Source organism: Pseudonocardia oceanicola (assembly GCF_047200735.1).
Taxonomy (GTDB): domain Bacteria; phylum Actinomycetota; class Actinomycetes; order Mycobacteriales; family Pseudonocardiaceae; genus Pseudonocardia.
In genome coordinates this window covers 57672-114014 of sequence record NZ_JBJZON010000010.1, presented here as the reverse complement: position 1 = coordinate 114014, position 56343 = coordinate 57672, and the positions used below count along the sequence as shown (strand labels likewise).

General features: G+C 74.9%; 55 protein-coding genes, 1 tRNA gene and 1 pseudogene (2 of these 57 running past the window's edge). 30 read left to right on the top strand and 27 right to left on the bottom strand.

The genetic code is table 11. The features are described from left to right. From ACL02T_RS16620 to ACL02T_RS16585, 8 genes are all read right to left on the bottom strand, one after another. Positions 1-560 carry the 5' portion of an aromatic ring-hydroxylating oxygenase subunit alpha gene (locus ACL02T_RS16620; RefSeq protein ID WP_412831625.1) on the bottom strand. Its footprint begins 751 nt before the window's first position, so the window shows 560 of its 1311 coding nt (coding positions 1-560); its start codon is at positions 558-560; its stop codon lies beyond the left edge, outside the window. A gap of 39 nt (positions 561-599) precedes the next feature. Continuing rightward, positions 600-941, bottom strand: coding sequence for a bifunctional 3-phenylpropionate/cinnamic acid dioxygenase ferredoxin subunit (locus tag ACL02T_RS16615; RefSeq protein ID WP_412831624.1), 342 nt, complete (start codon positions 939-941; stop codon positions 600-602). 17 nt (positions 942-958) lie between these two features. After that, positions 959-1537: an aromatic-ring-hydroxylating dioxygenase subunit beta gene (locus tag ACL02T_RS16610; protein ID WP_412831623.1), complete on the bottom strand. Its 579-nt coding sequence runs from the start codon at positions 1535-1537 to the stop codon at positions 959-961. 982 nt (positions 1538-2519) lie between these two features. Next, positions 2520-3893, bottom strand: coding sequence for an SWIM zinc finger family protein (locus ACL02T_RS16605; protein WP_412831622.1), 1374 nt, complete (start codon positions 3891-3893; stop codon positions 2520-2522). Further along, the gene (locus ACL02T_RS16600) at positions 3872-4588 is read right to left on the bottom strand and encodes a UPF0158 family protein (protein ID WP_412831621.1); all 717 of its coding nucleotides are present in this window, start codon (positions 4586-4588) and stop codon (positions 3872-3874) included. The genes ACL02T_RS16605 and ACL02T_RS16600 overlap by 22 nt, the downstream gene beginning before the upstream one ends. After that, positions 4582-5691 carry a plasmid pRiA4b ORF-3 family protein gene (locus tag ACL02T_RS16595; protein ID WP_412831620.1) on the bottom strand — a complete coding sequence of 370 codons (1110 nt, stop codon included), beginning with the start codon at positions 5689-5691 and terminating at the stop codon, positions 4582-4584. The genes ACL02T_RS16600 and ACL02T_RS16595 overlap by 7 nt, the downstream gene beginning before the upstream one ends. A 294-nt stretch (positions 5692-5985) precedes the next feature. Continuing rightward, positions 5986-6062, bottom strand: a tRNA-Thr gene (locus ACL02T_RS16590). A 57-nt stretch (positions 6063-6119) separates the two neighbouring features. Then, positions 6120-6620, bottom strand: coding sequence for a hypothetical protein (locus ACL02T_RS16585; protein WP_412831619.1), 501 nt, complete (start codon positions 6618-6620; stop codon positions 6120-6122). On the opposite strand from ACL02T_RS16585, the gene ACL02T_RS16580 reads away from it, so the two are divergent. Beyond that, a complete protein-coding gene (locus tag ACL02T_RS16580) occupies positions 6604-7623 on the top strand; it encodes a hypothetical protein (RefSeq protein ID WP_412831618.1) in 1020 nt (339 codons plus the stop codon). The two genes, ACL02T_RS16585 and ACL02T_RS16580, sit on opposite strands and share 17 nt — an antisense overlap. A 25-nt stretch (positions 7624-7648) precedes the next feature. On the opposite strand, the gene ACL02T_RS16575 is transcribed toward ACL02T_RS16580, so the two are convergent. After that, the gene (locus ACL02T_RS16575) at positions 7649-8329 is read right to left on the bottom strand and encodes a TetR/AcrR family transcriptional regulator (RefSeq protein WP_412831617.1); all 681 of its coding nucleotides are present in this window, start codon (positions 8327-8329) and stop codon (positions 7649-7651) included. Positions 8330-8420: 91 nt separating this feature from the next. Between ACL02T_RS16575 and ACL02T_RS16570 the strand changes: the two genes are divergently transcribed. After that, a complete protein-coding gene (locus tag ACL02T_RS16570) occupies positions 8421-8822 on the top strand; it encodes a nitroreductase/quinone reductase family protein (protein ID WP_412831616.1) in 402 nt (133 codons plus the stop codon). Here the strand turns inward: ACL02T_RS16570 and ACL02T_RS16565 are convergent. The 5 genes from ACL02T_RS16565 to ACL02T_RS16545 form a co-directional block, all read right to left on the bottom strand. Next, positions 8819-9217 carry a nuclear transport factor 2 family protein gene (locus tag ACL02T_RS16565; protein ID WP_412831615.1) on the bottom strand — a complete coding sequence of 133 codons (399 nt, stop codon included), beginning with the start codon at positions 9215-9217 and terminating at the stop codon, positions 8819-8821. The two genes, ACL02T_RS16570 and ACL02T_RS16565, sit on opposite strands and share 4 nt — an antisense overlap. 115 nt (positions 9218-9332) lie before the next feature. Further along, the gene (locus tag ACL02T_RS16560) at positions 9333-10490 is read right to left on the bottom strand and encodes a DNA polymerase III subunit delta' (protein WP_412831614.1); all 1158 of its coding nucleotides are present in this window, start codon (positions 10488-10490) and stop codon (positions 9333-9335) included. Beyond that, the gene (locus ACL02T_RS16555) at positions 10487-12478 is read right to left on the bottom strand and encodes a bifunctional MFS transporter/dTMP kinase (protein ID WP_412831613.1); all 1992 of its coding nucleotides are present in this window, start codon (positions 12476-12478) and stop codon (positions 10487-10489) included. The genes ACL02T_RS16560 and ACL02T_RS16555 overlap by 4 nt, the downstream gene beginning before the upstream one ends. A gap of 219 nt (positions 12479-12697) precedes the next feature. Then, the gene (locus tag ACL02T_RS16550) at positions 12698-13303 is read right to left on the bottom strand and encodes a hypothetical protein (protein ID WP_412831612.1); all 606 of its coding nucleotides are present in this window, start codon (positions 13301-13303) and stop codon (positions 12698-12700) included. Positions 13304-13453: 150 nt separating this feature from the next. Continuing rightward, positions 13454-15913, bottom strand: coding sequence for a penicillin-binding protein (locus ACL02T_RS16545; protein WP_412831611.1), 2460 nt, complete (start codon positions 15911-15913; stop codon positions 13454-13456). Between the two features lie 142 nt (positions 15914-16055). Here ACL02T_RS16545 and ACL02T_RS16540 point away from each other — a divergent pair. From ACL02T_RS16540 to ACL02T_RS16530, 3 genes and pseudogenes are all read left to right on the top strand, one after another. Continuing rightward, positions 16056-16337 (top strand): annotated as a pseudogene (locus ACL02T_RS16540) (WhiB family transcriptional regulator); the annotation flags it as partial. A 216-nt stretch (positions 16338-16553) separates the two neighbouring features. After that, entirely contained in the window at positions 16554-17246 is a 693-nt protein-coding gene (locus ACL02T_RS16535) for a class I SAM-dependent methyltransferase (protein WP_412831610.1), read from the top strand. Between the two features lie 80 nt (positions 17247-17326). Then, entirely contained in the window at positions 17327-17665 is a 339-nt protein-coding gene (locus tag ACL02T_RS16530; protein WP_412831609.1) for a DUF3618 domain-containing protein, read from the top strand. Between the two features lie 86 nt (positions 17666-17751). Here ACL02T_RS16530 and bagB read toward each other — a convergent pair whose 3' ends face one another. Together bagB and bagA are read right to left on the bottom strand one after the other, a co-directional pair. Next, on the bottom strand, positions 17752-18927 hold the full coding sequence (gene bagB / locus ACL02T_RS16525; protein ID WP_412831608.1) for an ATPase BagB: 1176 nt from the start codon (positions 18925-18927) through the stop codon (positions 17752-17754). Then, positions 18924-19928 carry an ATPase BagA gene (gene bagA, locus ACL02T_RS16520; protein WP_412831607.1) on the bottom strand — a complete coding sequence of 335 codons (1005 nt, stop codon included), beginning with the start codon at positions 19926-19928 and terminating at the stop codon, positions 18924-18926. Before bagA ends, bagB begins: the two co-directional genes overlap by 4 nt. Before the next feature lie 155 nt (positions 19929-20083). Here bagA and sp36 point away from each other — a divergent pair, with 155 nt between their 5' ends. Genes sp36 through ACL02T_RS16500 form a run of 4 tightly spaced genes read left to right on the top strand, consistent with a single transcriptional unit; the run spans position 20084 to position 24969 of the window. Further along, a complete protein-coding gene (gene sp36, locus ACL02T_RS16515) occupies positions 20084-20260 on the top strand; it encodes a Sp36 family protein (RefSeq protein ID WP_197040498.1) in 177 nt (58 codons plus the stop codon). Beyond that, a complete protein-coding gene (locus tag ACL02T_RS16510) occupies positions 20257-20715 on the top strand; it encodes a RidA family protein (RefSeq protein WP_412831606.1) in 459 nt (152 codons plus the stop codon). The genes sp36 and ACL02T_RS16510 overlap by 4 nt, the downstream gene beginning before the upstream one ends. Continuing rightward, on the top strand, positions 20715-21311 hold the full coding sequence (locus ACL02T_RS16505; RefSeq protein ID WP_412831605.1) for a hypothetical protein: 597 nt from the start codon (positions 20715-20717) through the stop codon (positions 21309-21311). Before ACL02T_RS16510 ends, ACL02T_RS16505 begins: the two co-directional genes overlap by 1 nt. A 19-nt stretch (positions 21312-21330) precedes the next feature. Continuing rightward, on the top strand, positions 21331-24969 hold the full coding sequence (locus ACL02T_RS16500) for a hypothetical protein (RefSeq protein WP_412831604.1): 3639 nt from the start codon (positions 21331-21333) through the stop codon (positions 24967-24969). 113 nt (positions 24970-25082) lie between these two features. On the opposite strand, the gene ACL02T_RS16495 is transcribed toward ACL02T_RS16500, so the two are convergent. Then, positions 25083-25976, bottom strand: coding sequence for a Gfo/Idh/MocA family protein (locus ACL02T_RS16495; RefSeq protein ID WP_412831603.1), 894 nt, complete (start codon positions 25974-25976; stop codon positions 25083-25085). 114 nt (positions 25977-26090) lie between these two features. On the opposite strand from ACL02T_RS16495, the gene ACL02T_RS16490 reads away from it, so the two are divergent. Beyond that, a complete protein-coding gene (locus ACL02T_RS16490; RefSeq protein ID WP_412831602.1) occupies positions 26091-26927 on the top strand; it encodes an NUDIX hydrolase in 837 nt (278 codons plus the stop codon). Continuing rightward, a complete protein-coding gene (locus ACL02T_RS16485) occupies positions 26924-27718 on the top strand; it encodes an MBL fold metallo-hydrolase (protein WP_412831601.1) in 795 nt (264 codons plus the stop codon). Before ACL02T_RS16490 ends, ACL02T_RS16485 begins: the two co-directional genes overlap by 4 nt. Here ACL02T_RS16485 and ACL02T_RS16480 read toward each other — a convergent pair. Continuing rightward, entirely contained in the window at positions 27707-28921 is a 1215-nt protein-coding gene (locus tag ACL02T_RS16480) for an MFS transporter (RefSeq protein WP_412831600.1), read from the bottom strand. The two genes, ACL02T_RS16485 and ACL02T_RS16480, sit on opposite strands and share 12 nt — an antisense overlap. Before the next feature lie 37 nt (positions 28922-28958). Then, complete coding sequence (locus tag ACL02T_RS16475) at positions 28959-29516, bottom strand: helix-turn-helix domain-containing protein (protein WP_412831599.1); 558 nt, start codon at positions 29514-29516, stop codon at positions 28959-28961. Between the two features lie 76 nt (positions 29517-29592). Here ACL02T_RS16475 and ACL02T_RS16470 point away from each other — a divergent pair, with 76 nt between their 5' ends. Then, the gene (locus ACL02T_RS16470) at positions 29593-30888 is read left to right on the top strand and encodes an alpha/beta hydrolase (RefSeq protein WP_412831598.1); all 1296 of its coding nucleotides are present in this window, start codon (positions 29593-29595) and stop codon (positions 30886-30888) included. 3 nt (positions 30889-30891) lie between these two features. On the opposite strand, the gene ACL02T_RS16465 is transcribed toward ACL02T_RS16470, so the two are convergent. Together ACL02T_RS16465 and ACL02T_RS16460 are read right to left on the bottom strand one after the other, a co-directional pair. After that, positions 30892-31566 (bottom strand): Crp/Fnr family transcriptional regulator, encoded by a 675-nt coding sequence (locus ACL02T_RS16465; RefSeq protein WP_412831597.1) that lies wholly within the window; start codon positions 31564-31566, stop codon positions 30892-30894. A 184-nt stretch (positions 31567-31750) separates the two neighbouring features. After that, the gene (locus ACL02T_RS16460; protein WP_037041896.1) at positions 31751-31999 is read right to left on the bottom strand and encodes a hypothetical protein; all 249 of its coding nucleotides are present in this window, start codon (positions 31997-31999) and stop codon (positions 31751-31753) included. A 202-nt stretch (positions 32000-32201) separates the two neighbouring features. On the opposite strand from ACL02T_RS16460, the gene nth reads away from it, so the two are divergent. Genes nth through ACL02T_RS16440 form a run of 4 tightly spaced genes read left to right on the top strand, consistent with a single transcriptional unit; the run spans position 32202 to position 35567 of the window. Beyond that, on the top strand, positions 32202-32951 hold the full coding sequence (nth, locus tag ACL02T_RS16455; RefSeq protein ID WP_412831700.1) for an endonuclease III: 750 nt from the start codon (positions 32202-32204) through the stop codon (positions 32949-32951). A 6-nt stretch (positions 32952-32957) separates the two neighbouring features. Further along, positions 32958-33626 (top strand): TlpA family protein disulfide reductase, encoded by a 669-nt coding sequence (locus ACL02T_RS16450; RefSeq protein WP_412831596.1) that lies wholly within the window; start codon positions 32958-32960, stop codon positions 33624-33626. After that, on the top strand, positions 33623-34345 hold the full coding sequence (locus ACL02T_RS16445; protein WP_412831595.1) for an NUDIX hydrolase: 723 nt from the start codon (positions 33623-33625) through the stop codon (positions 34343-34345). The genes ACL02T_RS16450 and ACL02T_RS16445 overlap by 4 nt, the downstream gene beginning before the upstream one ends. A gap of 22 nt (positions 34346-34367) precedes the next feature. Continuing rightward, positions 34368-35567 carry a MarP family serine protease gene (locus ACL02T_RS16440; protein WP_412831594.1) on the top strand — a complete coding sequence of 400 codons (1200 nt, stop codon included), beginning with the start codon at positions 34368-34370 and terminating at the stop codon, positions 35565-35567. Between the two features lie 182 nt (positions 35568-35749). On the opposite strand, the gene ACL02T_RS16435 is transcribed toward ACL02T_RS16440, so the two are convergent. After that, positions 35750-37030: an adenylosuccinate synthase gene (locus ACL02T_RS16435; protein WP_412831593.1), complete on the bottom strand. Its 1281-nt coding sequence runs from the start codon at positions 37028-37030 to the stop codon at positions 35750-35752. Positions 37031-37074: 44 nt separating this feature from the next. Here ACL02T_RS16435 and ACL02T_RS16430 point away from each other — a divergent pair, with 44 nt between their 5' ends. The 12 genes from ACL02T_RS16430 (at position 37075) to ACL02T_RS16375 (ending at position 48070) form a co-directional block, all read left to right on the top strand. Beyond that, positions 37075-37761 (top strand): hypothetical protein, encoded by a 687-nt coding sequence (locus ACL02T_RS16430; protein WP_412831592.1) that lies wholly within the window; start codon positions 37075-37077, stop codon positions 37759-37761. An 81-nt stretch (positions 37762-37842) separates the two neighbouring features. Continuing rightward, the gene (locus ACL02T_RS16425) at positions 37843-38145 is read left to right on the top strand and encodes an urease subunit gamma (RefSeq protein WP_412831591.1); all 303 of its coding nucleotides are present in this window, start codon (positions 37843-37845) and stop codon (positions 38143-38145) included. After that, positions 38145-38519, top strand: coding sequence for an urease subunit beta (locus ACL02T_RS16420; RefSeq protein WP_412831590.1), 375 nt, complete (start codon positions 38145-38147; stop codon positions 38517-38519). Before ACL02T_RS16425 ends, ACL02T_RS16420 begins: the two co-directional genes overlap by 1 nt. After that, positions 38516-40261: an urease subunit alpha gene (locus ACL02T_RS16415; protein ID WP_412831589.1), complete on the top strand. Its 1746-nt coding sequence runs from the start codon at positions 38516-38518 to the stop codon at positions 40259-40261. Before ACL02T_RS16420 ends, ACL02T_RS16415 begins: the two co-directional genes overlap by 4 nt. Further along, complete coding sequence (locus ACL02T_RS16410; RefSeq protein ID WP_412831588.1) at positions 40261-40965, top strand: urease accessory protein UreF; 705 nt, start codon at positions 40261-40263, stop codon at positions 40963-40965. Before ACL02T_RS16415 ends, ACL02T_RS16410 begins: the two co-directional genes overlap by 1 nt. 22 nt (positions 40966-40987) lie before the next feature. After that, positions 40988-41749, top strand: coding sequence for an urease accessory protein UreG (gene ureG / locus ACL02T_RS16405; RefSeq protein ID WP_412831587.1), 762 nt, complete (start codon positions 40988-40990; stop codon positions 41747-41749). Position 41750: 1 nt separating this feature from the next. After that, entirely contained in the window at positions 41751-42695 is a 945-nt protein-coding gene (locus ACL02T_RS16400) for an urease accessory protein UreD (protein WP_412831586.1), read from the top strand. Further along, positions 42692-42895, top strand: a complete 204-nt coding sequence (locus ACL02T_RS16395; RefSeq protein ID WP_412831585.1) for a hypothetical protein — start codon at positions 42692-42694, stop codon at positions 42893-42895. The genes ACL02T_RS16400 and ACL02T_RS16395 overlap by 4 nt, the downstream gene beginning before the upstream one ends. Next, positions 42892-44124 carry an allantoicase gene (gene alc, locus ACL02T_RS16390; protein WP_412831584.1) on the top strand — a complete coding sequence of 411 codons (1233 nt, stop codon included), beginning with the start codon at positions 42892-42894 and terminating at the stop codon, positions 44122-44124. Before ACL02T_RS16395 ends, alc begins: the two co-directional genes overlap by 4 nt. 284 nt (positions 44125-44408) lie before the next feature. After that, a complete protein-coding gene (locus ACL02T_RS16385; protein ID WP_412831583.1) occupies positions 44409-45281 on the top strand; it encodes a universal stress protein in 873 nt (290 codons plus the stop codon). Beyond that, positions 45278-47830: a plasma-membrane proton-efflux P-type ATPase gene (locus tag ACL02T_RS16380; protein ID WP_412831582.1), complete on the top strand. Its 2553-nt coding sequence runs from the start codon at positions 45278-45280 to the stop codon at positions 47828-47830. Before ACL02T_RS16385 ends, ACL02T_RS16380 begins: the two co-directional genes overlap by 4 nt. Positions 47831-47905: 75 nt before the next feature. Further along, on the top strand, positions 47906-48070 hold the full coding sequence (locus ACL02T_RS16375) for a hypothetical protein (protein ID WP_412831581.1): 165 nt from the start codon (positions 47906-47908) through the stop codon (positions 48068-48070). On the opposite strand, the gene uraH is transcribed toward ACL02T_RS16375, so the two are convergent. Continuing rightward, entirely contained in the window at positions 48055-48378 is a 324-nt protein-coding gene (gene uraH / locus ACL02T_RS16370) for a hydroxyisourate hydrolase (protein ID WP_412831580.1), read from the bottom strand. The genes ACL02T_RS16375 and uraH overlap by 16 nt on opposite strands. 92 nt (positions 48379-48470) lie before the next feature. On the opposite strand from uraH, the gene pucL reads away from it, so the two are divergent. After that, on the top strand, positions 48471-49367 hold the full coding sequence (gene pucL, locus ACL02T_RS16365) for a factor-independent urate hydroxylase (protein WP_412831579.1): 897 nt from the start codon (positions 48471-48473) through the stop codon (positions 49365-49367). A gap of 119 nt (positions 49368-49486) precedes the next feature. On the opposite strand, the gene ACL02T_RS16360 is transcribed toward pucL, so the two are convergent. The 3 genes from ACL02T_RS16360 to ACL02T_RS16350 all read right to left on the bottom strand — a co-directional run bounded on the left by ACL02T_RS16360 (position 49487) and on the right by ACL02T_RS16350 (position 53351). Further along, positions 49487-51037 (bottom strand): alpha/beta hydrolase, encoded by a 1551-nt coding sequence (locus tag ACL02T_RS16360; protein ID WP_412831578.1) that lies wholly within the window; start codon positions 51035-51037, stop codon positions 49487-49489. 245 nt (positions 51038-51282) lie between these two features. Next, positions 51283-52548 (bottom strand): DUF6986 family protein, encoded by a 1266-nt coding sequence (locus tag ACL02T_RS16355; RefSeq protein ID WP_412831577.1) that lies wholly within the window; start codon positions 52546-52548, stop codon positions 51283-51285. A gap of 128 nt (positions 52549-52676) precedes the next feature. Continuing rightward, entirely contained in the window at positions 52677-53351 is a 675-nt protein-coding gene (locus tag ACL02T_RS16350; RefSeq protein WP_412831576.1) for a lysophospholipid acyltransferase family protein, read from the bottom strand. Positions 53352-53920: 569 nt separating this feature from the next. Here ACL02T_RS16350 and ACL02T_RS16345 point away from each other — a divergent pair. Beyond that, positions 53921-55540, top strand: a complete 1620-nt coding sequence (locus ACL02T_RS16345) for an ABC-F family ATP-binding cassette domain-containing protein (protein ID WP_412831575.1) — start codon at positions 53921-53923, stop codon at positions 55538-55540. 71 nt (positions 55541-55611) lie between these two features. Here the strand turns inward: ACL02T_RS16345 and ACL02T_RS16340 are convergent, their stop codons facing one another. Then, a protein-coding gene (locus ACL02T_RS16340; RefSeq protein WP_412831574.1) for an FUSC family protein crosses the window boundary here: on the bottom strand, positions 55612-56343 show its 3' portion. It continues 357 nt past the right edge of the window; the window shows 732 of its 1089 coding nt (coding positions 358-1089); the start codon falls outside the window, past its right edge; its stop codon occupies positions 55612-55614.

Sequence of the window (56343 nt, the reverse complement as noted above, 5' to 3'; positions counted from 1 at the left end):
TTGTGCGGGCCCACCGCGTAGGTGCCCCTGCCGCTGCGGTTGAACTCCATGTCCAGGTACCACCGGGCGTCGCCCAGGTAGTCCTCGAGGCTGGGGGCGTCCTCAGCCCACGTGGCGAAGATGAGGCCGGCGTAGGTGGCCACCCGGGCGCGCTTGAGACCCAGTTTGGACCGGTCGAGCTCGCCGTAGTAGACCTCCTGCTCGCCCGGCACGTACTCGAGCTTGCCGTCCAGGTCGTAGGTCCAGGCGTGGTAGCTGCAGACGAAGTTGTTGCAGTTGCCGTCGTCGGCCCGCACGAGCCGCGCCCCGCGGTGGCGGCACATGTTGAGCAGGGCGTTGATCGAGCCGTCGCTCCCGCGGGACAGGATGACGGGGTCCTCACCCATGTAGGTGTGGAAGAAGTCACCGGGGTTCGGGATCAGGCTCTCGTGACCGATCAACAGCCACGCCCGACCGAAGATGTTGGTCATTTCCTGACGGTAAATGTCGGGGTCGGTGTAGATCGACGGGTCGAGCCAGCCGGTCTCGGGGTCGAGGATCTCGTACTTCGTTCCTGCCACCGCAGTCACCTCTCGCAAGTTCGGGGAATTTCGGCGTGCTCAGTTCTCGTGGGGACGGTCGCGGACGAGGATCTCGCCGTCGCTCACCCGCACCGGGTAGGTGGTCATCGGGACCGTGGCCGGCATCGTGAGCGCCTTGCCCGTCCTCAGGTCGAACAGCGCGCCGTGCAGGACGCACTCCACCGAGGTGCCCTCGACGAACCCCTCCGAGAGGGAGGACTTCCCGTGCGAGCACACGTCGTCGAGGGCGTAGTAGTCGCCCCCGGCCAGGAACAGCGCCCGGACCGGGCAGCCGGGGCTCGTGATGACCACGGCATCGCCCTCGGCCAGGTCGCCGACCCGGCCGGCGGTCGTCCACCGCTCGTCGTCCTGGTCGCTCATCAGAGAAGGTCTCTTTCCTAGAAGAAGATCGCCATGTTCTTGTCGAGGACGACGTTGACGTCCAGCACGATCGTGCGGCGCGAGATCTTCCACGAGCCGTCGACGGGGTGCAGGACGTCCTCGCGGTACCCGGAGTACAGCGCGGTGTCGTACTCGGCGTGCGAGCGGTGGCAGATGAACGCGGTCTTGGCGTGCACCGTGCCGTCCTCGTCGACGCGCTCGATCACGAGGTTGCCGACCAGGTGGCGCGTCCGCGACGGCGGCTCCTCCGCCCAGGCCATGCCGCTGTCCATGCGCTGGATGCGCACCAGCATCATGTTGCGGTCCTCGTCGAAGAACGGCAGGTCGGTGCCGTAGGGCGGGACCTCGCGGTGCGCCTCGCGGCTCGGCACGTTCTTGCGGCGCGGCATGAAGTAGAGGAGGTCCTCGGTGAACAGGTCCAGCCACTCGTGCATCTTGCGGTCGTCGAGCAGCCACGCCTCGGCGATGTAGAACGAGTTCAGCTCCGTCCAGAGCTCCTGGGCCGTCTTCGCGCTCGCAGCCGGGGCGAAGGCCTCGGACTCGGTGTCACGCTCGATCACTGTCACAACAACCACGCGGACCTTTCAGGGAAGAACGCGATGCCGATCTCGGAGGCTCGACGATAGGTAGCTCCGACGCGGCGGGACGAGGCGCCCGGACCGCTCATCGGAACAGGTACGGCCGCCATACGAGGCGGTGATCTGCCTGTCATACAGACGACATCTCAGGTCGTGATCAGTGGAGGCCTGCCCGTGCTCGGGGTCGCGCCCTGAGTCGTAGACGTGCCCGAACGAGCCCGTCGCTGTCCTCGGCGTTACCCAGAGCGTCGAACGCCGGCTCCGAGAGCCGATCCGGAGTGAACAGGTAGTAGGGCAGCGAATGTGAGTCCGCGACGACTCTCACCCGGCGACGGGCCCGAGTGCGGAACGACGCTCGGCCCGGTCGTCACCGAGCGCCTGTGACCACGCCTCGATCACCTCGTCCGGCACCAGACCAGCGAGCTTGCCCGCCGAACGACCACCTCGACGACTGGCTACCTCGGGCTTCGACAGCCGCAGGTGGGCTCCGGGCGCACACCATGGCGCGCCAGCTCGGCGGCCGCAACCGTCAGGCTCCCGTCACTGCTGACGACGACCTCGAACGAGTCCGCGGTCTCGGGCGTGGTGCTCATTGTGCCTGCATGCCACCGCTCGACCATCGCGATCGAGGCGGCTCGACGACTGCTGTGCAGATCGCGACCGGGAGGCGGCCGTCGCCCCCGCGACGTCACCAGCCCCGCGCGGCGAGGAGGGCCATGAGATTGCGTTTGGCCCGGTGCGTACGGCGCAGCGCGGCGAGGTGGTCGGCGAACACGTCCGCCTCGAACAGGGCTCGACCTCGCCGAGCAGCTCGACGGCCTCGGCGTAGGCGGAGTTGTTCTTGTGTCCGATCGCGGCCTCGATCTCGCGCTGGTAGAGCGGGATCACCTCCCGCGGCCGCAGCGTCCGGCAGGCTCGGGCCAGCCGCATCACCGTTGGGCCCGAGCAGCCACCTCGCTGCGCCTCCGCCCAGGCGGCGTCAGGGTCCGCCCTCCCAGAGCAGCACCTCCACGAGCAGCGAGGCGTCGGCAGCCGGCTGCCACCGGTACCGGGGCGGTTCGCGACGGTCGACCTCGGCGCGGAGGCGGGCGAACGCCTCGTCACGCCGATCCGCCCACATCCCGGCCCGCCGGCGCAACTCCGCGAGCCGTTGGTAGGTAGGCATATTCGGCGCGCGATCGAGCACTCTCCGGAGCAGATCGACCGCCGCCGCCCCGCGGCCTGCCCGGTGGTACTCCGCAGCCGCGAGGTCGACCAGCCGCGCGTCGGTGAGACCGTGGATCTCCAGGCCGCGTTCCGCCCACTGCAGCGCGTCGTCGTGGCGGTCCTCGCGCAGGAGGCGCTCCGCGATCCGCAGGAACTGGTAGGCGGACGTGAGGTCGCGGGCCATCGCCTCCACCTCGGCATCGACGTCACCGGTGAGGGCGGCGAGCGCCTCCAGAGTGCTCCGGACGCGGAGGCGGGCCGGGTCGTAGAGGTCGGCATGCTCGGCGAGCGCAGCCCACTCCTGCTCGGCGAGCTCGTGATAGCGGGCGAGCCCGGGCTCGCCGAGGAGGTCGGCATAGCGCGTCACCGCGTCGTCGAACATGGCGAGATCGCCACCGCTCGACTCACGGGCGTGGAGCCGCTGGGCAAGCTCGCGAGGATCGGGACGGATCGCCCCGCAGGCCGCCAGCTGGAGATCGGCGAGGCGGTCGGAGACTCCGCCGAGCAGGTCGTCCGAGTCGTCGACGTACTCGACGGCCCGCTCGGCACAGTCCCCGGCGTACTCGGTGAGCTCGAGGACCAGGTCCGCCCGGCCCACGGCCAACAAGGCCTCCACCCGGTCGACGACGGCGTCCACGGCCTGCAGGTAGCCGTACGCCTCGTCGTAGCGCACGTATCCGCGCGGGACGATCGCGTCGAGCAGGAGGCGTCGCAGGGACTCCGGTGCATCGGGGTCCGCCGCGGCCGCCGCGAGCCGGGTATGCAGGACCTCGTCGCGGCCCGCGGCGTCGAGGATCATGTCGATCAGCTCGTCGTGGCTCAGGGTCTCCAGGTAGGCCCGCGGATCGGGGGCGTCGTTCGGCGATCCCGCTGCCACGAGCGCGAGCGCCACGCAGTGCTTGCAAAAGGACCCCGACACTCCGACCGGGCAGGAACAGCGGAACCCGAAGCCGTCCGGCCCGAAGTCCAGCTCGACGGCGTACGGCTCCGAGCCGATCACCGTGGCCCGCACCCCGTCGGCGACATGCCTGACCCGCCCGACCGCACCTCCCTCCGCGTAATCGCGGCCGCGCCCGAAGGTGACCGGATCGGCCAGCCGCTCGACGTCCGCGATGTCGAGGCGCGTCAGCGGCTCGCCACCCGACACCCGACGTCGGCCAGCCAGGCCCGAGCCCGGCCGCGCTTGCGCTCGCCACTCCACTCGAACCAGCGGCTCAGCTCGTCCTGCGAGCTCCGGCCGAGCGTGTCGGCGAACCGCCGGAAGGCGCCGCGGCCGCGGATGGCATCCCGGAGGCGTTCCCCGAGCCGCGCGTCGGCGACGGTGTCGATGAAGTCGACCATGTCGCGGTAGCCGTCGCGGGAGTCGCCGTCCACCCAGCGAAAGCGATCCCCGTCCTCGAAGTCTGGTGCCTCCACGTCCACACCGTCCTCCTCCGCATACTCGATCGCCAACCGGGGCCATACCTCGCCGGTCTGCAGGTCGAGCGCGCCCCGGGTCGTCAGCGGATCGCCCTCGAGGATCTCGGTCAGCAGCTCGAGATCCACGCTGAGCGGCCGCAGCAGCGGCATCGGACCGGTGCCCGCGAGCCCGTCGAGCTGCTCGGCCAGCTCGACGTCGCCGATCCAGTCCCGGCCGCGCAGGGCAGTGGCACAGTCGGCGGCAAGCCTGGCCGCGCCGTCGACCCGGTGAGCGAGTGCCGTCGCCACCCCGTCCCCAATGAGCTGCCACACCGGGAGCGGCTCGCCCGCAGCGAGGAGACCGACGATCGCCGCCCCGTCCCCGCGGTACACGGCCCCGCGCAGCTGCCGGAGCCAGTCCCGACGGTCCTCCCGGGTCACCATGGCGGCTCGCCGGCGAACAACAAGGCCAACATCGTGGCGCGCGGCAGCAGGGTGCACGCGAACGGCCCCGCCTCCCAGGTGCGCCACGCGCCGCTGAGGAGGTCGAGCGCGCGGAGCTCCGCGGACATCCGGCTCAACGACGACTCGTGCTCCTCGTCGGTCAACGCCCGGCCGTCGACGCCCCACCCGACGCCCATCAGCGGCACGACCCGGCGAAGCAGATCCTCACGTGCGAGCGGACCGGACGCGGCGAGGACCGCCACCGCCGTCGTCGCCAGCATCTCCTCGTACCCGCCCGGCTCGAACCAGCGGCGCAACCGCCGGACGACCTCGACATCGTCGCCCGCCACCCGAGTGCGGCTCAGCACCCCGCGGGCGAGCCGGGCCAGCCCGACCTTGCGCAGGATGTCGTGCAGCACCGCCAGCGGAGGCAGGTCCTCCTCGACCGACGCCGGCCGGTCCAGCGGGTACCAGTCGGGCCGCCGCTCCTGCACCGCCCGCACGACCGAACGCGGCAGCCGTCCGCCCGGCGTCAGCTTCACCCCGCCCGCGAGCAGATCCAGCACGATCCGCACACTCTCCGGCACCTGGCCGACCGTCTGCCGGACGAGCACGTCCGTCGCCTCCCGGTCGAAGACCAGAAGCTCACCCGCCCACTCACGCAGGTTCTCATACTCCCCGTGACTCGGGTCGGCGAGCACCTCGAGCAGGTGCTCGTACTCCGGCACACCGCCGCAGTCCTCCGGCGGGCAGGCACCCTCGCCCTCCACACAGCCCGGACCCTCACCACCCGCGCCGACGACCTCGACCTCGTGCTCCCAGCTGTCGCCGAAGTCGTAGAGGTACTCGAACCGCGCCGGCAGCTCATGGAATGGGACCCTCGCCTCGTCGCGCGGCCGGAGGTCGTCCTCCCAATCCGGATCCGGCACGCCGTACCGGACCCCGTCGGCCATGAACAGATGCAGGTGGCTGTCAGTCCAGCCGAGCGCCACCTGGAGGAGCTGGTGCAGCTCGGCCAGCGTGACGGCGGCAGGCACATCGATCACCCGGATGACCCGCGGTTCGACGTCCCGCATGGTGATCCGCAGCCGGACGGTCCGCATGGGTCGGCACGGTACCGACGATCCGCGGCGCCCGGACCGCTCGGGGCCGGCGGTGACGCGGCCCATGTGCTCACTGCGGCTATCTGAATCACCGGCATCAGTCCAGATCACTGATTGGCTGCGACCCAGCCCCGGCCTCTCATGCCGCTCACGCTTCTGATGCACACGATGACTAACGCGCACCGAGGGAAGCCATGCCATGACGCGCTGACCAGGGACGATGTCAGTAAAGGAGGCCCCGCCGATGACGCGGCGGAGGAATGATCCTTCATACAGGCTTCTGACCTGCTAAAATGGAGCCGCCTTGGGGAGTCGAACCCCAGACCTACGCATTACGAGTGCGTCGCTCTAACCGACTGAGCTAAGGCGGCGTGGTGCGACGTCAGTCTACCCACCGCCCCCGGACCGGCGACCCGGCCCCCACCCCGTCACTCGGTCGGGTCCTCTTCGCAGCTCAGGCATGTCGGGTGCGGGCGCCCCCGCGATCCTCGGATCATGACGACGGTCGGCATGGACATGCGGATCGAGGACGTGCTGGTCGCAGAGGGGCGGAGCAGAGGGACTGGGCGGTCGAGGTGTCTGCCCGGGACGGGGCGCGGATCGGGGCGGTGCTGGTCGCCGCGGGACTGGTGAAACGGACCGAGGAGCGGTTGGACGCCCCGATCCTGCTGCTGCTCGAGGAGAGCGACACCGAGACGATCGAGGCCGCCAAGGCGGCGAATCCGCCCGAGAACATCACCTTCCTGATCATCCCGCCCGGCCAGCCGCAGACGAAGCCCAAGGCGTGCAACGTCGGGCTCTTCCTCGCCCGCGGCGAGCACCTCGTGATCTACGACGCCGAGGCCCAGCCCGACGCCGACCAGCTGAAGAAGGCCGTGGTCGCCTTCCGCCGCGGCGGCGAGCGCCCGGCCGGTGACGCTGATCCGCACCGCGGGACTGCGGCAGACCCTGGCGTTCGCGCTGCTCATCGGCGGCACGCCGGTGACCTTCCTGTGCACCCCGCCGCTCTACCTGCTGTTCGTCGTATCCCTGCTGCTGCCGCCCGCGGTGCTCGAGGGCCTGTTCCCCGGCTGGGTGCTGTGGGTCAGCCTGTTCAACCTCGTCATCGGCAACGGGCTGATGATCTACGTGTTGATGATGGGCGCGTTCAAGCGCCGCCGGTACTCGCTCGTGCTCCCGACGGTCGCGCGGCGCCGGCCTGAGAACGGCTGCGCCCCGCTGGGGCGTCCGGCCGGCGCTCGCGGCGCCGCTCGTCGCGCTCGGCGTGTGGGGGGCCTGCGCGGGTTCGTCTCCACCGGGCACGCGGCCTTCCTGACCCAGGCCGGGCAGGTCGCCGGCGGCGGGCCGGACCCCCAGGGCCTCGAGTTCGCCTATCCGCCGCTGCCGACCCTGCTCGCCGGCGTACTGCTCGGCGGCGGGATCGCGCTCAGCGTGGTCGCGGCCGTGTTCGCCGGGGTCACCCTGCACCTGACGGGCGAGCAGCTGCTGCGCCGCGGCCTCGACCTGCCGACGGTCCTGGGGCTGATCCTGCCCGTGTTCGCGGTGCCCGCGGTGGCGTACGCGGCGAGCCAGTCGGTGTCCGGGATCGCGGCGCTGTCGCTGCTGGCCGTGGCGCTGCAGGGCTTCGTCGTCGACGGCGACACGGACGTGGGCTTCACCTGCGGGCTCGCCCTCGCCGCCTGCTTCCTCTTCGACCCCATCGCGATCATCTACGCGCTCGCGCTCGGGGCGGCGGCGTTCTTCTTCGCCGTCGACCGCTTCCGCACCACCCGCTCGGCCGCGCCGGCGACGGTCGCGGTGATCACCTTCCCGACCGTCTTCGTGACGCCGGCCTGGATGTTCCTGCAGTGGCGGTTCACCGGCGACGCGGCGGACGAGCCGCACGCTCGCGGTGATCGGGCTCGCACATCTGGTGCTGGCCTGCTGCGCTGATGGCTGTCAGAGCCGCTCAGCGCGGTCAGCCGGGCAGGATCGCCGGCAGCCACTGCTCGAGCCCGGGCTCGTGGGCGGCCAGAGCCAGCAGCCGGTCCGCGGCGTCGACGGACCAGTCCGCGTAGCGCTCGATGCTCCAGCCGCGGCCGCGCAGGAAGGTGTCCATGGTCTCGGTGGTGAAGACCGACCAGTAGACGTCCGTGGCCTCGTCGACCGTCAGCCCGTCGCGCAGCAGCGGCGCGAACGAGGCGACGAGCGCGTGCATGTCCTCGTAGCGGCGTCGTTCGTACTCCGCCCACGCCGTCGCGATCTCCGGGTCGCCGGCGGCGTCGCGGAACACGCGCAGCATCGGGAGCACCCGCGGCACCGTCGCCCGGGTGACCTCGCGCAGCAGCGCGAGCTTCTCGGCCTTGTCCTGCGCGCGGATCAAGTGCTGAACGGCCTCGCGGGCTCGCAGCGGGACCTCCTCGTCGTCGCCGGTCAGACTCCGGTCGACGGCAGCGAGCAGCAGGGCCGCCTTGCCGCCCTGGGCGAACACCGTCTGGGGTGAGACTCCGGCCTCCGCGGCGATCTCCTTCATCGTGGTCGCGGCGTATCCGCGGCGCCCGAAGCACGCCGCTGCCGCGTCGAGCACCAGGCCGCGGGTCCGGCGGGCCTGCTCGTCGCGCAGGGCGGAGCGGTACGTGCGCGCCGTGGACTTGGGCATAGCACCAGTCAATTCATACGATCGCTGCTCTATCGAAAAAGGGGACGACGTGGCGACGATGACGACGAGGGACCGCAGATCTACCGCGCTCATGCGGACGGTCGGGCGGGCGCACACCGCGCTGGTGCGGCACACGAAGGTCGGCCGGCGGTTCCGCGGCGGTGAGGTCCTGCTGCTCACCCACACCGGCCGGCGCAGCGGCGCCCGGCACACCGCCCCGCTGATCTTCCTGCGCGACGGCGGCTCCTACCTGGTCGCGGCGTCGAACGGGGGCGTCGACCACGAGCCGCAGTGGTGGCTCAACCTGCAGGCCTCGCCGTTCGCGGAGATCGAGGTCGACGGCGTGCGGAAGGCCGTGCGCGCCGAGGCGCTCCCCGACGCCGAGCGTGACGCGGCGTGGGAGCGCTTCCGGCAGGTGGGCGCGTACTACGACGGTTACCAGGCCGGGGTGCGCCGGCGGATCGCCGTGGTCCGGCTGCGACCGATCCGCTAACGACTCCCCGCGGGGACGTCGACGAACGCAGCCGTGTCGTAGTACGTGCGCAAGCTGGTGATCTTGCCCTCGCCGAAGGTGACGAAGGTCGAGCCCTCGTAGCGGAAGTCGTGACCGTTCGGCCGGGTGCCCGTGCTCTGCCACTCCAGCGCCGCCTCGTCGTCGCTCTCGACGACGTTGGTGAACTGGGTCCGGACCTCGCCGAACTGGGCGCGGTACTGCTCCCAGAACTCGCGCGCCCCGCCACGACGGGGGCCCTCGCCGTCGAGCCGGAAGAGCTCGGCGTCGTCGGTGAACAGGCCGGTCAGGTCGTCGACGTCGGCGTCCTGCTCGGACTTGCGCAGGGCCGCGACGAACTGCCGGGTCAGGTCGTGGCGGATGTGGTTGTCCTCCATGCCCGGGGCTACCCCGACACACCCCCGGCAATCGAGCTCGTCGGCTCCGGCATCAGGTCCTCGGCGAGCGGGGGCGGGCGTGAGCTCGTCGGCGTCCGGGGTCTCGCGGACCGGCTCAGCCCTGCTGCAACGCGGTCATCATCGCCTCGACGGCGATCCGCGGCTTCACGTTGAGTTCCAGGGCCTCCCGGCAGGCCAGCACGGCCTCGAGCCGGCGCAGGGCGGACTCGGGACTCCACTCGCGTGCGGCCTGCCGGATGTCCGACTCCCGGTCCGGGTTGCCGAGCGCGACGGCCGCCGCCGTGCCGGCGACCAGCACGTCCCGGTAGAACCCGGCCAGGTCGACGAGTGCGCGGTCCAGGGCGTCCCGCTGGGTGCGGGTGTTGCGGGACTTCTGCCGGCGCTCCAGCTCGCGCTCGGCGGCCTTGGCCCCGCGGGCGGCCGCCGCCACACCCTTGCCGGTGCCGCCGGCGCCCATCGCCACCGCGAGCTCCTCGCGCTCGGCGACGTCGCGCGCGCCGCTGACGTCGGCCGCCTCGGCCTCGGCGGAGCGGACGAGATCGTCGGCGAAGGCGAACGCGTCCCCCAGGTGCCGCAGCCGCAGCGGAACACCGAGGATCCGCTCGCGGCGCTGCCGGGCCTCCCCGTCGCGGGCGAGCCGGCGGGCCCGGCCGACGTGCCCCCCGGAGACCGATGCCGCCCAGCGGGCCTGCTCGGGCTCGATGCCGTCGCGCTCCACGAGCACCTCGGCGATCGCCTCCGGCACCGGGGCCCGGAGGGGGACGACGCGGCAGCGGGAGCGGATGGTGACCGGGACGTCCTCGGGATGGTCCGACGGTGCGCACAGCAGGAACACCGTCCGGTCCGCCGGCTCCTCCACCGCTTTGAGCAGCGCGTTCGCCGCACCCTCGGTGAGCCGGTCCGCATCGGTGATGATCAGGATCTGCCAGGCGCCGGTGGCCGGGCGGCGGGCGGCGAGCTGCACGAGGTTGCGCATCTCGGCCACCGAGATGGACAGCCCCTCGGGGACGACCTCGCGGACGTCCGCGTGCGTGCCGGCCAGCACGGTGTGGCAGGCCGGGCACTCCCCGCACCCGCCCGCGGGGCACTCCAGCGCGGCGGCGAAGGCACGCGCGGCGGTGGAGCGGCCGGACCCGGGCGGGCCGGTGAACAGCCAGGCATGGGTCATCGCCGAGGGCGTGGACGCGGCGGTGCTCAGCTCCTCGACGGCGGCGGGCTGCCCGACGACGTCCCGCCAGACGCCCGCGCTCACGGCTCGACCGTGGGCCGGGGCAGATCCGCCGATCCTGGCAGGTCCGCGGGCTGCTCGGCGGACTGCGGCAGCGACGGGGTGACGCCGGCCAGGATGCGGGAGGCGACCTCCTCGGGCTCCCCGTCGGCGTCGACCACCACGTAGCGGTGCGGCTCGGCCGCCACCAGTCCCGTGAGCAGTCGCTGCACGCGGACGTGCTCCTCCCCGGCGACCCCGCCGGGGCCGGAGCTCGCGGCCTCGCGGTCGAGCAGGACGGTGACGTCCGGCCGGAGCCGACCGGTGGCCCAGGCGGCGAGGCGCTCCAGCTCGCCGCGCTCGAGCTCGGCGTCCATCCGGTCCGCGGCCACGCCGAACTGGGCGATCGGGCTGACCATGAACCGGTCCATGACCACGACCGCGCCCTCGTCGAGCGCCGGCCGGATCACCCGTTCGACCAGGTCGGCCCGGACCGCGGCCGCGGCGAGAGCCTTGGCGCGCGCCCCGGACAGGTGGGCCTCCCGGGTGGCGGCGGCCCAGCGCGACGCGTCCCGCTCCCCGTCGTCCGGCTCCACGACGACGTGCCCGCGCTCGCGCAGCGCCTGCGCGAGCCGCTCGGCCTGGTCGGCCGCCTCGGCGGGTGTGGCGCCCTCGACCGCGACGAGCGTGCCCGAGCCGCGGCGGACCTCGCCCTGGCGCAGCGCCGAGACCAGGTCGCCGAGCAACGGCTCCAGCCGGCGCTCGTCCATCTGCCGGTAGGCCAGGGTGCCGACGACGGCGGCGACGAGACCGCCGCCGGCCAGCACGAACCGCGTGCCGTCGACCGTGAAGTGCGCGCCGAGGAGATCGACCGGACGCGTGCTGACCAGCCCGACCAGGACCGGCACCAACGACATCGACCCGAGGAGCACCAGCCGGACCAGGGACTGGACGAACGCCACGATGCGGCCACGGATCTCGTCGGCCACCTGGGAGCCGATGATCGTGAGGCCGGTGAGGAAGGCGATGCCCGCGAACCCGCCGACGAGCGCGACGGCGAGGATCGCCATGAACAGGTGCCCGGAGACCGCGACGACGACCAGCGCGACGCCCGCCCCGACGATCGCGGTGCCGAACAGCCGGTTGTGCGGGAGCCGGCGCGCGAGCCGCGGCGCCACCGCCATGCCGAGGGCGAGCCCGACGAACACCGCGGTGAACAGCACCGAGTACGCCGCGTCGCCACCGCCGAGGCTGGCCGCGTAGAGCTTGGCGGACGCGATGACCGCACCGCCCGCGGCGAAGGCACCGATGATGCCGAGCACCAGGCCGCGGATCAGCGGGGTGCTCGCGACGTAGGCGAACCCCTCGCGCAGCAGCGTGAGCAGGCCCGGCTGCTCCTCGGCGTCCCGCGGGGTGGAGCGCCCGGAGATCTCCTTGATGCCGAACCACACGACGACGGCGGAGAGCAGGAAGGCACATCCGTCCAGCACCAGCGCGATGTAGACGGTGGTCAGCCCGTCCTGGCCCGGGAGCAGGTGCCCGATGCTGGAGATCACCGTGAACAGGCCGGACGCGATCAGCACCGAGATGCCGTAGGTGAGGACGAGGCCGAGCTGGTTCGCCGTCTCCACCTGGTCCTTGCGGCGGAGCAGATTGGGGACCGACGCGTCCTTCGCCGGGATCCAGAACATGGCGCACAGCTCGATCAGGAAGGTGGCGGCGAACAGCCACCACAGCGACCCGACGAGGGGGATCGAGACGAACAGGCAGAAGCGCAGCACGTCGCACGTGACCATCACGCGGCGCCGGTCGAAGCGGTCCGCCAGCGCGCCCGCGAGCGGGCCCAGCAGCAGCGCCGGCAGCAGCTTGGTGGCGACGACCCCGCCGAGTGCGAAGCTCTGCGCCGCATACCCGCTGGTCAGCTGCGTGGCGAGCGAGGTCAGCGCGAGCAGGCTCAGCCACTCGCCGGTGGCGGTGAAGGCCGTGACGGTCCAGAGCCGGCGGAACGCGGGGATGGCCAGGACGCTGCGCACGCGGTGCGCGGTGGGTGCCGCGCCGGCGGAACCCGTCAGACCGCCGGGAACGCTCTCCGAGCCGATCGCGGGTCACCTCCCTCGCGTGCGACACCCCCCGATCCCTGCTCGACCGGGCCGGTCGGCGGCGGGCCGCGCGGGAGCGGGGCCGGCCCCTGCCGACGCCCTCAGGGTAGACGGGCGCACCGACAGGACGGCGCGGGCTCCGCGCGGCCGGTCTCAGGAGTTCATCAGCGAGACGATCAGCTGGACCAGGATGAGCAGGTAGACGCCCAGGAAGACGAGGGTGAAGGCGCGGGAGCCGACGCGCCCGCGCAGCCGCCGGGACAGGCCGACGATCTGCGGGTCGGGCCGGACGGGCGGCCGGTGCTCGATCCCGTCGATCACCGCGCCCGGGCGCTCGCGGATCGGCGCCGCCGGGGTGGCGGCGGGTACCCGGAGGAACCCGCGGAGCAGCAGCGGGTCGACCATCGGGGCGGGCTCGGGCTCAGGAGTCGCCCGGCCCAGGTCGAGGGGCGGGGGGTCGGTAGGGACCGGGGGTGGGCCGAGGGCGGGGAGGCGGAGCACCGGGGGCTCGGCGTGGAGCGGGGGCTCGGCGTGGAGCGGGGGCTCGGCGTGGAGCGGGGGCTCGGCGCGCAGCGCGGGCCCCGACGCGGTGGGCGACGGTCGCGGGGCGTCGGGGCCGGACGACGTCGTGCGGGTGGGGCGGCGGCGGCCCGTCTCCCAGGGCCTCGCCGGGCGGGGCTCGGAGGGGGCGGTGCCGCGGACGAACGGGAGCAGGGTGACCCACCGGACGAGCACGTCGGCGCGGTGGACATCGGCCATGGGCGCCGATGGTAAGGGCGATCAGCCGATCACACCTGCTGTCACGACGGCGCGTCGACGGTCCCGCCGCTCGCACACCACTCGCGGGCGCCGCACACCAGCCGGAAGCGGTGTGCGAGCGCTCCGGGTCGTCGAGCCGGCTGCCGAGGGCTACTCGCCCCCGCCGCCGTTGCCGCCGCCCTCGCCCCCGCCGCCGTTGCCGCCGCCCTCACCGCCGCCGTCGCCGCCCTCGTCGGGCCGGCCGCCCTCGTCCGGGGGCTGTCCCTCACCGCCGGCCGGGCCGGGCCGGCCCGGCGCCTGGGCCTCGGGCGCGGCGGGCGGGGCCGGCACCGTGCCGCTGCTGACCTGCAGGGTGATCTGCTCACCCGGCAGCGCCGTGCCACGCGGCACCTGCCCCACGACCGTGCCCCGGGTGGCGAGGTTGTCGACCGTCCGGGTGGTGACCGTCCAGCCCGCCCGCTCCAGGATCGCGCGCGCGTCGTTCTGCCCGCGGCCGACGACGTCGGGCACCCGGCTCTCCGCGCCGCCGGTCAGGTACCGGTCGTCCGTGGGTGGCAGCGGCAGCACCGGCGTCCCGTCGACGATCGGCTTCACCGCGCCGAACCACGTCTCCGCCGGCGTCTTGCCGCCGAAGATGTTGCCGCTGCGACAGGCGAACGGGGAGCCGGCGCCGTCGCACAGCGGCCGGGGCGCGCTGGAGTTGTCGAAGGTGATCACCGCGCCCGACAGGTTCGGCACGAACCCGACGAAGGCCGCGGACTTGTGCTGCTGGGTGGTGCCGGTCTTGCCGCCCATCGGTCGGTCCCAGCCGGCCTGGCGTGCGGCGCCGGCGGCGGTACCCATGATGTCGTCCTTGCTCAGGCCGGTGAACAAGGTGTTGGCCAGGCCCGGCTCGACGACCTGCTCGCACGGCGCCTCGGTGATCTCCACCGGGTTGCCGGCCGCGTCCGTGACCGACTCGATCGGCGTGGGCGGGCACCACGTGCCCGCGCTCGCGAGGGTGGCGCCGACGTTGGCGAGCTCGAGCACACTCGTCGGCGTGACGCCCAGGGTGAACGAGGCCTGCCGCTGCGCCTTGGTCACCTCGGCGATCGAGCGGTCCGTCCGGCGGCCGGTGGCCGGGTCGACGAACGGGGTCGTGGCCAGGGACTTCATCCCCAACCGGACCGCCATGTCGACGACGTCCGGGACGCCGGTGAACTCCTCCAGCTTGATGAAGGCGGTGTTCGGCGAGGTGGCCAGCGCGTCCTGCAGCGACATCCGCTCGGGGTAGCTGCCCGCGTTGGCGACGGGGATCGGCCGCCCGCCGCCGTCGACGTAGATCGGCGACGCGTAGCCGCTCGGCGGGACCGACATCTGGTAGTTGATGCCGAGCCCCTTCTCCAGCGCGGTGGCGGCGGTGAAGATCTTGTAGACGGATCCCGCGCCCAGGTTGACCGGCTCGTAGGGCAGGCCGTAGCTGGTCTCCCACTCGTCGGCGTCGAGGCCGAAGGTCCGGCTGGACCCCATCGCGAGGACCTTGTGCGCGTCCTGCCCCGGCTCGACCAGCGACATCACGTTCGCGACGTTCGGCTGGCCCGGCGGGACCTCGGCGTCGAGCGCGGCCTTCACGCTGGCGAGCTTGTCGCGGTCCAGGGTCGTGCGGATGGTGTAGCCGCCGCGGGCGATCTGCTCGGGCGAGAAGCCGGCCTCGGTGAGGTACTCGGTGACGTACTTGCAGAAGAACCCGGCGTCGCCGGCGCCGATGCAGCCGTTGGGCCGCGTGTTCAGCGGGCGGACGATCCCGAGCGGCTCGGACGTGGCGGACCGTGCCTGGGACTCGTCGATCATCCCCTGCTCGCGCATCTGCGCGATCACGAGGTTGCGCCGGTCGAGCGCGGCCTGCGGGTTCTGCACGGGATCGGTCGCCGCCGTGCTGCGCACCATGCCCGCGAGCAGCGCGGACTGCGCCACGGTGAGGTTCTTCGCGCTGGTGTCGAAGTAGGTGCGGGCGGCGCTCTCGATGCCGTACGCCCCGTTGCCCCAGAACACGATGTTCAGGTAGCGGGTGAGGATCTCCTCCTTGCTCAGCTGGCGCTCCAGCTGCAGGGCGATCCGCGCCTCCTTGAGCTTGCGCGCCGGCGTCTGCTCGGTGGCCTTGAGCCGCTCCGCCTCGGTCTGCGCCTCGACGTAGAGCGTGTAGTTCTTGACGTACTGCTGGGTCAGGGTGGACGCGCCCTGCACGACGTCGCCGGACGCCGAGTTGGCGACCACGGCGCGGATGGTGCCCTGCCAGTCGACGCCCTGGTGCTCGTAGAAGCGGCGGTCCTCGATGGCGACCATCGCGGCCTTCATCGCGGGCGAGATGTCCTTCGCGGCGACCTGTGTGCGGTTCTGGTCGAAGAGGTAGGCGATCGGCTGGCCGGCGTCGTCGGTGAGCGTGGTGGCCAACGGCAGGCCGCCCTCGACCAGGCTGCTCGACGTCGAGTTGACGCTGTCCCCCGCGTCGTTGCTGACCAGCCCGACACCCGCCACGAACGGAAACGCCATCCCCGCCGTGACGACACCGGCGAGCACGCAGAGGCCCAGCAGCAGACCGACCGGGCGGGCAAGGTGACGGGGAGGAGCCACGGTCGGCAAGGGTAACCGCCGCGGCGTCACCGTTCTGTCAGGTTGAGTAGTTCTGCGTGGTGTCGGGCGGAACCGGACGCTCGCAGAATCCGTCCCAGTTGCCGAACGCGGGCCGAGCGGCCCGCCCGGGGCGGAGGAGACGATGGTGGACGCAGCCGCGAGCAGGTGGAACTGGCGGGTCGCCGCCCGGTGCCGCACCGCCGACGCCGAGGAACTGTTCGTGCGGGGCGCGGAGCAGCGGCGGGCACGGCAGTTCTGCGCGACGTGCCCGGTCCGGATGGAGTGCCTGGCCCACGCGCTCGACGAGCGGGTGGAGTTCGGGGTGTGGGGCGGGACCACCGAGCGGGAGCGGCGTGCCCTGCTGCGCTCGCGGCCCGGGGTGCGGTCGTGGGCGGAGCTGCTGCGGGCGGCGCGGGCGGAGCACTACGCGTCGGGTCGCGCGCCGGGTCGCCGGGCGGGGGGCCCGACGGCGGGGTGGGCGGCGGACCCGGCCGTGGACCCGGCGGAGTCGGTGGAGTCGGCGGCGGAGGAGTCCGCGGCGGCCATGGCGGCCCTCCTGCCATCACCCGACCGGAGGACGGCCTGCTGACCGGGGCCAGTACCGTTGTCGGGTCCGCACCACCCAGCCCGGAGGACCACCGTGATCTCGACCGGCGGGGTGGGCTTCGTGGCGGGCCTGTACCGCCGCCACGCCGCCGACCTGGTCCGGGTCGTCGAGCAGCAGCGCGCGCTACCGGCCACGACGAACGGCACGGCCCGCGGCCTCGACGACCTCGAGGCCGAGATCACCTACCTGCTCGTGCGGCAGCTGCGGCCGGAGCACGTCGTGGAGATCGGCACCGCCCGCGGCCGGTCCTCGTCCTGGCTGCTGAGCGCGCTGCGGGACAACGGCAGCGGGCGTCTGGTCTCCTTCCGGCGGAACCCCCGCCCGTCGGTGGTGCCGCCCGAGCTGGCCGCGGACCGCTGGACCGTCCACACCGGCGACGTCCGGTCCCGGCTCGACTCGTTCCCGGTGACCATCGACTTCCTGCTGGTCGACGCGGCACACACCCGCCGGTTCGGCCGCTGGTACGTGCGGACGGTGTTCCCGCGGCTGGCGTCCGGCACGCCGGTCGGGGTGCACGAGGTGTACCGGGGCCGGTCGCGCTGGGTGCGGCGCGAGGGCGGCGCGGTGCTCGACTGGCTGGCCGAGCGGGACCTCCCGCACTTCACCGTGGCCCCGCGCCGGGCGCCCGAGAGCTTCGCCGCGCTGACCGACCTGCGCCGGGAGCTGGGGATCGAGGGGGCGCGTGGTCGGGCCGACAACCCGATGATCTGGTTCGAGACGCCGTAGGCCGATCGGTGGGTGCCGGGGCGCGGCAGGTGTGACACGTCCGGGACCGGTGAACACTCCGGCAACGGAAGGGGTGTGTCATGGCCGATCCGCAGAGGGACGACCGTCCGGTCGTCGACGGCACCCGCGCGACGCCGGACGAGCTGCGCGCCGAGGTCGAGCGCCTGTCCGACGGGCGCCGGCAGGAGGTCGCGGAGCTGCGCGAGGACATCGGAGCGACCATGCACCAGCTGGCGGAGCGCGTCGACGTGCCGGCCCGCGTCAAGGCGACGCTGCGCACGGTGCCGCCCACCGTATGGGCCGGAGCCGCCGGTGCCGCAGCAGCGGTCACGGGGCTGATCGTCCTGCTCAAGGCCCGCCGCGCCACGTCCCTGCGCCGCCGCCCGACGCGGCGCCACCGGCAGACCCCGGCCTCGTGAGTGGCGATGGTCGCCCCGGCGACCGTCGCCACCCACGCCGACTCGCGCTGCCAGAACCCGCGACTCGCGCTACCGGAACTCGGCGGTCACCTGAACTGGTGGATCGTGCCGGGGGAGGCGGGAAGGGCCTCGTCCTCCGCGGCCAGCCGCTCGCCGACCTCGCGCAGGCCGTCGAGGTCGCTGATGTCGCCGGCCACCGCGGGCACCCGCACCACCGGCACGCCCGGGTGGGCGCCGGAGAAGCGGGCGAGCAGGCGCTCCTCCCGCTCGGCGAGGTCCACCCGGTCCGCGTGCAGCCGCAGCACCGCACCGGCCAGCCGCGACGAGCCGGCGTTCTCCGCCGCAGTCCGGGCGCGGGCCGCGGACAGCGGCGCCAGCACCGGGTGCGTCCGGTTGAGGACGAGCCCGGCCAGGGGCATCTCCTCGCCCGCCAGCCGGTCGACGAAGTACGCGGCCTCCCGCAGGGCGTCGGGCTCCGGGGAGGCGACGACGACGAACGAGGTCCCCGGCGACCGCAGCAGCTCGTAGGTCTTGGTCGCGCGCTCGCGGAACCCGCCGAACATGGTGTCGAAGGCCTGCACGAACGCCGAGGCGTCGGCCAGCAGCTGCCCGCCGAGGATCGTCGAGACCGCTTTCGCGAACAGTCCGAACCCGGCGCCGACGATCTTGCGCAGGCCCCGGCCGCCCGCCCGGGCCGGTGAGCTGAGCAGCCGGATCATGCGGCCGTCGAGGAAGGTCGACATCCGCTGCGGGGCGTCGAGGAAGTCCAGCGCCGACCGCGACGGCGGGGTGTCCACCACGATCAGGTCCCACTCGCCGCGGGCGCAGAGCTGCCCCAGCTTCTCCATCGCCATGTACTCCTGCGTGCCGGAGAACGACGTGGAGATCGTCTGGTAGAAGGGGTTGGCGATGATCTTCTCCGCCCGGTCCGGGGCGGCGTGGGCGTACACCATCTCGTCGAAGGTGCGGCGCATGTCCAGCATCATCGCCTGCAGCGAGCCGCCCTCCGCGGACCCGCCGAGGCCCGGGACGCTGCCCGGCTCGTTGCTGAGCTCGTCCAGACCGAGGGCCTGCGCCAGCCGCTTGGCCGGGTCGATGGTGAGCACCACGACCGTGCGGCCGCGGTCGGCCGCGCGCAGGGCCAGGGCCGCGGCCGTGGTCGTCTTGCCGACGCCGCCCGAGCCGCAGCAGACCAGGATCCGGGTGTCCGGGTCGTCGAGCAGGGCGTCGACGTCGAGGGCCGGCGGAGTCGCGGGGCTCACCGGCGCACGCCCTGCTCACAGAGGTGCTCGGCCAGCTCGTAGAGCCCGCCGAGGTCGACCCCGCCGAGCAGCTGCGGCAGCTCCAGCCGCAGGACGTCGCCGGCCTCCCGCGCCAGCCGCTCCCCGGCCGCGGCCTCGGCCGCCACCCGGACCGCGTGCTCGACGGTCTCGGCCACCAGCCCGTCGATCACCTCCGGCGGCAGGTCGAGACCGGCCGTGGCGAGCCCGGACCGGATCCGCCCCGCGTCGACCCGGCCGTGCGCGGCGGAGGCCACCGAGCGGTCCGGCAGCCACTGCTCCCGCGCCCGGTTGACGACGACGGAACCGACCCGCAGGTCGGCGGCGCGCAGCTCGCGCACGGCGTCGAGGGTCTCGGTCACCGGCAGGTCCTCCAGCAGCGTGACGAGGTGGACCATCGTGCGGTCCGAGTGCAACAGCTCGACCACGCCCTCGGCCTGGCTGTGGATGGGGCCGGTGCGGGCGAGCTCGGCCATCGCGCGGGTGACGTCGAGGAAGGTCACCAGGCGACCGGTCGGCGGGGCGTCGAGCACCACGGCGTCGTAGGCGGGCCTGCCGTTCTCCCGCCGCGAGACGGTCTCCTTGACCTTGCCGGTGAGCAGCACGTCCCGCAGGCCGGGCGCGAGGGTGGTGGCGAACTCGATCGCGCCCATCCTGCGCAGCGTCCGGCCGGCGACGCCGAGCTTGTAGAACATCTCGAAGTACTCGAGCAGCGCGGCCTCGGCGTCGACGGCCAGGGCGCGGACCTCGCCGCCGCCGGGCGCGACGGCGATCCGGCGCTCCTCGTAGGGCAGCGGGGCGGTGTCGAAGACCTGGGCGATGCCCTGCCGGCCCTCGACCTCCACGAGCAGGGTCCGGCGGCCGCGCGAGGCGAGCGCCAGGGCGAGCGCCGCCGCGACCGTCGTCTTCCCCGTCCCGCCCTTGCCCGAGACCACGTGCAGTCGGGCCGCCCACGGATCGGGGGCCCCGGCGGATGACGTCACGCCACCAGCGTACGGAGCAGTGCGGCGAGCGGCTCGTCCGAGCGGACCGCGTCACGTGCCCGCTCCCCGCCGGTCCGTCCGGGGACGCCCGCTCGTCGCAGACCGGGCCCTCCGGCCCGCTACCGGGTGACGGCGCCGGGCTACAGTCCCGGCTCATGACCTCCCCGGCCGTCACCAGGTGGGAATACCTGAACGCCCCGCTGTTGATCCACAACACCAAGGCGATCCTCGACAACTTCGGCCGGGACGGCTGGGAGTTGGTCTCGGTCGTCCCCGGCGCCACCCCGGAGAACCTGATCGCGTTCTTCAAGCGCCCGGTGCAGCAGTCGTGACCACCCCCACGCAGCGGCTGGCCGAGCTCGGCCTCGAGCTGCCGACCGTGGCGGCACCCGCCGGTTCGTACATCCCGGCCAAGGCCTCGGGCTCGCTCGTCTTCACCGCCGGCCAGGTGCCCTTCGTCGACGGCACGCTCCCGAAGGCCGGCAAGGTCGGCGCGGAGGTCACCGCCGAGGAGGCGAAGGACCTCGCCCGGATCTGCGCGCTCAACGCGCTCGCCGCCGTCGACGCGCTCGTCGGGCTGGACAACGTCAAGGGCGTGGTCAAGGTCGTCGGGTTCGTGGCGTCCGCCCCCGGGTTCGGCGGCCAGCCGGGCGTGGTCAACGGCGCGTCGGACCTGCTCGCCGAGGTGTTCGGCGACTCGGGTGCGCACGCCCGCTCCGCCGTCGGCGTCGCCGAGCTGCCGATCGACGCCCCGGTGGAGGTCGAGCTGATCGTCGAGGTCGCGTAGTGGAGGCGGCCGCGGCCCACGAGCTGCTCGTCCGGCTCGCCGGACGGCTGCCCGACGACGTCCTCTGGCGGCTGCGGGACTGGCTCGCCGCCGGTGCGGCGGCGCCGGTCGGTGCGCTGCTGCCGCGCGCCCTGCTGCGCAACCGGATCGGGATCACGGACGCCGAACGCACCCTGCTCGCCGCCACGGCGGGCGAGAACCGCCTGGTCGACGCCGTCCTCCCGCTGCACACGCCGGACGCTCCCCATCCGGCGTTCGCGGCGGGTCCCGAGCTGCCCGATCTCGCCGTGCTGGGCGCGCGGGCCGTCGTGGCCGGGCACCCCGGCACGCAGGAGGTGCGGCACGCGCGCCGCGGCCGGCACGGCGAGCAGCGGGTGCTCCTCGTCCTGGGCGCCGGACGCGCCTGGGAGCTGACCGGCACCCTGCAACGGCTGCTGCGCGTGCACGGCGACCGGACGCCCTGCGTCGAGGTGCTCCCCGCCGGGCTGGAGCCCCCCGCCTACCACCAGGCCGCCATCGTCGGGTCCCGCTCCGTGTGGACGCGGCCCGGCGCCGAGACCGAGTTCGCGACGCCGGCCCTCTCCGGCGCGAGCTGACCGAAAGAAGGAGGGCCCGGTGTCGGCCCCACCTGCCCCGAGCACGCATCACCTGCTGCTGGCCCTGGCCGGCCGGGTCGACGACGACCTGCTGGCCACCGCCCGCGAGCTCGTCGCCATCGGCGAGGAGCCGCAGGCGCTGGAGATCCTCGTCGCGACGCTGGTCGCCGACCGCACCGCCCTCCCCGCCCCGCTGCGGTCCGAGGTCGTGGAGCTGGCCCGCCGGCGGGCGATCGAGCTCGACGCCGACGGCCTCCTCGCCCGCGCCGCCGGCTCGCTGGACGGCACCCGGCACGTCTTCGGCGCCGGTCCGGCCGGTGCCGACGAGCGGATCGCCGAGCTGCTGATCTCGCCGCCGCCCGGCTCGACGGTGCGGCTGACCTGGCGGATGACGCCCGCGGGGGCCGCGCCGGGGCCGGTGCCGCACCCGGTGGTGCTGGTGGAGCTGTCCGGCCCGGGCATCGCGCCCGAGGTCGTGTCGTACCGGCTCGGAGCGCACCTGCTGCGGTCCGGCCTGCCGGCTTCGGTGGAGGCCTACACGCCCGCCGACGCGCTCCCCGCCTACCAGCGCGCCGCGCTGGAGCGGGCGCGGGAGGTCGGGGCACCGGCGGGTGTCGTCCCGGCCGCGGAACCCGACGAGGTGGGTGCCGCAGCCGGCTCGGGCGAGCCGCCGTCCGCGCGGGCGGCCGGTTCCGGCCGTGGCGAGACGTTCGAGGGCAGTGGGCCGTCGGGCGCCCGGGAGGCGCCGGGCCGGTCCGGCGGGCCCCGGCCCGGTCCGGCGGACGCGTCGTCGCGGCCCTCGCCGTCCCCGCGGCCGGGGCCCGCCGACCCGGGCACCCGTCCGCCGTTCCCGCGGCCGGCCCTCGGCCGGCCGATGACGAGTTCGCGGCCGCCGGCCGCGTTCCAGCCGCTGCACCCGCAGCCCGACGGACCTCCCCCCGGGCCTGCGGTCCCGAGGCACGACGCGGAGCCGGGCAGCGCCCGGCCCGAGGGGACACCTCCCGCCGAGGCGCACCCCGGGTCGGCACCCCTGCCCGAGCCCGCCGGGCCGCCCGTCGACCGGCCCCGGCCGCGCCCGGTCCCGGTCCCGGTCCCGCACGGCACCGGTCCGCACCCCGACGGTTCACGGCCCCCGCTCGGGCCGGTCGAGATGCCGCCGGACGAGCCGCGGACCACTCCCTTCGAGCGCACGCGGGCGTCCCGCCGCTCCGGCCCCGCGCTGAGCGTGGTTCCGCCCACGCCGGGCCACGAGCCGCCGAGCGCACCGCGCCACGGTCCCGTCACCCGCCCGACCCCGGTCGTCCCCGCCGACGCCGGCCTTCCCGCCGGGCCTGCGCCGGACCACGAGGACCTGGAGGAGGACCCGCCCGTCCTCGCCTCGATGCGCGACCCGTTGAGCGGTCCGCTGCGCGAGCCGCTGCTCGACGCCCGGCTCGACCGGGCCGAGACCGGCCCGCTACCGGTCGTCGGCCCCGCTGCCGAGCAGGGATCGCCGGCCGTCGACGGGCGCGCCCCGGCCGCGCCGGACGAGGACGCCGGTTCGCCCGGTGTGGCGGAGGAGGAGCGGGCCGGATCCTCCGACGTGCGACGGGTCGCTCGGGACGAGGCGGCCCCGCGGGCCGAGGCGCGGGCCGCCGACCCGGGTGGGAAGCAGGCGATCTCTCCGGGCGGGGGACAGGCAGCCGCACCCGGCGGGGGACCGGCAGTCGCGTCCGGCGGGGACCAGGCGACGGCGCCGGGCGGGGAACAGGCAGCCCTGCCGACCGAAGCACAGCCGCCGGCTCAGGCCGAGGCACAGCCGCCGGCTCGGGCCGAGGCACAGCCGCCCGCTCGGGCCGAGACCGAGCCGGAGGATCCGGACGAGGTGCCCGGGAGGCGGCGCCGCCGACGCGCCGAGGAGCCGCAGCGGGAGCCCACCGCGGAGTGGACGCGCGAGTGGACCTCCGGCGCGTGGGCGATGCCCGCAGCGGGTCCGCACCCCGCGTCCGGGTACCCGGCAGCTGATCAGCCGGTGGGCCGCAGTGCCTCCGCGCCCCACGAGGACATCACCGATCCCACCGGCCGGTCCAGCGACGAGATGCCGCCGCCAGCCGGGGCCGGTGCGGCCTTCGCCGCTCCGATGCGGGTCGGCTCGCACGAGCCCGGCGGCCCCCGCACGATCGAGCAGGCGCATACCGACGAACCGGCCGACGCCGACCCGGCCGGACCTGGCGACCGCCCCGGCACGACCGGCCCCGAGGGCCAGGACCGCGGTGGGGAGCGGGCCGACGCCGTCGATCCGGCGGCGTCGGGCCGCGGCGGGCGTCGTCGTGCCGACGCACGGCACAGCGGCTCGGAGTTCCCGAACGGCTCGGACCTGTTCGGACCGCGGGACGCCACCGGCCGCCGCTCCGGCGGTCCGGAGTCGCTCGGCGGGCTGCTCGACCGGTCGAACGGCACCCGGCACCCGGTCCCGACCCGGGACGGGCTCGCCGCCTCGCCCGCGGCCGTGGAGCCCGAGGCCGACCGCACCGACGACCCGCGGCACGGCCCCCTGCGGATCGACCCGCTCGACCCGCTGGGCTCGGCGGCCGCCGCCGACGAGGACCGCACGGGCCGGGGCAGCGCAGGCGGCCATCAGGCAGCGGACGGCCCCGCGAGCCGACCGGGACAGGAGTTCGCGACGAACGACCGTCCGGCACCGGCCGAGAATTCCGACGGCAGTGGTCCCGGCGCCCGGCCGCGCGCGAGCACGGCTCCCACGAACGGGGGCACCGGCATCCCCGCCGCGCCACGGGGCGGCACTCTCCCCGGCTCGGGCCCGGACGAGGACATGGCCGGCTCCCGCCTGGGCGGCGAGGGCCCCGGCTCGCGGGGAGGCGGCGACGCCCCCGGGCCGGTCCTCGGCGGCGAGGCAGGCGGCACGCGCCGGAGCGAGGACGCACCCGCCCCCCTCTCCGGCGGCGAGGCACCGGACGCAGAAAGCCCCGGTCTCCGCCGCGGCAGCTCCCCGGCCTCCGGCAAGCCCACCGTCGGTGATGCAGCCGACGACCCGGCCGTGGCGGGCGACGAACCCCCCACCGGCCGCCGCGCCGCGAGGAACGGGGCGCCGACGATCCGTCCGGTCCCGGGCGGCCGTCGGCGCGCCCGGCACCGCCCGGACGACGCGGAGCCGGACCCGTGGGGCTTCGTGACCGACGACGCCGGCGCCGCCACCACTCCGGACGCCGCACCGCGCCCCGAGGAGGGGCCGCAGGACCGGTCCGACGGCATGCCGCCGCCCCGGCCGGTGCCGCGCACCATCCCGCGCATCCGCCGGTCCGCCGAGCAGCCCGTCAGCGGGCTGTTCGGTCCCGGCGAGGTGCCGCCCAGCCGTCCGGACGACCCCTTCGGCACGGGGGCCAGGTCGGTTTCCGACCGCGACGACGCGGAGCCGGGCGGCGGGACGGCCCCCTACAGCACCACCGACCCCGTCGGTGACGCCGAGACCTCCACCCCTGCGCCGGCGCCCGGGCCGCAGAACCCGCCGTCGGGCCCTTCACCGGGAGCGCAGTCGTCGTTGTCCAGCCGTGAGCAGGACCTGCTGCGCCTGCTCCAGCAGGAGCTGGCGGTCCGCGAGTCGTCGCCGGAGCGTCGCAACGGTTCCGGTCCCTACGACCCGCCGGACCTGGCGGGCTGAACGTCCGCACGAGCCGGGCCCGCACGGTCGGGCCCGGCCGTGCACGTCCGGAACCGGGACGTCAGGGCCCTCCCGGACGCCGCGAACCGCACCGACGTCCCGCCGGGAGCGCCCTATCCGCGGGCCAGCTCCTCGGCCCGGGCGAGCACCCGCTGCACGTGCAGGGCGCGGGCGGCGGAGTACGGGCCGTCCGCGCGGCCGCCGCCGATCGCGTCGAGCAGTTCGTCGAGCAGGACGGCGTAGGAGGCGGTGGCGTCGGCGGGACGGTCGGTGAGGACGTGCCGCCCGACCGAGCCGAAGGCCGTCACCTCCATCTCGGTCGGGTCGACCGGCAGCGCGAGCGAGAGCGAGAGGGTGCTGCGGGCACCGCCGACGTGTCGGAGCCCGACGCGCCACAGGTCCTGCTCCCCGGCGTGCGCGAACTCGACCGCGACGACCTCGCCGAGCGCGGTGTCGAGCAGGTCGACCAGGTGCGGGCCGATGTCGAGCAGGGCGCCCCGCTCGGCCCGCCACGCCGACGCCGAGTACGGGCCGCCGAGCAGCGCCCCGGAGAGCCAGCGGGCGGTGGCCGCCGTGTCGGGGCCGGCGGGTTCCGCCGGGAAGCCGGCGAGCCAGGCGCGGACCGGCGGATGGAAGCGCAGGGTGAACACCGTCGTCGAGCAGACGCCGGCCTCGGTGATCGCGGCGGCGACCCGCTCCGCAGCCGGCAGGGTGTCGGCGAGCGGCTTGTCCAGGATCAGGTGTTTCCCGGCGGCCGCCGCCCCCGGCGCGAGCGTCCCCTGCACGGCGGGCGGCACGGCGAAGGCGACGGCGTCGACCGCCTCGAGCAGCTCGTCGAACTTTGGGTACGGCCTGCCTCCGTGCAGCGCGGAGATCTCACGAGCGGGTTCCGCCCGGCGGGTCCAGACGCCCGCGAGCTCCACCCCGGGATGGGCGGCGAGGGCGGGGGCGTGCACGGAGCGGGCCCACGGCCCACCCCCGACGAGTCCGACGCGCAGCTGGTCCACGGCCCCATCCTGCCCGGGGCCGCCGCCCCCGCGCCCGCACCGTCTCCTGCGTCCGGGTGGCGGGTGGCGTTCTTCACTCCCGGCCACCGGGACCCGTCGGGTTAAGGTCCGGGCGTGAGCGTCGCCGGGGACAACACGACCAACGGAGCCGCGCAGCCGAAGCCGGCCGCGACCGTGCTGCTGCTGCGCGACGACCCGGCGCCCCCGCCCGGACGCGCGCCGCTGCAGGTCTTCCTGCAGCGCAGGGTGAAGCAGATGGCCTTCGCGGGCGGCATGACCGTGTTCCCGGGCGGCAGCGTCGACCCCTCCGACGTGCCCGAGGCCGAGCGCTGGGCCGGCCCCGACCCCGCCGAGTGGGCCGGGCTGCTCGGCGTGTCGCCGCAGGTCGCCGGTCAGGCCGTCTCCGCGGCGGTGCGCGAGCTCTTCGAGGAGACCGGCGTCCTGCTCGCGGGCCCACCCGGTGGCGAACCCGGCTCGCTCACCTCGCAGGCCCCGTTGTGGCGCAAGCAGCTCGTCGAGCACACGATCTCCCTGGCCCAGGTGCTGGTCGACTCGGGCTACGTGCTGCGCTCGGACCTGCTGCGGAGCTGGGCACACTGGGTGACCCCGCCGCAGGAGGGCCGCCGCTACGACACGCTCTTCTTCGTCGCCGCGATGCCCGCCGGCCAGGAGGCCGACGCCCACACGACCGAGGCCGTCGAGGCGGCCTGGTGGCACCCGGAGGCGGCGCTGGAGGCGTTCGACACCGGCGAGATGACCTTGATGCCGCCGACCCTGCTCTCGGTGCGCGACCTCACCGCCTTCGGCACCACGGCGGAGGCGCTGGCGGGGTGCACGGGCCGCGACCTGACCCCGGTGCACCCCCGGTTCCGCGAGGACGACGAGGGCGTCCGTTACGTGATCCTCCCGGACGGGTCCGAGCACCGGTTCCTTCCCGTGCGACCGGCGTGACCGCTCCCGCGTACGGCGAGCTCCGCGAGGTCACCCCCCTGGTCTCGGTGCTCCTGCAGAACAACCCCGGGCCGATGACGCTCGAGGGCACCAACACGTGGATCCTGCGGGCGCCCGGGGTGGAGGAGTGCGTCGTCGTCGACCCGGGTGAGGCGGACGACGAGGAGCACCTCGCGCGGGTGGCCGCGCAGGGGCCCGTCGCCCGCATCCTGCTGACCCACCGCCATCACGACCACAGCGGCGCGGCGCGCCGGCTCGCCGAGCTGACGAAGGCGCCGGTGCAGGCCCTGGACCCGAGCCTCGTGCTGGGCTCGGAAGCCCTGGCCGACGGCGACGTCGTCGCCGCCGCCGGCCTGGAGCTGCGCGTGGTGGCGACACCGGGGCACACCTCGGACTCGACGTCGTTCCTGGTCGAGGGCCCGGGGCAGGACGGGCCGCCGCCCCTGCTGGCCGGCGACATGATCCTCGGCCACGGCACCACGGTGATCGCCCACCCGGACGGCGCGCTCGCCCCGTACCTGACCTCGCTGGACTGGTATGCCGACCTGCCGGCCGGCACGACCGTGCTGACCGGCCACGGCCCCGAGCTGCCCGACGCCGCGGCCGTCGCGAAGCACTACCGCGAGCACCGCCACCAGCGGCTGGACCAGGTCCGCGAGGCCCTGCGCACCCTGCCCGGGGACGCGACGCCGCGCCAGGTCGTCGAGGTGGTGTATGCCGACGTCGACGAGCGGCTGTGGGACGCCGCGGAGCTGTCGGTGAGGGCCCAGCTGGACTACCTACGCGGCTGAGGGCGTGCCCTCGATCGTCCGGCGCCGCGCCCAGAGCGCGGCGCCGACGAGCAGCCCGGCCGCGCCCCCGGTGAGGAACGCGCCGGCGGCACCGGTCGCCTCCACCACGACCCCGGCCAGGGACTGCCCGACCGCGGCGCCCACGGTGATCGCCGTGACCACCCAGCCGAACGCCTCGGTGGCCGCGCCGCGGGGCGCCACCACCTCGACGACGAGCGAGTGCCCGGTGGTCTGCGGGGTGATGAGTCCGCCCGCGGCCAGCATCGCGAGGACCAGCAGCAGGAGCGAGTCCGCGGCACCCGCGAGCCACATCGCCAGCACCAGCACGCCGAACCCGGCCACCAGCACCGGCATCCGCAGGTGCAGCGCCCGCGGCCACGGCCGCATCCCGTAGAGCACGCCGACCAGCACCGACGTGACCGACCAGGCGGAGAGCAGCGCGCCGCCCAGCCACGGCTCGCCGAGAGCCGTGGCGACCGCGGGCACCCCGACCTCGACCGCGCCGACGACGAGCCCGAAGCCCAGCCCGGCCAGCGCGATCGTCCGCATGCCCGGGCTCGCGATCGCGCCCCACGGCGACCCGCCGGCCGACGGGAGCGGCAGGCTGCCCCGCACGGGCCCGCTCAGGGCGAACCCCACCGCGCCGATGACGGTCGCGACCACGGCCACGGCGGTGCCCGTCCCCGGCCACGGCAGGGAGGCCAGCAGCGCGGCCACACCCGGCCCGAGGACGAAGAAGACCTCGAGGCTGATCGCCTCGTAGCTGTACGCGGCCTCGCGGCGCGGGCCGGCCGGCACCAGCCGTTCCCAGAGGGCCCGGGAGGCGCCGGGCATGGCGGGCATGACCAGCCCGGTGAGCAGCGCGACCCCGACGACCACGGGCAGCGCGACCCGCGTCTCGACCGCCGTCACGAGCCCGCCGGCGCTCAGCAGGAACAGGAGGGCGACCGCCAGCAGCACGCCCGAGGGCCCCCGCCGGTCCATCAGCCGGCCCTGCAGCACCGACCCGACGGCGACGCCGATCAGCGAGCCCGCCGAGACGGCACCCGCGACCGCGAACGACCCGGTCTCGCGCTGCACGTAGAGCAGCGTGGCGAAGCTGAACATGGCGACCGGGAACCGCCCCACCGCGGAGGTGAGGACGGGCACGGCCGCACCGGGGGCGGTGACGGCGGCGCGGTAGTCGGCGAGCGAGACGGACACGGGTCGAGGATCGCACATTCTGGTACGGGCGTACCAGTTATGTCGGTGCCGCCACACATGGTGGATCCGGGAACAGGACCGTCGCCAGGTGCACCCGACGCCGTCCGCCGCCCTCGCCGCACGCCCGGTACGGGGCCAGGGCCGCCCGCAGGTCCTCGGTGAGCGCGGCGAGCTCGGCTTCCGTGAGCCAGAACGCGGCGGTCCGGAAGCCGTGCACCTCGCGGGCGAGCGCCTCCGGCGAGTCCGGGAGCGTGTCGAGGAACCGCTCGTAGCCCGCGGCCAGGGCGGCGAGGAACGCGGTGAGGGCCTGCTTGGCCGACTCCGGCGTCATCCGTGCGGCCTCCTCGGGCCCGACGTCCACCACGCCGTCGCGCAGGGCGTAGGTGCGCTCCACGGAGCCGCGGACCCGGTGCTCGTCGACGATCTCCAGCGCACCACCCTCGACCAGCCGCGCGACCTGCCGGTACAGCGTCGCGACGGGAACGTCGGACAGCTCGTCGCGCAGCTGGCCGGTGGTGCACCTGCGGCCGCCGAGCAGCGCACGCACGACCCGCATGCGCACCGGGTGCAGCAGCAGGTCCGGTCGGGCCGGCATCTCCTCACCACCGTTCTCATCTATGATAACGTTCTCTTCGACGGTAACAGACGCTCCGTCGACAGGAGGTCCACGAGTGGCCCGCACGGTTCCGGTACGCCTGGAGGGCGACCGGCTCGTCGTCGCCCCGACCCGCGGCCAGCGGCTCGCCGGCCTGATCCGTGGGGTCTCGGTCCCGCTCGGGGCGATCGGCGACGTCCGCGTCGTCCCGGACGCCCGGGGCGCCCTGCGGGGCATCCGGGCCCCCGGCCTCGCCGTCCCGCGCCGCACGTACATCGGCACGTGGCGGCGCCGCGGCCACCGCGAACTCGTGATCGCCCGGGCCGGCGCTCCCGCCCTGCGGATCGAGCTGACCGGTTCCCGCTACGACGCGATGCTGCTCGGCACGGCCGATCCCGACGGGCTGGCCGCCCGCATCCGGGACCGGCGGACCCACGCCCCCCAGATCGTCGTCGACTCCGACGGCGAGCGGCTGGCCGGGACGCTCCGCCTGCCGGCCGCGCGCACCGGCCCGGTGCCGGCGGTCCTGCTGCTGCCGGGCTCCGGGCCGCTCGACCGCGACAGCGACCACCGCCGCGCGACGCTCGGGGTGACCCGCCTGCTGGCCGACGCGCTGGCCGACGCCGGTGTCGCCTCGCTGCGGGTCGACAAGCGCGGGACGGGCGCGAGCACCGGGGACTTCTTCCGCACCGGCTTCCTCGACACCACCCGCGACGCGGAGGCGGCACTCGCCGCGCTGGCCGCGCGTCCGGAGGTCGACGCGCAGCGGATCGTGGTCGCCGGGCACAGCGAGGGCGCCTTTCACGCCGTCGCCCTCGGTGCCGAGCACGGCGAGCTCGCGGGGGTCGTGCTCCTGTCCGGGGCGGCCCACCCGGCGGAGGAGGTGCTGCGCTACCAGGGCCGGGCCGTCCTGGGGACGCTGCCGGGCCCGGTGCGGGCGCTGCTCCGACTGGCGCGGATCGACGTCACGGCGCTGCAGCGCAAGCGGATCACCGCGCTGCGCGCGACCACGACCGACGTCACCGGCCACGGGCCGCTGCGCACCAACGCCCGCTGGTTCCGGGAGTTCCTCCAGGCCGATCCCCGGCCGCAGGTCGAGCGGCTCGCGCCGCTTCCCGTGCTCGCGGTGACCGGCGAGCGGGACGTCCAGGTCGACCCGGCCGACGCCGAGCTGATCGCCCGGCTCACCGGGGGCGAGGCCTACCGCGCCCCCGGCGTGACCCACCTGCTGCGGCGCACGCCGGACGCGGGCGGGCCGTCGACCTACCGCCGGCAGTCCGCCGAGCCCCTCGCGGAGGACGTGGTCGAGCGGGTGGTCGGCTTCGTCCGGCGCGTGACCGAGCGGCCACGCGCGGCGGACGAGCAGGGGTAGGCTCTACCGGGCCCGGCGGGCGAGCCGCTCGGGCTCGAGGATCAGCACGCTCTTGCCCTCGAGTCGCAGCCAGCCGCGGTGCGCGAAGTCCGCCAGCGCCTTGTTGACGGTCTCGCGGGAGGCGCCGACGAGCTGGGCGATCTCCTCCTGGGTCAGGTCGTGCGTCACGCGGAGCAGGCCGGACTCCTGGGAGCCGAACTGGCGGGCCAGCTGCAGCAGCGACTTGGCCACGCGGCCGGGCACGTCCGTGAAGATCAGGTCCGCCAGCATGTTGTTGGTGCGGCGCAGCCGACGCGCCAGCACCCGCAGCAGCTGCTCGGCGATCTCCGGGCGCTTGCCGATCCACTCGCGCAACGCGGCGCGGTCCATGCTGAAGGCGCGCACCTCGGTGACCGTGGTGGCCGAGGAGGTGCGGGGGCCGGGGTCGAAGATCGACAGCTCGCCGAACATGTCCGACGGGCCCGCAACCATCAGCAGGTTCTCGCGGCCGTCGGGGGACTTCCGGCCGATCTTCACCTTGCCGCTGCCGATGATGTAGAGCCGGTCGCCCGGCTCGCCCTCGCTGAAGATGACGTGCCCACGCGGGAACTCCACGGGCTCCAGGGCCTGCGCCAACACCTCGGCGGCGTGCGGCTCCACGCCCTGGAAGATCCCTGCCCGGATCAGAACATCGTCCACAACACCTGCTCCTGTCCACACCCGCCGCAGCCACGCGGCGGATCATCGGCGCGCCAGTCTAAGGGGTCGCTCCGCACAGTGTGACGAGACGACGTGCGAACACCGTGCCCGGATGGGGAATCCGGCACGGCGGACCGACCCGTTCGGCCCCCCTCCCCGCCCGGCCCGTTCCGGGCCGATCGGGCTACGAGGACACTTTACTCCGGCGTGTCCCGCGCCTTCCGCCCCGGTTGCGCAGCCGGAACAGCTCGAGCGCGCGGACGGTGCCCTGGCGGAACAGGGCACGCACCTCGTCGGGGCGGGGACGCTCGAGCAGCTCGTCGAGCTCGTCCTGCCGCACGGTGGACTCCCGCATCCGGGACTCCACGCGCTCCATGCCGAGCGCGAAGAACATCACCAGGAGCGGTACGAGGACGGCTAACCAGGCAGTCATGTCGCCGTCGATGATGGCGCACCCCGGGCACCCCGGCCGCACCGGGGGCTCCGCGTGTCGCGATCGATGCACGATCGAGACGTGTCACCTGCGGCACCCCTCCGCGACGCTCCGTGCCGTGCCGCGGGCTGTCGGTGGGCCGCCGTAGTCTCGTCGTGTGACCACCACACTCCGGCGTCCCACCAGCCGTGAGGTCGCGAAGCTGTCCGCGCGGATCGCCGCCGGCGAGAGCCCGATCGGCCGCGCCCGTCGGGTCGGGCGCATCCTGCGGGCGCTCGCCGTCGCGTATCCCGACGCGCACTGCGAGCTGGACTTCACGAACCCGCTCGAGCTCGCCGTCGCCACGATCCTGTCCGCGCAGTCGACCGACAAGAAGGTCAACGAGATCAGCCCGGCGCTCTTCGCGCGCTACCGCACCGCGGCGGACTACGCCGGCGCCGACCGCACCGAGCTGGAGGAGTACGTCCGGCAGACCGGCTTCTACCGGAACAAGGCCACCGCGCTGATGGGCCTGGGCGCCGCGCTGGTCGAGCGGTTCGACGGCGAGGTCCCGGGCCGACTGGAAGATCTCGTCACCCTGCCGGGAATCGGCCGCAAGACCGCCAACGTCATCCTCGGCAACGCGTTCGGCGTCCCCGGCATCACCGTCGACACCCACTTCGGCCGGCTCGTCCGTCGCTGGGGCTGGACGGGCGAGGAGGACCCGGTGCGGGTCGAGCACGAGGTCGGCGCCCTGATCCCCAAGCGGGACTGGACCATGGCGTCGCACTACGTGATCTTCCACGGGCGCCGGGTCTGCCACGCGAAGAAGCCGGCCTGCGGCGCGTGCACGCTGGCGATGGACTGCCCGTCGTTCGGGCTCGGGCCGACCGATCCGGTCGCGGCGGCGGTGCTGGTCAAGGGTCCCGAGGCACCGCACCTGCTGCAGCTCGCCGGGCTGGGCGGGGGCTGACGCGCGATGGGCCCGTTGACCTCGGAGCGCCGGGCCGCGCTGCGCCGGCACCGGTCGGAGCTGGTCAGCACGGTGGTGGTCCTGGCGCTGGTGGTGGTCGGGGTCGTCGCGCTCTGGCCGCGCGACCCCGCCCCGGCCGACCGCACCCCGGCCGAGACCGTCGGGAGCACCGCGGACAGGGCCGCCGACCCCGTCCGGCTCGCCGACCTGCGCGCGCGGGCGGACCTGCCGCCCTGTCCGGCGGGCAGCGGCGGGGCGGGCCCGCTGGCCGGGATCGTGGTGCCCTGCCTGACCGACGGCGCCCCGGTGGACGTCGGCGGTGCGCTCGCCGGCCGGCCGGCCCTGGTCAACGTGTGGGCCTCGTGGTGTGCGCCCTGCCGCGAGGAGCTGCCCGCCATCGCCGGCTACGCCGCCCGGCCGGACGCCGTGCCCGTGCTGCTCGTCGACATCCAGGACACCGACCCCGCAGCACTGGAGCTGCTCGCCGAGATCGGCGTGCGGCTGCCCTCGGTCACCGATCCGGAGGGCGCGCTGCGGGCCGCCCTGGCGGTGCCGCCGGCCATCCCGGCCAGCTACGTCGTGCGCGCGGACGGGTCGGTCGCCCGGGTCGACCCGCCGGTGCCGTTCGGGTCGGCCGACGACGTGGCCGCGGCGGTGGGCAAGCTGTCCTCATGACCGACGTGCACCCGGAGGCGGCACCCGCCTTCCTGGAGCCGCTGCTGGGCTCGCTCGACAGCGTCGAGGCGTTCGACCTCGCCCCGCACCGCGTCCCACCGCCCGCGGGCGGACCGCGGGCCGCCGTGCTGATGCTCTTCGGCGAGGGCCCGGAGGGGCCGGACGTGCTGCTGGTCGAGCGCGCCTCCACGCTGCGCAACCACGCCGGTCAGGTCGCCTTCCCGGGCGGCCGGATCGACCCGGGGGACACCGGGCCGCTCGGCGCCGCGCTGCGCGAGGCCGAGGAGGAGACCGGGCTGGACCCCGCAGGCGTCGTGCCGTTGGCCCTGCTGCCCGAGCTGTTCATCCCGCCGTCGGGGTTCGTGGTGACCCCGGTGCTGGCGTACTGGGCCGAGCCGAGCGCGGTGCACGCCGTCGACGCGGCGGAGACCGCCGCCGTCGTGCGGGTGCCGGTGGCCGACCTCGTCGACCCGGCGAACCGCGTCACCGTGTTCCACCCCAGCGGGCACCGCGGGCCCGCCTTCCTGGTGGCGGGGGTGCTCGTGTGGGGTTTCACCGGGGGCCTATTGTCCGGCCTGTTGGATCGCGCGGGATGGGCGCATCCCTGGGACGAGTCCCGGGTCGTGGACCTGGGCGCGGCGTGGTCGGCAGCTCGCTCGGCACGCGGTGGCGACCGGAACGGACGCCGACAGGGCGGGCAGGAGGCTGCGGGCACGTGAGGCGGATCTCCGGGGGCGGGCGATGAGCTGGGTCGACGTCGCGGTCGTCGTCCTCGCCCTGATCGCGGCGGTGTCGGGCTGGCGGCACGGGGTGGCGGTCGCGCTGCTGTCCTTCGTCGGCGTGCTCGGCGGCGCCATCCTCGGCGTCCGGGCGGCGCCGCTGCTGGTCGCGGACATCCAGGCGCAGACCACGCGGATCATCGTGAGCATCGTGGTGGTCGTGCTGCTGGTCGCGCTCGGCGAGACGCTCGGGGTGTACCTGGGCCGCCGGATCCGGGACCGCATCCGCGGCGAACGCTTCCTCGCGGTCGACTCCACGCTCGGCGCGGTCGTCCAGGCCGCCACGGTCGTGATCGCCGCGTGGCTGGTCGCGCTGCCGCTGGCCTCGGCGAGCTTCCCCGGGCTGGCCGCGAGCGTGCGCCAGTCCGAGGTGCTCCAGGGCGTCGACTCGGTGATGCCGGACCAGGCCCGCTCGCTGCCGGCCGAGCTGCGCACGCTGCTCGACCGCTCCGGCTTCCCCGACGTGCTGAGCCCCTTCCAGACCACCCCGGGGATCCAGCAGGTCGGGCCGCCGGACCCCGCGCTGCTCACCCTGCCGATCGTGTCCGAGGTGCGCGGCAGCGTGCTCAAGGTGCACGGCCGCGCCCCCTCCTGCCAGCGGCAGCTGGAGGGCACCGGGTTCGTCGTCGCCCCGCAGCGGGTCATGACCAACGCGCACGTCGTCGCGGGCACCACGGACACCACGGTCGAGGTCACCACCTCGTCGAACCGCGTCCGCCAGCTCGACGCCCGGGTGGTCGGCTACGACCCGGAGATCGACGTCGCAGTGCTGGCCGTGCCGGACCTCGAGGCCGACCCGTTGTCCTTCGCGCAGGCCCCGGCGAGCCCGGGCGACGACGCGATCATCCTCGGCTACCCGCTCGACGGCCCGTACACGATCTCCGCGGGCAAGGTGCGCGACCGGATCCAGCTGCGCGGGCCGGACATCTACGACGCCAACACCGTGACCCGGGACGTCTACACCGTCCGCGCGAAGGTCCAGTCCGGGAACTCGGGCGGCCCGATGATCGCGCCGGACGGCCAGGTGCTGGGCGTGGTGTTCGGGGCGGCGCTCGACGACTCCGAGACCGGCTTCGTGCTGACCGCGGCCCAGGTGGAGCAGGCGCTCGGGCGGGCGCCGGGGCTCACCCGCTCCGTCGACACCGGCTCGTGCGCCGCGTGACGGACGGCGACGGGGTGCCCGAGGGGTTCGTGCACCTCCCCGCCTCGGCGTTCGTCGAGCCGTTGAGTGGCTCGAGCTCGTCACGAGCCTGGACCGGGTCGGCGGCCGCACCGTGTTCACGTCGTGCCGGGTGCGCGCGGGCGACCGGTTGGTCGCCCGCGGCTCGGTGATCCTGGCGCGGGTCAGACCTCGCGGGTGATCGTCTGGTCCCGACCCGGTCCGACGCCGATCGCCGAGACCGGGGCCCCGGTGAGCTCCTCGATCCGGTGCACGTAGTCCCGCGCCGCCGCCGGCAGGTCGTCGAACTCCCGGACGCCGGAGATGTCCTCGAACCAGCCCGGCATCTCCTCGTACACGGGCACGGCGTGGTGGATGTCCGTCTGGGTCATCGGCATGTCGTCGACGCGCTTGCCGTCGACCTCGTAGGCCACGCAGATCGGCACCCGCTCCAGCGAGGAGAGCACGTCGAGCTTCGTGAGGAAGAAGTCCGTGATGCCGTTGACGCGCTGGGCGTAGCGGCCGATCACGGCGTCGAACCAGCCGCAGCGCCGCGGGCGGCCGGTGGTCACCCCGACCTCGCCGCCGGTCTTGCGCAGGTACTCGCCCGACGCGTCGAACAGCTCGGTCGGGAAGGGGCCGGAGCCGACGCGCGTGGTGTAGGCCTTGAGGATCCCGATGACGCGGTCGATCCTGTTCGGCCCGATGCCCGAGCCGACCGCGGCGCCGCCGGCCGTGGGGTTCGAGCTGGTCACGAAGGGGTAGGTGCCGTGGTCGACGTCGAGCAGGGTGCCCTGGGACCCCTCGAGCAGGATCGTCTCGCCCGCCTCGAGCGCCCGGTTGAGCAGCAGCCGGGTGTCGGCGATGCGGTGCCGGAAGCCGTCGGCCTGTGCCAGCACGGTCTCCACGACCTCGTCGACGTCGAGGGCCCGGCGGTTGTAGACCTTGACCAGCACCTGGTTCTTGAAGGCCAGGGCGGCCTCGACCTTCTGGTGCAGGATCTTCTCGTCGAGCACGTCGGCCACCCGGACGCCGACGCGGGCCACCTTGTCCTGGTAGGCCGGGCCGATGCCGCGCCCGGTGGTGCCGATCTTGGACTTGCCCAGGAAGCGCTCGGTCACCTTGTCGATGGCGATGTGGTACGGCATGATCAGGTGCGCGTCCGCGCTGATCATGAGCCCGCTCGTGTCCACCCCGCGCTTCTCCAGCCCGGCCAGCTCCTCCAGCAGCACGCCCGGGTCGACCACCACCCCGTTGCCGATCACGTTCTTGGCGCCCGGAGTGAGGATCCCGGAGGGGATGAGGTGCAGCGCGAAGTCCTGCCCGTCCGGCAGCACGACGGTGTGGCCGGCGTTGTTGCCGCCCTGGTACCGCACCACCCACTGCACGGACCCGCCGAGCAGGTCGGTGGCCTTGCCCTTGCCCTCGTCGCCCCACTGGGCACCGATCAGCACGATCGCCGGCATGTGAAACTCCAGTCCTGGCTTGCGGCGGGAGGGTGACCGATCAGGTGGCTTCGATCGATCAGGAACTGGTGCTGCTGACCTGTGGCGACAGGCCGGTGCGCCGTTTCCCGTTCCACGGTAGCCGCCCGGCGGCGCGGCTCGGACGGGTGCCCGCCGTACTGGCGCACGTCCCGGCGGTCTCGGTGCCGGCGCGGCCGGGCAAGGAGGACGTCGACCCGGTGCTCGCCGAGCGGGCCCCGCGTCGGGTGATCGTCCACGGCGACGACGCCGACCTCGCGGCCGTGCTCGTCCGGCTGCTGCGCCGGGACCGGCTCGACGTCGAGGTGGCGTTCGTGCCCACCGGCCGGCGCTCGGCCGCCGCGGTCGCCTGGGGGCTCCCGCGCGACGCGGCCGCCCTCGCCCTCGACGCCCCCGCCCGGCCCACGCCGCTGATCCGGGACGACGCCGGCGGCGTGCTGGTCGGGCGCGGCGTGCTGCGGGACGTGGAGGGCGAGTCGTACTGCGACGACACGTTGGTGCTGCGCGGCCGGGTGCGCCGGCTGGTCGCGGTGCCGGGGCCCGGCGGTGTGTCGGCGCTGCCGGGGAAGGGGGTGCGCGCGGCCACCGGCCGCGCCCTGCAGATCGGGTCCACCGGCGCCCGGGTCGAGACCGACGGCGTGCCGCACCCGCGGCCCGCCCCGCGCTGGACCTGGTACCGGCACACCTCGGACTGGCTGCTCGTCCGCCCGTGACCTGGGCGGGACGTCCCGAGCGCGTCCGGTAACACCTCCCGCGAAACGGTGCGGAAACATCCGGGCCGTAGAACTGTCGCCATGCAACTGAGCCCCCAGGAGCGCGACAAGCTCCTCGTGCACGTCGCCGCGGACGTGGCGCGGGCACGCCAGGAGCGCGGCCTGCGCCTGAACTACCCGGAGGCGGTGGCGCTGATCACCGATCACGTCCTGGAGGGCGCGCGGGACGGCCGCACGGTCGCCGAGCTGATGACCAGCGGGCGCGAGGTGCTCGGCCGCGAGCAGGTGCTGGACGGCATCCCCGAGATGATCGACTCGGTGCAGGTGGAGGCCACGTTCCCGGACGGCACCAAGCTCGTCACCGTCCACTCCCCGATCGTCTGATGGCCGGCGGCGGAACCTCCGGGGGCTGGGCCCCCGGCCAGATCATCCCGGGCGCGGAGCCGGTCGAGCTGAACCCGGGACGCGAGCGGACCACGCTCGTCGTCACCAACACCGGGGACCGGCCCGTGCAGGTCGGCTCGCACTTCCACTTCGCCGCGGTCAACCCCGGCCTCGCCTTCGACCGCGTCGCCGCGTGGGGCACCCACCTCGACATCCCGGCCGGGACGAGCGTCCGGTTCGAACCGGGTGTCGAGAAGGAGGTCGTGCTCGTGCCGCTCGCCGGGAAGCGGCGGGTGCCGGGGCTGCGGGCCGAGTACGCCGGCGACCTGGACTCCCGCACCGCCGAGCCGAGCGAGAGGAGCTACGGGGCGTGAGCAGTACTCCACCGACCCCGCCGACTCCGTCGGCCGCCGGCCCCCGGATCGAGCGCGGTCGCTACGCCGACCTCTTCGGCCCGACCACCGGCGACCGGATCCGGCTGGCCGACACGAACCTGCTGATCGAGGTCACCGAGGACCGCTCGCGCGGTGCCGCGTCGGGGGACGAGGTGCTGTTCGGCGGCGGCAAGGTCATCCGCGAGTCGATGGGCCAGTCGAGCGTGACCTCCGCCGAGGGCGCGCCGGACCTGGTGATCACCGGTGCGGTGATCCTCGACCACTGGGGCGTGGTGAAGGCCGACGTCGCGGTGACGGAGGGCCGGATCACGGGGATCGGCAAGGCGGGCAACCCGGACACGATGGACGGCGTCGACTTCGTCATCGGCCCGTCGACCGAGGTCCTCTCCGGCAACGGCAAGATCCTCACCGCGGGCGGCATCGACGCGCACGTCCACTTCATCACCCCGGGCCTGGTCGACACCGCGCTGGCCTCCGGCCTCACCACGTTGTGCGGCGGCGGAACCGGACCGGCGGAGGGCACCAAGGCCACCACCGTCACCCCCGGACCGCGCAACCTCGGCCGGATGCTGCAGGCGCTGGACCACCTGCCGATCAACGTGCTGCTCATGGGCAAGGGCAACACGGTCAGCGCCGACGCCCTGTGGGAGCAGCTGCGCGCGGGCGCCGGCGGGTTCAAGCTGCACGAGGACTGGGGCACCACCCCCGCCGCGATCGATGCCTGCCTGCGGGTGTGCGAGGAGTCCGGGGTGCAGGCCGCGATCCACACGGACACCCTCAACGAGGCCGGCTTCCTCGAGTCGACGCTGGAGGCCGTCGCCGGCCGGTCGATCAACGCCTTCCACACCGAGGGCGCGGGCGGCGGGCACGCCCCGGACATCATCGAGGTGGTCGGCACGGCGAACGTGCTGCCGTCGTCGACCAACCCGACCCGGCCGCACACCGTCAACACGCTCGACGAGCACCTCGACATGCTGATGGTCTGCCACCACCTCAACTCCTCGGTGCCGGAGGACCTGGCCTTCGCCGAGAGCCGCATCCGGCCGACCACCATCGCCGCCGAGGACGTCCTGCACGACCTGGGCGCGATCTCGATGATGAGCTCGGACTCGCAGGCCATGGGCCGGATCGGCGAGGTGATCAGTCGCACCTGGCAGACCGCGCACGTGATGAAGGAGGCCCGCGGCGCGCTGGCGGGCCCGGCGGACAACCTGCGGGCGCAGCGGTACGTCGCGAAGTACACGATCAACCCGGCGATCGCGCACGGCATGGGCTCGCAGCTCGGCTCGGTCGAGCTCGGCAAGCTCGCCGACCTGGTGCTGTGGGAGCCGAAGTTCTTCGGCGTGCGGCCCGACGTCGTGGTCAAGGGCGGGTTCATCGCCTGGGCCGCGATGGGGGACGCCAACGCCTCCATCCCCACGCCGCAGCCGGTCCTCGCACGCCCCCAGTTCGGCGCCGCGCCGCTGGTGGCCGCGGCGACCTCGCTGAACTTCGTGGCGTCCGTCGCCCTCGACGGCGGCCTGGACGGGCTCGGCCTGACCAAGGCGGCGGTGGCGGTCGACGACACGCGGTCGGTCACCAAGGCGGCCATGCTGCTCAACGACGCGACGCCCGCGGTGAAGGTCGACCCGGACTCGTTCGAGGTCCGGATCGACGGCGTGGTCGTCGAGCCCGCCCCGGTGTCCGAGCTGCCCCTGGCCCAGCGGTACTTCCTCTTCTGATGGGTCTCGCGTCCCTGGTGCTCGCCGACGCCCGCTTCCCGGGCGGCGGGCACGTGCACTCAGGCGGGCTGGAGGAGGCGGTCTCCCGCGGCCTGGTCCCGGACGTCGCCTCCCTCGAGGGATTCCTCCTGGGGCGGTTGCGGACCGCCGGCCTCGTCGCCGCTGCCTTCGCCGCGGCCTCCGTGGTCGTGAGCGGCGATAGCCGCCATGGCGACTATCGCCACTCACGGGGGGGCTGGGCGGAGCTGGACGCGGAGCTGGAGGCCCGGACGCCCAGCGCGGCGCAGCGGGAGGCCTCGCGGGCGCAGGGGCGGGGGACGTTGCGCGCGGCGCGGACCGCGTGGCCGTCGCCCGTGCTCGACGACCTGGTCGCCGTCCATCCCCGGCCGCACCATCCGCTGCTGGCCGGGGCCGTGTGCGGGATCGCCGGGGAGCCGCCCGAGGACGCCGCGCGCTGCGTCGCCTACCTGGCGGTCTCCGGGCCCGCGTCCGCGGCGGTGCGACTGCTCGGGCTCGACCCCTTCGCCGTCAACGCCGTGCTGGTCCGGCTCGGTCCGACGCTCGACGCCGTCGTGGGCGAGGCGGTGTCCGCGGCCGACGGCCCCCCGTCCGACCTGCCCGCGCCGAGCGCCCCGGTGCTCGACCTCATGGCGCAGGCCCACGTCGACCAGCACCGCGGACGTCTGCGGTTGTTCGCGTCCTGACCCCCACGAACGGAGCACGCCGATGAGCGGCGACCCCACCGATCAGCACGGCCCCATCCATCAGCGCGGCCCCGGCCATCAGCACGGTCACGGCCACCTGATCTCCTTCGACCCCACCGAGTCCGAGCCCGACCACCACGCCGCGCCGCCCGCGCACGGCCGGGCGCTGCGGATCGGGATCGGCGGACCCGTCGGATCGGGGAAGACCGCGCTGGTGGCGGCGCTGGCCCGTAGCCTCGGCGAGCGGGTCCGGCTCGCCGTCGTGACGAACGACATCTACACGACCGAGGACGCGGACTTCCTGCGTCGCAACGCCGTGCTCCCCCCGGAGCGGGTCGAGGCCGTGCAGACCGGGTGCTGCCCGCACACCGCGATCCGGGACGACATCACCGCCAACCTCGACGCCATCGACACGCTCGAGGAGCGCTTCGGCTCCCGCGACGGGCAGAGCCTCGAGCTGGTGCTGGTGGAGAGCGGCGGCGACAACCTGACCGCGGTGTTCAGCCGCGGCCTGGTCGACGCGCAGATCTTCGTGGTCGACGTCGCGGGCGGGGACAAGGTGCCGCGCAAGGGCGGCCCCGGCGTCACCACCGCGGACCTGCTCGTGATCAACAAGACCGACCTGGCGCCGCTGGTCGGCGCGGACATGGACGTGATGACCGGCGACGCCCGGCGGATCCGCGGGGAGCTCCCGGTGATCACCCAGTCGCTGGTGGAGGACCCGTCGGCGACCGACGTGGGCGCGTGGGTGCTCGAACGGCTCGGCACGCGGGCGGCGGCCTGACGTGCGCGCCCGGGCCGTCCTGACCGTCGAGCGGGGAGCAGGCGGACGCAGCGTCGTGCGCGAGCTGCGGTCGCAGTCGCCGCTCTCGCTCGTGCCCCGGCGCGGCACCGCGGCGGCGACCGACCCGACGGCGACGGTCCACATGGTCGGCTCGGCGAGCACCCCGTTGGCGGGCGACGACGTGGAGCTCACGGTCCACGTCGGCGCCGGTGCCGCGCTGGTCCTGACCGGGGTGGCGGCGGCGGTCGCGCTGCCGGGCGTCGACCGGCCCAGCTCCCTCACCCTGCGGCTCACCGTCGAGGAGGGGGGCTCGGTCCAGTACCTCCCCGAGCCGACGGTGATCACGGCCCGGGCCCACCACCACACGCTGCTGCACGCCCGGCTCCACCCGACCGCCCGGCTGCGGGTCCGCGAGGTCCTGGTGGGCGGTCGGGCCGGGGAGCCGAGCGGCCGGTACCGGGGCACGGTGCGGGTCGAGGAGACCGCCGCTGCGCACGACAGTGCCGTTCGTGCGGTCGGCGGTGAGTTCGGCGGCGACCCCGGCTCGGTGCACGACGGTGCCGTTCGTGCGGTAGGTCTGCACAGAAGTGCCGTTCGTGCGGTCCCGCTGCTGCACCAGACCCAGGAACTGGGTGATGCGCTGCTGCAGGGCTCGTCCGCTCACCTCGCCGGGCGCCGGGTGCTCGGCACGGAGGTGCTGCTCTGGGGCGAGGACGGGGAGGCCGCGGCCGGGAGCTGGTGGTCGCTCACCCCGCTCGCGCTGCGCGGGAGCCTCGCCACGGCCGTCGGGCCCGATGCGGTGAGCACCCAGCGTGCCCTTGCCGCGGCCGTCGCGGCACATCCCGGCTGGACCGCCGCGACGGTGCACGGCAGTGCCGTTCGTGCAGTAGGTCCGCACAAGAGTGCCGTTGGTGCAGCCACCGAGACCCACCAGGAGGCACCGTGAGCGAGCTCGACCTCGCCCCCGACGACGCGTTCGTCGTCGACGCCCGCCGGCTCGCGCACCGCAACCCGATCACCCCCTCCGACGGCCGCGCGCCGTGCGGGGTCGTGCGGAGCACGTGGCTGCGCGGCTCGACGATCGACACCTCCGGCCCACCGGCCGGCCGGCTGCTGCGACGCGGAACCAGAACAGGAGAGCGATGACCCGGCCCGATGCCCGACCCGCCCGGCCCCGGTCCGCGCCGGAGGTCGCGCGCCTCGACGGCCCGGACCTGGACGCGGACTTCGTCCGGCTGCCCGACCTGGCGGCGCGGCGACTCGGCGGGGCCGTCGTGGCCGCCAACGACGACTTCTTCGCCGACCGCGCCGCGCTCGTCATGCCCGGTCCGGTGCAGCCGCGCACCGAGTTCGGCTACCGGGGCAAGGTCTACGACGGCTGGGAGACCCGCCGGCGTCGCGAGCCCGGCTCCGACCACGCGGTCGTCCGGCTGGGAATCCCGGGGATCGTGCACGGCGTCGTCGTGGACACCTCGTACTTCCGCGGCAACTACCCGCCGGAGATCTCGGTCGAGGCCACCGCGCTGGAGGACTATCCCGGTGAGAAGGAGCTGGCCACCGCCGAGTGGGAGACGCTCGTGCCGCGCTCGCCGGCGAAGGGCGACCGGGCCAACGTGTACGACGTCCGCAACCCGCGCCGCTGGACGCACGTCAGGTTGACCATCCACCCGGACGGCGGGGTCGCGCGGTTCCGGGTGCACGGCGAGGCCGTGGTGGACCCGCGGCTGCTGCACGGCACCGTCGACCTCGCCTCGCAGGATCGCGGCGGACTGGTCGTGAGCTGCTCGGACAGGTTCTTCTCCGCGCCGGCGAACCTGCTGCTGCCGGGGCCCGCCCGCACCATGGGCGAGGGCTGGGAGACCGCCCGGCGCCGCGACGCCGGCAACGACTGGGTGATCGTCGCGCTGGCGGGGCCCAGCCGGCTGCGCGACATCGAGTTCGACACCAGCCACTTCGTGGGCAACGCGCCGGGCGAGGCGCAGATCAGCGGGTGCCGGGTCGACGGACCGATCTCGCCGGACGCGCTGGTGTCGCGGGTGTGGACGCCGATCGTGCCGCGTCGGACGGTCCGGCCCGACACCCCGCACCGCTTCGGGATCCGCCCCGGTTCGCCGGTCGTCACGCACCTGAAGATCGACATCTATCCGGACGGCGGGTTCGCCCGGCTGCGGGCCCACGGCGAGCTGACCGACGCCGGGGTGGAGGCCGCCGCCGCCCGCTGGCTCGACGCCCTCCCGCCGATGCACCTGCGCGACGCCCTGTCCGGCGCGGGCCTCGACCCCGCACTGATCAACGGCGCGCTGCGGGCCGCCCGTGCCCCGGGCGCGGAGTGGCCCCAGGAGCTGCTCGACGCCTTCGCCCCGCGCCGGCCGTGACCCCCGCCGCTCCTGCTTGCCCGCCGGCACCGATCCCCCGCCGGCCCCGACGCTCCGCCGCCCCTGCCCCCCGCCGGCCCGCGCCCTGCCGGCGGCCACGTGGGGGCGGGCCGTGACCTGCGCGGCGCCCGGGTCGTCGTGATCGTCGGACCGGCCGGGTTCACGACCGTGGCCCCTGCCCCGGGGCGGCCCGGGGACCCTGGTCAGCGGGTCGTGCGCCCGGTACCGCGGCGATGCCCTCCGGAGCAAGGTCGTCGCGGAGCAGATCTGCAGGAGGGAACGCAGTGGGCGACGTGCACGAGGACGGACGAGCGGTGGTCGTCGGCGTCGACGGATCCGACCGGGCGCGCGACGCGGCCGTCTGGGCGGCGCAACGGGCCCGGCCCACCGGGGCCACGGTACGGCTGGTCACGGCCACCGCGCCGGCCGGACGACACCTGGGCGACGCCGGGGGGCCGGGGTACGACGCGGACCTGCGCCGGGAAGCGGCCCACGGACGGCTCGCGGCCGCGGCCGCCCTCGTCCACCAGATCGCACCGGAGGTCCCGGTCGGGCAGGTGATCCGCGATGGCGACCCGGTCGCGGTGCTGACCGCGGAGTCGGCGACAGCCGCCCTGCTGGTGCTCGGCAACAGCGCTCATCGGGGCATCGGCGGGGTGCTCGCCGGGTCGGTGCTGACCGCGCTGACCGGGCGCACCCACTGCCCTCTCGTCGCGGTGCGGGGGTCGTTCCGGGGCGAGGAGGGCGGGCCCGTCGTCGTCGGCGTCGACGGCTCACCGGCGAGCGAGGCGGCGCTGGCGTTCGCCTTCACGACCGCGGCCGAGCACGGGACGGTGCTGGTCGCCGCGCACACCTGGATCGACGCCCCGGCGGGCGGGTCGCGGAGCTGGGCCGCGGTGGAGGAGCAGGAGCGCGAGGTCCTCGCCGAGCGACTGGCCGGCTGGGCGGAGAAGTACCCCGAGGTCGAGGTCCGGCGGGTGGCCGGGCGGGACCGGCCGGCGAACACGCTGGTCGAGCTGGCGGACGGGGCCCGGCTCGTGGTGCTCGGCTCGCGGCGCCGCGGCCCGGTCGCCGGCGCGCTGCTGGGCTCGGTCGGGCGCGAGGTGCTGCATCGCGCCCGGTGCCCGGTCGCGGTCGTGCCCGGGGCCACGCGATGACCACGGAGCGTCGGACCGGGACGCCCGGACGCGGGGACCGGGGGCCGGCCGGGCCCGGTCCGACGCCGCCCGCGGCCGAGGGCGCGGCCCGGGGGTTGACCTCCGAGGAGGCCCGGTCGCGGCTGGAGCGCACGGGGCCCAACGAGATCGCCGAGAACCGGCGCAACCCGGTGCTGGTCCTGCTGGGCTACTTCTGGGCCCCGATCCCGTGGATGATCGAGGCGGCACTGGCGTTGTCGCTGGCCGTCGGGAAGTGGACAGACGCCGCGATCATCGGCGCCCTGCTGCTGATGAACGGTGGCGTGGCCTTCGCCGAGGAACACCAGGCCGCCACCGCGATCGCCGCCCTGAAGAGCCGGCTGGCCGGCACCGCCCGGGTGCTCCGGGACGGCCGCTGGGGCACGGTGCCGGTCCGCGACCTGGTGCCCGGCGACGTGATCCGCACCCGGATCGGCGACGTCGTCCCGGCCGACGCCACGCTGCTCGACGGCGGCCCGCTGGAGGTCGACCAGTCCGCCCTGACCGGCGAGTCCCTGCCGGTGACCTGCGCGGTGGACGGCCTGCTCTACTCCGGCGCCGTCGTGGTCCGCGGCGAGGGCGACGCGCTCGTCGGTGCCACCGGACCCGACAGCTTCTTCGGGCGCACCACGGCCCTCGTCCGCGATGCCGGCGAGGTCAGCCACTTCCAGCGCGCCGTCCTCCGGATCGGCCGGTGGCTCATCGGACTGGCCGCGGTCCTGGTCACCCTGACCGTCGTCGTGGCACTGCTGCGCGGCAGCCCGCCGGCCGACGTGCTCGAGTACGCCCTCGTGGTCACGATCGCCTCGGTCCCGGTGGCCCTGCCCGCGGTGCTCTCGGTGACGATGGCCGTCGGGGCACGGCGGCTGGCCCGGCGCGACGCCGTGGTGTCGCACCTTCCCGCGGTCGAGGAGCTCGGGGGCATCGACGTCCTGTGCGCGGACAAGACCGGCACGCTGACCCGCAACCAGCTGGCCGTCGTGGATCCCTGGACCGCGCCCGGCGTGACCGTCGACGCGCTGCTCGGTGCGGCGGCGCTGGCCTCGCGCGCGGAGGACCGGGACCCGATCGACCTCGCCGTGCTCGCCGCCGCGGGCGACCGGCGACCGGGCACCGTCGAGCGGTTCGTCCCCTTCGACCCCGTCGGGAAGCGGACCGAGGCCACGGGCCGCTCCCCGGACGGCCGCCCGTTCGTCGTGACGAAGGGCGCACCGCAGGTCGTCGCCGCGCTCGTCCGGGCCGAACCGGCACCCGGCACCACCGCGACGGGGGCCATGACGGCCGCGGTCGAGGACGCCGCACGCCGCGGTCGACGCTCGCTCGCCGTGGCCCGCCGGGACGGCGACGGCCCGTGGCGGCTCCTCGGGCTGCTCCCGCTGGCCGACCCGCCACGGGACGACTCCGCGGACACGGTCGCGTCGGCCCGGACACTCGGCGTGCGTGTCCTGATGGTGACCGGCGACCAGCTCGCGATCGCCCGCCAGGTCGCCGGCGACGTGGGCATCGGGACCGGCATCGTCGACGCGGCGGCGCTGGGGGCCGGCGACGACGACCTCGCCGGGCAGCTCGAGCGCGCCGACGGCGTCGCGCAGGTCTTCCCCGAGCACAAGTTCCGCATCGTGCGGGCGCTGCAGCGGCGGGGCCACGTCGTGGGCATGACCGGCGACGGGGTCAACGACGCGCCGGCGCTCACCCAGGCCGACGCCGGGATCGCGGTCGCCGGAGCGACCGACGCCGCGCGCGCCGCGGCCGATGTCGTGCTGCTGGCTCCGGGGCTCTCGGTGATCGTGGACTCGGTCCGGCAGGCCCGCGAGATCTTCGCCCGGATGACCAGCTACGCGACCTACCGCATCGCCGAGACCCTGCGCGTCCTGTTGTTGATCGGCGTCGCGATCCTGGCCTTCGGCGTCTTCCCCGTCACCCCGGTGATGATCGTGTTCCTGGCACTGCTCAACGACGGCGCCATCCTCGCGATCGCCTACGACAACGCGCGCGGTTCGCGGCGGCCCGCCGTCTGGGACATGCGCCGCGTCGCCGCGGTGGCGTCGGCGATCGGCGTGCTGGGTGTGCTGGAGACCTTCCTGCTCTTCGCCTTCGCCGACCGGGTGCTGCACCTGCCGCCCGGCACGGTCCAGACGCTGATCTACCTCAAGCTGTCGGTCTCGGGGCACCTGACGATCTTCGTCACGCGCACGCGCGGGCCGTTCTGGAGCCGGCCCGCGCCCGCCCGGCCCCTGGTCGCCGCGGTGCTGGGGACCCAGCTGATCGCCACGCTGATCGCTGTCCACGGCCTGTTCATGACCCCCCTCGGCTGGGGCTGGGCCGGCGTGGTCTGGGCCTACTCGGTGGTCTGGTTCCTCGTGGAGGACCGGGTCAAGATCGCCGCGCACCGGTGGCTGGACCACCGGCCCGGCTCGCGGCACCCCGAGGAAACGCCCGACACCGTCGTCCCGGCCGCGCCCGAGATCCTCGGTGGGACCCGGGTCGGGGTGGGGCGCAGGCGCCGCCGCAGCCCTTTCACGCGAACGTAACCGCGGTGTGTTGCCCGGCGCCGGGCGCGCCGGTCATCCTCGGTGAACCACGTGGTTCACGCTGGAGGAAACAGCTTGCAGACGCTCGACCCGGGCACGTTCACCGATCTCGGCGTGTACCCGACCGAGCCCACCGCCGCGGCGGAGTGCCACCGCCGCTGGGGCTTCGTGGTCCTCCGCGACCTGATCCCGTCCACCCTCGACGACGCCGCGCACGGGCAGCGTCAGCTGCCGCGGTAGGTCGTGTACGAGTAGGGCGAGAGCAGGAGCGGGACGTGGTGGTGCCCCCGCTGCGGGTCGGTGGTGAAGGCGATCGTGACCTCGGGGAAGAAGGCCTCCTGGCCGGTCGTGGCGTGGTAGGAGCCGGTCGCGAACACCGCGGTCCACGTGCCGGCGGCGGGCGGGCCGGTGTAGAGGTCGGCCACCCGGCCGTCGTCGTCGGTGGTGCCCGCGTGGGCGGTGCCGTCCGGCGCGGTGAGGGTGACCGCGACCCCGGCGGCCGGACGACCGAGGGCCGTGTCGAGGACGTGGGTGCTGATGCCTGCCATGCCGCAGAGCATCGCAGTGGGCGCCACGGTGGGCGCCCGCCACCGACGGGACCCGACCCCTCACCACCTGCACCCGAACGACCGGAGGACCAGTGGGCATCTCGCTCGGCGACACCCAGTACGGCAAGGCGGAGTGCCACCTGGTGCACGTGGACCGGTCGACGCCGGCGCACACGATCACCGACGTCACCGTCACCAGCCAACTGCTCGGCGACTTCGCCGACACCTACCTGACCGGCGACAACGGCAGGGTCATCGCCACCGACACCCAGAAGAACACCGTCCACGCCCTCGCCCGGCGGCACGGCGTCGGGTCGCCGGAGGCGTTCGGGCTGCTCCTCGCCCGCTACTTCGTCGAGGGCTTCGACCAGGTCACGGGGTCGCGGCAGGAGGTGAACCTGGACCGCTGGGAGCGGATCACGACCACGGAGGGCGGCCCCCACGGCCACGCGTTCGTCAGGCCGGGGGGCGAGGTCCGCACGTGCGTGGTCACCAAGCACGGGGCGGAGGAGACGGTCGTCTCCGGGCTCACCGGGCTGACGGTGCTCAAGAGCACCGGCAGCGAGTTCCGCGGCTTCCCGGACGTGCCGTACACCTCGCTCGTCGAGACGGACGACCGGATCCTCGCCACCGCCGTCACGGCCCGGTGGCGGTACCTGGGCACGGACGTCGACTGGGACGGGTCGTTCACCTCGATCCGGCAGATCCTGCTCGACGGGTTCGCGCTCACGCACAGCCTCTCGTTGCAGCAGACGCTGTACGCGATGGGCGAGGCCGCGCTGACGGCCCACCCGGAGGTCACCGAGATCCGGTTCTCCATGCCCAACAAGCACCACGTCCTGGTCGACCTCGAGAAGTGGGGCCTCGACAATCCCCACCAGATCTGGCACGCCGCCGACCGGCCCTACGGGCTGATCGAGGCCTCCGTCGTCCGCGACGACGCACCCCCGGCCCCGGGGGCGTGGGCGGGCGTCACGGGCTTCCTCTGACGGCCGCCGGCCCCGGGTCCGCACCCGCCCGGTCGCCGAGGGCGGCGCACCGAACGCACGCGGGACGGACGAAGGGGTCCGGCGGCACGTCTGCCGCCGGACCCCTCCCCGGTCCTCCGTCAGGATTCCGTGAACCGGCAGTGCAGGTCTTCCTGGGGCACCGTGAGGTTCACCAGGTAGGCGCCCACCGCGGAGTCCACGCAGGAGTTCCCCTGCAGCGCGGCCGTGTGCTGCGTGCCCTCGACCGTGACCAGGCGCGAGCCCAGCGCGGCGGCCAGGTCGACGCCGGCCTGGTACGGCGTGGCGGGATCACCCGTCGTCGAGATCACCAGGGTCGGCGGCAGGCCCTCGGCGTGGGGCAGGTGCGGCTGCGAGGTCGGCGTGACCGGCAGCTGGGCGCAGGTGTCGAGTGCCCCGTCCCCGACCGGCAGGCCGGGGTCCGCGAACGGGGCCGCCTCGGCGGCGCGGCGCTGGAGCTCGGCCTGCTGGGCCCGGTCCGTCGTCCGGTTCCCGTCCAGGCAGTTCACGACCATGAGCGCCTCCTGGTCGTTGCCGTAGCCACCGTCCGGGCGGCGGCCGTAGTACGCATCGGCCTCTACGAGCAACGGGGTGCCGTCGCCCGCCCGCAGCTCCGCGAGGCCCTTCGTCAGGTGCGGCCACCCCGCCGGGTTGTACAGCGAGGCGACCACGGCGGTGACCGCGTCCGAGTAGGACAGGGTGCGCCCGTCGGCCGCGGGTGCCGGCGTGTCGAGCAGCGGCCGGGCCAGGGCCTGGAACTCCGCGGTCGTCCGGGCGGGGTCGGTGCCCAGCGGGCAGTCGGCGTACCGCGTGCAGTCCGCGGCATAGGTGTCGAAGGCGGCCTGGAAGCCCGCCATCTGCGCGATCGCGCTCTCGGCACCGGTCTGCTTCGGGTCGACGGCGCCGTCGAGCACCATCGCGCGGACGTTCTGCGGGAACATCTCCGCGTAGGTCGACCCGATCCGGGTGCCGTAGGAGTAGCCGAGGTAGGTCAGCTTCTCGTCGCCCAGCGCCGCCCGCAGGACGTCCATGTCCCGGGCCACGTCGCGCGTGCCGGCGTTGGCCAGGACGTCGGAGCCGCCGGAGCGCTGCACGCACTCCTCGGCCTGCTGCCGTGCCCGCTCCTCCGCCGCGGCCGGGCCCCCCTGGACCGTCTCGCGCGGGGACTCGGCCCGGTGGGAGTCCCACTCGGCGTCGGTGAGGCAGTCGATCGTCGGCGTGCTGTTCCCGACGCCGCGCGGGTCGAACCCGACGATGTCGAAGACCCCGCCGGCCAGCCCCTGCGCGAACATCGCCGCCATCTCCACACCGGAGCCGCCCGGGCCACCGGGGTTGAGCACCAGCGAGCCGACACGGTCCCGGCCGCCCCGGGCGCGCAGCACGGCGACCTCCGCGGTCCGCCCCTCCGGCTTCGCGTAGTCGAGCGGGACGGTCAGCCGGGAGCACTCCAGGCCGGGGCTGCCGAACAGTTCGCGCTGCCGGTCGTCGTCGGCGAGCGGGAGGCACGGGCCCCAGGCCAGCACCTGTGTGTAGAAGGGCGTGAGCGCCGCCGGCGGCTCGACCGGTGCCGGTGGCGCCAGCAGCAGCATCCCGGGCAGCGCGCACGACGAGAGCACCACGGCGCCCGCCACCGCCGCCACGGCGAGCGCCACCCGGCGCACCCCCCTCGGTGCTCCGATCCGTGCCGTCCCCGTCCCCGTCCCCGTCCCCGTTCTCGATCTCACGTTCCGTCCTCCCCGATCCGACGCCGCGGGCTCGCGGCGGGTTCAGCGGAGGATGGCGGCGGGGCCGACACCCGGACGAGGGAGCGCGCACCCGAAACGCCGGGGGCGGACCCGACGGCCGGGGTGGGGACGGCCCCGGTGCGCCGGGCGGCGGGCGATCCGGGCGAGTCGGATCAGCGCGGGGAGCGGGTGGTGCGACGGGCCAGCCGGGACAGCTCCGCGAGGTCGGCCCCGGTCTCCTTCTCCACCCACTGGCCGTCGAGCGCGCCGCAGTCGATGCCGCGCAGCAGGAACCCGGCGAGCGCCGTGGCCGTGGCCGGCTCGTCGAGGAACCCGGAGTCGGTGCGCTCCCGGTACGCGTGCAACCGGGCGGCGGCCGCGTCGGCCGCGTCGCGGAAGAAGGCGAAGACCGCCGTGAACCGGCTCGGCAGCTGGGCCGGGTGCAGGTCCCAGCCCTGGTAGAAGCCGCGTTCGAGGGAGCGGCGGACGAGCCGGCCGTGCAGGTGCCACGCCGCGCGCACCGCCTCCGGTGAGCCGACCGGCAGGACGTTGGTGGAGCCGTCCGACAGCCGCACGCCGGTGCCCGCCGCGGCGACCTGCATCACGGACTTCGCGTGGTCGGCCGCCGGGTGCTCCATGCTCTGGTACTCCGCGGCGATGCCGAGCGAGGCGGAGTAGTCGTAGGTGCCGTAGTGCAGGCCGGAGCAGCGGCCCTCGGCGGTGGCGATCATGCCGGGCAGCGGGGAGGCGCCGTCGGGCCCGAGCACGGTCTGCGGGGTCTCGACCTGGATCTCGAACCGCAGCGTGCCGCCGGGCAGGCCGTGCGCCTCCTCGAGCGCCTCGAGCACCGCGACCAGCGCGGTGACCTGGGCCGCCGCCGTGACCTTCGGCAGCGTGACGACGAAGCCGTTGGGCACCCCGCCGCGGGCGGCCAGCTCGGCGACGAACGCGGTCAGGGTGCGGACCCCGCGACGCCGGGTCGCCGCCTCGAGGCTGCGGAACCGGATCCCCGTGAAGGGCGGCGCGGTCCCGGCGTCGACGGAGGCCACCAGCTCCGCGGCCGCGCGGCGGACCTCGGCGTCCTCCTCCGCCTCGGACCGCACGCCGTAGCCGTCCTCGAAGTCGATCCGCAGGTCCTCGATCGGCTCGGTGACCAGCTTGTCCCGGACCCGGGTGCGCAGCGCGTCGGCCGCGGACGCCGGGATGCCCCAGCAGGCGGCCAGCTCGGCCTGGCCGGGGGCGTGGGCGTCGAACACCTCGCAGGCGGTGGCGCCCCACGCGGCGGACAAGGACCGGTCGAAGCGGTCCGCCGGCACGTAGACCGTGTGCACCGGCTGCCGGGTCCCGACGTCGCCGGGGTAGGCGGCCGCGAGCACGGCGTCGACCGGGGCGAGATCGCGGTCGACCGCGGCCGCCAGTTCCTCGGCGAGATCCCTCATGGACGGATCCTGCCTCACCGAGGGCCCGTCGTGCCGGACGGCGGAGGTGATCCGCCCGCGACCCGGCGGTGGTCGCCGCCGTGGGCACGATGGTCGAGCGGTTCGGGCCGGCCGTGCGCGAGCCGGCGTCAGGCCGCGGCGGCCTCGCCGGGGCGCCGGTGGTAGCGGTCGACGTACTCCTGGCCGCTGAGCTCGGCGATCGCGTCCATGATCTCGTCCGTGACGGCGCGGCGGATCGCGGCGGAGCCCTCGAGGCCGTCGTACCGGCTGAAGTCCAGCGGCCGGCCGAAACGGACCTCGATCGGGGCCACACGCGGCAGCCTGGCGCCGACCGGCTGCACCTTCTCGGTCCCCACGAGCCCGACCGGCACCACGACGGCACAGGTGGACAGGGCCAGCGACGCGACGCCGGTGTGCCCGCGGTGCAGCCGGCCGTCGAGCGAGCGGGTGCCCTCGGGGTAGATGCCGAAGGCACCGCCGGCGCGCAGGACCGTGCGCCCCGCCTCGAGCGCGGCGAGCCCGGCCTTGGCGTTGGCCCGGTCGACCGGGACGTAGCCCAAGGCGGTGAGGAACCGCGCGACCAGCCGCCCCTTGAGGCTGCACGAGGTGAAGTACTCGGCCTTGCCGAGGAAGGCCACCGGGCGCGGCGTGACCAGCGGTATCACGGCCGTGTCGACGGCCGCGCGATGGTTCGCGGCGAAGATCACCGGCCCGGACGCCGGGACGTTCTGCATTCCCTGCACCCGTGGCCGCCAGATCATCCGCACCAGCGGCGCCAGCACGCACCTGATCAGGAACTGCATGGCTTCCGATCCTCCCTGACCCGGCCGGACGCACCCCACGTCGTCCGGACCAGTGTGGCGTACCCGGTGTGACGCCCGAGTCACCGCTGTGGAACGTACCGACGACGTCCTGCCGGCGGTTCCGCCACGTGAGGGAGACCGCCCGGTTTCCTCCCGGGCGGCCCTCTGGCGGGCCGGAACCTGCCGGGCCGATCCTGCCCGGCCGATCCTTCCCGGTCGATCGGATCCCCGGCCGGCCGGACCCCTGCCGGGCCGATCGGGCGGGTCGGGTCCGAGGTCGTCGACCAGGTGGGAGTACGCCGGCGTCGCCACCTCGGCCCCGCCCGTCGCGCATGTCCTCGAGGCGCCGCCGGAGTGGGCGGGACGGGACTGCCCGAGGCCCCTGCCGCGCGTCGGGGTTGCGTCACCGAGCGGGCACCACGGCTGCGGCTCGGGCGCAAATCGGTTGTGGGCACGGGGCGCCGTGCGCGAGGCTGATCCCGTCATGGAGCTCTGACCCCACCCTGCGCCCGCGGCCGCGGCACGAGCCCGGCGGGCGCGAGATCCCGATCGTCCCCGGTGGTGTCGCCGTGCCCGCTCCCCCTCCCGTCCACGCTGCCCTGCTCGCCCAGGACCTCGTCCGCACGCTCGGCACGCGCCGGGTGCTCGACGGCGTGTCCCTCGCCGCCGCACCCGGCCGCCGAATCGGCCTGATCGGCGAGAACGGCGTCGGCAAGTCCACCCTGCTGCGACTGCTCGCCGGGGCGGACGAGCCCGACGGCGGCAGCGTCACGCGCCCCGCCGTCCTGGGGTTCCTGCACCAGGAGATGCCGTACGACCCGGCGGCCACGGTCGCCGCGGTCGTCGACGACGCCCTGCACGAGGCCCGCACCGATCTCGCCGCGCTGGAGCGGATCGGCACGGCGCTCACCGAGGCGCCCGACGACGCCGCGCTCCTCGCCGAGTACGGCGAGCGCCTGGAGTCCGCCGAGCGGCACGCCGCCTGGGACGCGGACCGCCGCGCCGAGCTGGTGCTCGCCGGGCTGGGACTGGGCGGGGTCGCGCACGACCGCGCGCTCGGCACCCTCTCCGGGGGCCAGCGCGGACGGCTCGCGCTGGCCGCGCTGCTGCTCCGCCGACCCGCGGCCCTGCTGCTGGACGAACCCACCAACCACCTCGACGACGCCGCCGCAGGCTTCCTCGAGGAGGAGCTGCGGGGGATGCCGGGCGCGGTCGTGGCGGCGAGCCACGACCGTGCCTTCCTCGACGCGGTGTGCACGGACATCGTCGACCTCGACCCGGCGCTCGGCGGGCCGACCCGGTACGGCGGCACCTACACCGGCTACCTCGCCGAGAAGCGCGCCGAACGCGAGCGCTGGGAGCGGCGGTTCGCCGAGGAGCAGGAGGAGCTCGCGGAGCTGCGGCACTCGGTCGCGGTGACCTCGCGCCGGGTCGCGCACGACCGGCCGCCGCCCGACCGGGACAAGATGGGCTACGGCCGACGTTCGCAGCGCGTCGAGCGGCAGGTGTCGAGTCGGGTCCGCAGCGCGCTGCGCAGGCTCGGGGAGCTCGAGCGGGACCAGGTGCGCCGCCCGCCGGCGCCGCTGCGCTTCCGCGCGCCCGCACTGGCCGCGGCCTCGCCCGACGGGGTCCTCGTCGCCCTCCGCGGGGTCCGGGTCCCCGGGCGGCTCGCGGTGGAGCGGCTCGACGTGACGGCGGCCGACCGGATGCTCGTGACCGGACCGAACGGCGCGGGCAAGTCGACGCTGCTCGCCGTCCTCGCCGGGTCGCTCGCCGCGGAGGGCGAGGTCCGGCGGCGACGTCGGCTGAGCGTCGGGATGCTGGCCCAGGACACCGTGTTCACCCGGCCGGACCGCACGGTACGGGAGACGTGGGAGCGCACGCTGGGCCCCGAGCGCGCCGGGGCCGTGCCGCTGGTCTCGCTCGGCCTGGTCGCACCACGGGACCTGGGCGCGCGGGTCGGTGAGCTGTCGGTGGGGCAGCGCCGACGGTTCGCACTGGCCCTGCTGATCGCCGACCCGCCCCAGCTCCTGCTGCTCGACGAGCCCACGAACCACCTCTCGCCCCGGCTGTCCGACGAGCTGGAGGAGGCGTTGGGGACCGGCCCCGGCGCCGTCGTCGTCGCCTCGCACGACCGCTGGCTGCGCCGCCGCTGGACGGGCCGGGAGCTCGCGCTGCGCACCGCGTGAGCCGGCGCTCGGCGCACCGCGTGAGCCGGCGCTCGGCGCACCGCGTGAGCCGGCGCTCGGCGCACCGGGCGTCAGAGCTCGGCGCGCAGGGCCCGCTGGGCCTCGGGACGGCTGAGCCCCGTGGCCTGCAGCAGGTCGATCGCGATCGAGCGGAGCTGGGCGATCATCACCTGCTCGGACACGCCGAGGTCGCCGGCGGCGGCGCCGAGGATCGGGGAGTCGTGCACGAGGTCGAGGATGGGGGCACGAGCCGCCTCGCGATCACCCCCGCCCACCTGCGCGGTGAGCTTCTGCACCGCGGTGGCGAGCTGGGCGACCGCGTCGGGCAGGGCCTCGATCGCGGGCTCGTCGTCCTGCAGCGCGGTGAGCGCGCGCCGGGCGAGGACCCGGGTGTTGCGGAAGGCGTAGTCGGTGCGCTCGGCCAGCTCGGCGAACCGGGCCACCTCGGCGCGGTGCGGCCGGCGCAGCGGGGCCACGGCGGTGACCTCGCGCCCGGACTTCACCGAGGCCCGCAGCTCGTCGACCAGCGGCTGGCTGCGCCGGGCGCGGCGCAGCGCCTCGGCCGCCGCCTCCTCGTCCCGCCCGCGCAGCGCCTCCGCGACCCCGAAGAGCACGGCCGCGAGCTCGTCCAGGGCGCGGCGGGCCTGCCGGCGGACCGGCCCGAGGGGATGGGAGGGCAGCAGCGCGGAGACGAGCAGGCCGATGGTGCCGCCGATCAGGGCGTCGACCCAGCGGTCGAGCCCGCCGCTCTGGCCCGGCGGCAGCAGGGTCGCCACCAGCACGGCCGACGAGCCGGCCTGCGC

Excerpts from the sequence above, each read along its gene's own strand:
- ACL02T_RS16595 (WP_412831620.1), bottom strand. The coding sequence starts at position 5,691 with ATGCGGACCGTCCGGCTGCGGATCACCATGCGGGACGTCGAACCGCGG.
- alc (WP_412831584.1), top strand. The coding sequence starts at position 42,892 with ATGACCCGGCCCGATGCCCGACCCGCCCGGCCCCGGTCCGCGCCGGAG.
- ACL02T_RS16425 (WP_412831591.1), top strand. The coding sequence starts at position 37,843 with ATGCAACTGAGCCCCCAGGAGCGCGACAAGCTCCTCGTGCACGTCGCC.
- uraH (WP_412831580.1), bottom strand. The coding sequence starts at position 48,378 with ATGGCAGGCATCAGCACCCACGTCCTCGACACGGCCCTCGGTCGTCCG.
- ACL02T_RS16450 (WP_412831596.1), top strand. The coding sequence starts at position 32,958 with ATGGGCCCGTTGACCTCGGAGCGCCGGGCCGCGCTGCGCCGGCACCGG.
- ACL02T_RS16565 (WP_412831615.1), bottom strand. The coding sequence starts at position 9,217 with ATGGAGGACAACCACATCCGCCACGACCTGACCCGGCAGTTCGTCGCG.
- ACL02T_RS16440 (WP_412831594.1), top strand. The coding sequence starts at position 34,368 with ATGAGCTGGGTCGACGTCGCGGTCGTCGTCCTCGCCCTGATCGCGGCG.
- ACL02T_RS16475 (WP_412831599.1), bottom strand. The coding sequence starts at position 29,516 with ATGCCGGCCCGACCGGACCTGCTGCTGCACCCGGTGCGCATGCGGGTC.
- ACL02T_RS16410 (WP_412831588.1), top strand. The coding sequence starts at position 40,261 with ATGGGTCTCGCGTCCCTGGTGCTCGCCGACGCCCGCTTCCCGGGCGGC.
- ACL02T_RS16600 (WP_412831621.1), bottom strand. The coding sequence starts at position 4,588 with ATGGTGACCCGGGAGGACCGTCGGGACTGGCTCCGGCAGCTGCGCGGG.
- ACL02T_RS16570 (WP_412831616.1), top strand. The coding sequence starts at position 8,421 with ATGCGGACGGTCGGGCGGGCGCACACCGCGCTGGTGCGGCACACGAAG.
- ACL02T_RS16575 (WP_412831617.1), bottom strand. The coding sequence starts at position 8,329 with ATGCCCAAGTCCACGGCGCGCACGTACCGCTCCGCCCTGCGCGACGAG.
- ACL02T_RS16460 (WP_037041896.1), bottom strand. The coding sequence starts at position 31,999 with ATGACTGCCTGGTTAGCCGTCCTCGTACCGCTCCTGGTGATGTTCTTC.
- ACL02T_RS16445 (WP_412831595.1), top strand. The coding sequence starts at position 33,623 with ATGACCGACGTGCACCCGGAGGCGGCACCCGCCTTCCTGGAGCCGCTG.
- ACL02T_RS16380 (WP_412831582.1), top strand. The coding sequence starts at position 45,278 with ATGACCACGGAGCGTCGGACCGGGACGCCCGGACGCGGGGACCGGGGG.
- ureG (WP_412831587.1), top strand. The coding sequence starts at position 40,988 with ATGAGCGGCGACCCCACCGATCAGCACGGCCCCATCCATCAGCGCGGC.
- ACL02T_RS16355 (WP_412831577.1), bottom strand. The coding sequence starts at position 52,548 with ATGAGGGATCTCGCCGAGGAACTGGCGGCCGCGGTCGACCGCGATCTC.
- ACL02T_RS16530 (WP_412831609.1), top strand. The coding sequence starts at position 17,327 with ATGGCCGATCCGCAGAGGGACGACCGTCCGGTCGTCGACGGCACCCGC.
- ACL02T_RS16435 (WP_412831593.1), bottom strand. The coding sequence starts at position 37,030 with ATGCCGGCGATCGTGCTGATCGGTGCCCAGTGGGGCGACGAGGGCAAG.
- ACL02T_RS16615 (WP_412831624.1), bottom strand. The coding sequence starts at position 941 with ATGAGCGACCAGGACGACGAGCGGTGGACGACCGCCGGCCGGGTCGGC.
- ACL02T_RS16550 (WP_412831612.1), bottom strand. The coding sequence starts at position 13,303 with ATGGCCGATGTCCACCGCGCCGACGTGCTCGTCCGGTGGGTCACCCTG.
- ACL02T_RS16350 (WP_412831576.1), bottom strand. The coding sequence starts at position 53,351 with ATGCAGTTCCTGATCAGGTGCGTGCTGGCGCCGCTGGTGCGGATGATC.
- sp36 (WP_197040498.1), top strand. The coding sequence starts at position 20,084 with ATGACCTCCCCGGCCGTCACCAGGTGGGAATACCTGAACGCCCCGCTG.
- ACL02T_RS16420 (WP_412831590.1), top strand. The coding sequence starts at position 38,145 with ATGGCCGGCGGCGGAACCTCCGGGGGCTGGGCCCCCGGCCAGATCATC.